Here is a 55,548-nt window from a genome sequence, read left to right as displayed (position 1 = left end):
GGACGGCCGCGCCGAGGAGGAGCACCACGAGGGCGACCGCTACCTCGACGAGCACGCCGAGGCCGAGCAGAGCGGCTTCCTCGGTGAGCAGGACGACTCCCGCGAGGCGAAGAAGAAGCGCAAGGAGAGCGGCAAGAAGGCGGGCCGCCGCAACGGTGGCGCCTGCCTGGTGGTCGCCGTGGTGCTGCTCGGGCTGCTCGGCGGCGCCGGCTGGTGGGGCTACGGCTTCTACCAGGACCACTTCGGCCCGCCGCCGGACTTCACCGGCGAGGGCACCGGCTCCGTCCAGATCGAGGTCAAGCAGGGCGCGGTCGGCGGGCAGATCGGCGCCGCCCTCAAGGCCGCCGGTGTGGTCAAGAGCGTCGACGCCTTCACCAAGGCCTGCGACGCCGAGCCCAAGTGCCAGACGATCCAGTACGGCTTCTACACCTTGAAGAAGGAGATGCCGGCCGCGGCCGCGGTCAAGGAACTGCTGGACCAGGCGGGCGGCGCGGCGATCGTGTTCCCGGAGGGCAAGAACTCCTCCGAGATCTACGCCAAGATCGACGAAAAGCTGAAGCTCCAGAAGGGCACCACGGCGAACGTCGCCAAGGCCCAGGTCAACGAGCTCGGGTTGCCCGCGTACGCGAACGGCAACATCGAGGGCTTCCTCTGGCCGACCCGCTACAACATCGCCGACGGCATGAAGCCCGAGGACCTGCTCAAGCAGATGGTGAAGACCGCCACCGACAAGTACGCCAACCTGGACAGCCAGGCCTCCAAGGCGGGCCTCAAGAACGGCTACGAGGTGGTCATCGAGGCGAGCATCCTGCAGCGCGAGGGCAACAACCCGGGCGACTTCGCCAAGATGGCCAGGACCATCCAGAACCGGCTGGCCAGCGACACCGTGCGCCACACGCTCGGCATGGACACCACGCTGCAGTATTCGCTGGGCCGCAAGGAACTCACGTCGAAGGACATCAACGACGGGTCCAACAAGTACAACACCTACATCAACCCGGGCCTGCCGCCGACGCCGATCTCCAACCCCGGTGACGAGGCGCTCAACGCGGTGCTCAACCCGGCGGACGGCAAGTGGCTGTACTTCATCGCGATGTCCCCGACCAACACGCTGTTCGCCGAGACGGACAAGGAGCACGCGGCCAACGTCGAGGCGTACTGCAAGGCGGCGGGCCAGGGCTTCGACAAGGTCGGCCTGCACTGCACCACCAAGTAGCAGGCACCACCAAGTAGCCGGCACCAGCAAGTGGCCGCCACGGCACCGTCGTTCACGGAGATCACGGAGAGGCAGTGTTGACCAGCAAGCACCGGGCGGCCGTCCTCGGCTCACCGATCGCCCACTCGCTCTCGCCCGACCTGCACCGGGCCGCCTTCGCGGCGCTCGGGCTGGACGGCTGGCGCTACGACCGCTTCGAGGTCGACGAGGCTGCCCTGCCCGGGTTCCTCGCCGGGCTGGACGAGGCCGAGTGGGCGGGGCTGTCGCTGACCATGCCGTTGAAGCGGGCGGTCATCCCGCTGCTGGACGAGGTCAGCGCCACGGCCCGCGCGGTGGACGCGGTGAACACCGTGGTGTTCACCGCCGACGGGCGGAGCACCGGGGACAACACCGACGTCCCCGGGCTGGTGAACGCGCTACGCGAGCGCGGCATCACCGAGGTGCCGGCCGCCGCCGTGCTGGGGGCGGGAGCCACCGCCTCCTCGGCGCTGGCCGCGCTGGCCCAGGTCTGCACCGGCGAGGTGACGGTCTACGTGCGCAGCGCCGAGCGGGCCCGGGAGATGGCCGAGCTGGGCGAGCGGCTCGGCGTGGCGGTGCGGACCGAGGACTGGGAGCGCGGCGCGGAGGCGCTGGAGCGGCCGCTGACCGTCTCCACCACCCCGGTCGGGGCGACCGACGGCTTCGCCGGCTCGCTGCCGGCGGCCCCGGGGGCGCTGTTCGACGTGCTGTACCACCCGTGGCCGACGGCGCTGGCTGCCGCCTGCGCGGGGCGCGGGGCGACCGTCCTCGGCGGGCTGGACCTGCTGGTCCACCAGGCGGTGCTGCAGAGCGAGGCCTTCACCGGGCGGGCGCCCGGGCCGCTGGCGGCGATGCGCGAGGCGGGGGAGCGGGCACTGGCCGGGCGCTGAGAACGCCGCGCGCGGCCGAATCGTTTCGTGGAGTGACCGGTTGCCGTCCGTCACGCGGACTGTGCCCCCAGGGGCTGCCGGGGCATGAAAGGATTCGGACAGAAGGCACGCTCGGGCGGGCCCCGGCGGTGCCGTGGGCCGGCCCGCTGATGAAGGAGCTCCGTTGGGTACGTTGCGCTGGCTGACGGCGGGGGAGTCGCACGGCCCCGCACTCGTCGCGACGCTGGAAGGCCTGCCCGCCGGTGTACCGGTCACCACCGAGGTGGTGGCCGACGCGCTGGCGCGCCGCCGGCTCGGTTACGGCCGCGGGGCGCGGATGAAGTTCGAACAGGACGAGGTGACCTTCCTCGGCGGCGTCCGGCACGGTCTGACCATGGGCAGCCCGGTCGCGATCATGGTCGGCAACACCGAGTGGCCGAAGTGGGAGCAGGTCATGTCGGCCGACCCGGTCGACCCCGAGGTGCTGGCGGGCCTGGCCCGCAACGAGGCGCTGACCCGCCCCCGGCCCGGCCACGCCGACCTGGCCGGCATGCAGAAGTACTCGATCGAGGAGGCCCGGCCGATCCTGGAGCGCGCCAGCGCCCGGGAGACGGCCGCCCGGGTCGCGCTGGGCGCGGTCGCCCGCGCCTACCTGCGCGAGGTGGCCGGGATCGAGATCGTCAGCCACGTGGTCGAGCTGGCCGCCGCCAAGGCGCCGGCCGGCGTGGTGCCGCTGCCCTCGGACGAGGCCCGGCTGGACGCCGACCCGGTGCGCTGCCTGGACGCGGACGCGTCGAAGGCGATGGTCGCCGAGATCGACCAGGCCCACAAGGACGGCGACACCCTCGGCGGCGTGGTCGAGGTGCTCGCGTACGGCGTGCCGGTGGGCCTCGGCTCGCACGTGCACTGGGACCGCCGGCTGGACGCGCGGCTGGCCGCCGCGCTGATGGGCATCCAGGCGATCAAGGGCGTCGAGGTCGGCGACGGCTTCGAGCTGGCCCGGGTCCCCGGGTCGCAGGCGCACGACGAGATCGTCCCGACTCCCGAGGGCGTCAAGCGCACCTCCGGCCGCTCCGGCGGCACCGAGGGCGGGCTGTCCACCGGTGAGGTGCTGCGGGTGCGCGCCGCGATGAAGCCGATCGCCACCGTGCCGCGGGCGCTGCAGACCCTGGACGTGCGCACCGGTGAGCCGGCCAAGGCGCACCACCAGCGTTCGGACGTCTGCGCGGTGCCGGCCGCCGGCATTGTCGCCGAGGCGATGGTCGCGCTGGTGCTGGCGGACGCGGTGAACGAGAAGTTCGGCGGCGACAACGTCTCCGAGACCCGCCGCAACGTCCAGGGCTACCTCGACAACCTGATCATCCGATGACGAAGCCCGTCGTGGTGCTGGTCGGCCCGCCCGGCAGTGGCAAGTCCACCGTCGGGCGGGCCCTGGCCGAGCGCCTGGGCGTCGGCTTCCGGGACACCGACGCCGACATCGAGGCGCTGGCCGGCAAGCCCATCCCGGAGATCTTCATCGACGAGGGCGAGCCGCACTTCCGCGAGCTGGAGGTCCGCGCGGTGCGCGCGGCCGCGGAGGGACACGACGGGGTGCTGGCGCTCGGCGGCGGCGCGGTGATGGCCGAGGCCACCCGTGCGCTGCTGCGCGAGCTGCCGGTGGCCTTCCTGGAGGTCCCGCTGGGCGACGCGGTCAAGCGGGTCGGCCTGGACGCCCCGCGCCCGCTGCTGGCCGTCAACCCCCGGGCCCGCTGGCGCGAGCTGATGGAGGCCCGCCGCCCCCTCTACCTGGAGGTGGCCACCGCCGTCGTCGACACCGCCGACCGCACCCCCGAGCAGGTCGCGGACGCCGTACTGGAAGCACTGGAGCTGAACACCCCCCATGACTGACACCACCGTCAGGATTCACGTCGGCGGCAGCGCCGGCCACGACCCGTACGACGTGCTGATCGGGCACCAGCTGCTCGGCGAGCTGGCGCCGCTGATCGGCACCCGCGCCAGGCGGGTCGCGATCATCCACCCGGAGGCGCTGGCCGCCACCGCCGACGCCATCCGTGAGGACCTGGCCGGTGAGGGCTACGAGGCGATCGCGCTCCAGGTGCCGAACGCCGAGGAGGCGAAGAGTGCCGAGGTCGCCGCGTACTGCTGGTCGGTGCTCGGGCAGACCGGCTTCACCCGCAGCGACGTCGTGGTCGGCCTCGGCGGCGGGGCCACCACCGACCTGGCCGGCTTCGTCGCGGCCACCTGGCTGCGCGGGGTGCGCTGGATCTCCATGCCCACCACGCTGCTCGGTATGGTCGACGCGGCCGTCGGCGGCAAGACCGGCATCAACATCGCCGAGGGCAAGAACATGGTCGGCGCCTTCCACCCGCCGGTGGGCGTGCTGGCCGACCTCGGCACCCTGGAGACTGTGCCCACGCACGACTACGTCTCCGGCCTCGCCGAGGTCATCAAGTGCGGCTTCATCGCGGACCCGGCCATCCTCGACCTGATCGAGGCCGACCCGGAGGGCGCCAGGACGCCGGCCGGACCGCACACCGTCGAGCTGATCCGCCGGGCCATCCAGGTCAAGGCCGACGTCGTCTCCGGGGACCTCAAGGAGTCCGGCCGACGCGAGATCCTCAACTACGGCCACACCCTCGGCCACGCCATCGAGCGCAACGAGCGCTACAAGTGGCGGCACGGCGCGGCGATCTCCATCGGCATGGTCTTCGCCGCCGAACTCGGCCGCCTGGCGGGCCGGTTGGACGACGAGACGGCCGACCGCCACCGCACCGTGCTGGCCTCGGTCGGCCTGCCGCTGAGCTACCGGGCGGACGCCTGGCCGAAGCTGCTGGACGCGATGAAGATCGACAAGAAGTCCCGCGGCGACCTGATCCGCTTCATCGTCCTGGACGGCCTCGGCAAGACCTCCGTACTGGAGGGCCCCGACCCGTCGCTGCTGGTCGCCGCGTACGCGGAGGTCTCGGCGTGACCAGGGTGATGGTGCTCAACGGCCCCAACCTGGGCCGGCTGGGCAGCCGGGAGCCGGACGTCTACGGCGCCACCTCGTACGCCGGGCTGGTCGAGCGCTGCACCGCGCTGGGCAAGGAGTTCGGCTTCGAGGTCGAGGTGCACGAGACCAACTCCGAGCAGCAGATGGTGGAGTGGCTGCACGAGGCGGCCGACGGGCAGGTGCCCGTGGTGATCAACCCGGGCGCGTTCACCCACTACTCGTACGCGATGCGGGACGCCGCGGCGCAGCGTACCGCGCCGCTGATCGAGGTGCACATCTCCAACCCGTACGCGCGGGAGACCTTCCGGCACAACTCGGTGATCGCGGCGGTGGCCTCCGGCACCATCGCGGGCTTCGGGATCGGGTCGTACGAGCTGGCGCTGCGGGCGCTGGCGGAGCAGCTCGCCTCGCGCTGACTGCTGGTCAGTGGCCCGGCGGCGGACTGTGCCCGCCGCCGGGCCGCCGTGTAATGTCCCCGCTGAGAGGTGTCGGGAGGTGCCGTGACGCAGTACGCCGGAGGCGGGGAGGTCCCGCCGCGTCCCGCCGCTCCGCCGGTGCCGCCGGGGGGCGGTGCGGGGGTGTCCACGCCGGGGGCACCGGGTGCGCCGGTGCCACCGCCGCCGGTCGCTCCGGCCCCGGTCGCCGCGCCCGCCACCACGCTTCCCCCGCCGCCCGCCGCTGCACCCGCCGCGGCTCCGGCTCCCGCTCCCGTCGCGCCGCCACCGGCCGCACCCCGGCCCGCCCCGGCCACCCTGGCCGCTCCGGTTCCGGCTCCGGTTCCGGCTCCCGTCGCGACGCGGGCCCCGGTGCCGAACCCCGTGCCCGCCCCGGCCGCGGCACCGCCGCCCGCGCCCGTCCCGGCCGGTGGCACCGGGCACTTCGTGCTGCCCGCCGGCACGCCCGTCCAGCTCCCCGCCCACCCCTCGCAGCGCCACGCGCCCGCCGGCCCCATCGCCGTCCTGCTGATCGGCCCGGCCGGGGCGGGCAAGACCACCGTCGCCCGGTACTGGGCCGAGCGCCGTGGCACCCCGACCGCGCACATCAGCCTGGACGACGTCCGGGAGTGGGTGCAGTCCGGCTTCGCCAACCCGCAGGCCGGCTGGAACAACGCCTCCGAGGCCCAGTACCGGCTGGCCCGCCGCACCTGCGGCTTCGCCTGCCGCAACTACCTGGCCAACGGCATCTCCTGCATCATCGACGACGCCGTCTTCCCGGACCGCCCGGCGATCGGCCTCGGCGGCTGGAAGCGGCACATCGGCCCGGGCATGATCCCGGTGGTGCTGCTACCCAGCCTGGACTCGGTGCTGCGCCGCAACGCCCGCCGCGGCGGCACCAGGCGGCTCGGTGACGAGGAGGTCGCGCGCATCCACGGGCGGATGGCCGGCTGGTACAACTCCGGGCTGCCGATCATCGACAACTCGTACCTGGACGTCGCCGGCACGGCCGCCGAGCTGGACCGGGTCATCCTGGCCCGGCTGATGGGCATGCCGGTCCGCTGACCACGGGGTTCGGGCCCGGTCGGGGGCGGCTGAGATGATGGACGGGTCCTGCCAGAACCACCCCGGGAGCTGACGCCCGTGCCGGAAGGCCACATCATCCACCGCCTCGCCGGCCAGAACCGGAAGGCCTTCGGCGGCCGCCCGGTGCAGGTCTCCAGCCCGCAGGGCCGCTTCGCCGACGAGGCCAAGGCGCTCGACGGCCAGCTGCTCACCGGCGCGGAGGCCACCGGTAAGCACCTCTTCCTCGGCTTCGAGGAGGGCGGCTGGGTGCACGTCCACCTCGGGCTCTACGGCGGCTTCACCTTCGGTACCGGCCCGGCGCCCGAACCGGTCGGACTGGTCCGGCTGCGGCTGGCCAACGAGGACGGCTACGCCGACCTGCGCGGTCCCAACACCTGCGCGCTGGTCACCGGGGCGGAGAAGGCCGCCGTCGCCGCCCGCCTCGGCCCCGACCCGCTGCGCGCCGACGCCGATCCGGAGGCCGCCTGGCGCCGGATATCGGGCAGCCGCACGACCGTCGCCGCGCTGCTGATGGACCAGAAGGTGCTGGCCGGGGTCGGCAACGTCTACCGCGCCGAGGTGCTGTTCCGCCACCGGATCGCCCCGCACCGGGCCGGTCGCGACCTCACCCGCCGCGAGTGGGACGCGATCTGGGCCGACCTGGTCGCCCTGATGCACCAGGGTGTCGCCGCCGGCCGGATCGACACCGTACGCCCCGAGCACACCCCCGAGGCGATGGGCCGCCCGCCCCGCGTCGACGACCACGGCGGCGAGGTGTACGTCTACCGCCGCGCCGCGATGCCCTGCCTGGTCTGCGGCACGGAGGTGCGGACGGAGGCGCACGCGGCGCGCAACCTGTTCTGGTGCCCGACCTGCCAGGCGGCCTGAGGAGGATTCAGGCGCCACGGGCCGCCCGACGCCGTAGGCTGGGCCCGGCTGGTCGGAGGGAGCGGACGGGTGGACGGCTACGAGGTGTCCAACAGCTTGTCGGGCGCGGTGGTGCACGGCAACGTGATCCAGGGCGGGAACGTCACGGTCCAGCTGCAGGACAGCCTCCGGACGCCGCATCAGGTCCGGCCGTCCCGGGACTTCTTCGTCAACCGGGAGCGAGAGCTCGCCACCCTCGTGGCGGCGATCGGCCGGGTCGAGGAGCGCAGGCCCCGGATCGTGGCGTTCACCGGGCTCGGTGGGGTCGGGAAGACGGAGCTGATCGCCCATTTCGTGTCGCGGCACGGCAGCCTCTTCCCCGGTGGGGACCTCTACGCCGATCTCGCGGCGTACCGCCATCTCGGCGGGGTCGACCTCAGCGAGGTGCTGGCCGGGTTCCTCCGGGAGTTCGGGGTGGCGGACGTCCCCGGCACCCTGCCGGAGCGGGCGGCGCGGTTCCGGACGATCACGGCCGAGCGCCGGGTGCTCGTGTTCCTGGACAACGTCGAGCACGCGGCCGAGGTCAGGGGGCTGCTGCCGGCCGGTGGCCTGGTGGTCGTCGCAGGCCGCCGACGGCTGCCGGGGCTGAGACTGGACGGCGCCGAGGTGCTCCAGCTCGATCCGCTCAGTCCGGCGGCCGGCGTGGAACTGGTGCGCTGCTGGCTCGGCCCGGGCCGGGGCACCGACCAGGAGGTCGCCGAGCTGGTCGGGTTCTGCGACGGCCTGCCGCTGGCCCTGAACGCGATGGGCTACCAACTGCTGGACGGCGAGCTGGAGATCGACCAGGCTCTGGCCGAACTCTCGGACCCGGCGCACCGGTTGGTGTCGCTGGACAACGAGGAGGGCGGGATCGACAGGATGCTCGACCCGGTGGTCCGGCGACTCTCCCCGCACGCCAAGGCGCTCTACCACCTGGTGGGCGTCAACCCGGGGCCGTTCGTTTCGGCGGAGTTGGCCGAGGCGGCCGGGATCGACCGGGCTTCGGAAGGGTTGCGTGAGCTGCGTTCCGCGCACCTGCTGGACGATGTCGTCGACGACGGCCCGGGACGGCGCTTCCGCGCTCACGACCTGGTCCGGCTGCACGCGCGTGGGTGCGCCCGCGAGCTGCCCGAGCGCCTCGACCTGCTGGCCCGGACCGTCGGGTACTTCCGTGGCCGGGCCGCGCTGGCGGACACCCTGGTGCTCGGGGACCGTTTCCGGCTCCAGGAGCGCAGCGGTGAGGGGCTGCCCGGGTTCACCGACAAGAAGAGCGCGCTCGGGTGGCTGCGGGCCGAGCGGGCCGATCTGCGGGAGGTCGTCCGTGCGGCGGCGGAGCAGGGTTGGCACGGCGAGGTCTGGCGGCTGTGCGAGTCGCTCTGGGCCCTCTACCACAGCGACAAGAACTACGGGGACTGGATCGAGACCCACCGGCTCGGCGTGGAGTCGGCGCAGTGGGACAACCGCCCGGACGCGGTGATCCGCATGCGCAACCAACTCGCGCGGGCGCATTACGAGTTGAAGGAGTACCCGCTGGCCGTCGAGCAGGTCGCGATGGCGTCGGAGATCCTGCCGCTCGTCGACGAGCCGCGGCTGAGCGGCGTGCTGTACGAGACCGACGGTCTGCTCTGTCTGGCCGACGGGCGTCCGGAGCGTGCGGTGGAGCGGTTCGTCCTGGCCAGGGAGGCCAACGAGGGCGATCCGCACGGCGAGGTCGTGCAGGACTACAACATCGCCCAGGCCCTGATCGCGGCCGGGCGGGCGGCCGAGGCGATCGGTGTGCTGGACGGGGCGGCGGCGACCGCCGAGCGCACCGACGACGAGCCGATGCTGATGCGGCTGCCGCTGGTGCGGGCCCGTGCGTACCGCGGCCTGGGGGACCTGGAGTCGGCCGTCCGGTGCGCGGAGGAGTGCGTGCGACGGGCGGCGGAGCTCGGCCAGCTCGCCAAGGAGCGGGAGGCGCACCGACTGCTGCTCTCGCTCGCGGAGGAGCTCGGGGACGCCACGCTCGCGGCGCGCAGCCGGGCTTGGTTGGGAGAGCCGGAGGCCTAGGGCGTGTCTGACAATTCCCGCCGGGCGCGCGACGCCGGGGCACGCACCTCGCCGCGTTGTCGTCAGTCGCCGATGCTCCGCATGGACTCCCTCCTCCGCCTTGCGATGCACGCACCCCAACGCCGCGCGCTGATCCGACGCGAATTGTCAGACACGCCCTAGGCGGGCCGTGCCGGGAAGGGCACCTGGGTCTAGGCCGGCCGTGCTGTGAAGGCCACCCGGGTCAGGTGGGTTCCGGTGCGGATGGTGAGGCCGTGGTCGGGCAGCAGGGCCGGCTCGCCGCCGTCGGCGAGCCACAGGACGAGCGCGGAGCCCAGCAGGAGCGGGTCCAGGAGCGGTTCGGTGGTGCCCCAGGCTTCCTCGGCCTGTGCCTCCAGGAGCAGGCCGTCGGGCAGCCGGACCAGATGGCGGGCCTCACCGAGGGCGGCCACCAGCACGCCGGCGCTCGGCCAGTCGGCCGAGGCCTCGGCGAGCCAGTGCTCGGCGGGCCGTTCGGCCCGGATCGTGGTGCGGGCCAGGACCTCCGCCGTGAACTTCAGTTCTCGGACGGGTTCCTCGGTGCTCGCGACGTGGAAGCCACGGGGGCGGTGGTGCTCGGGGACGACGATCGGGAACCGGCGGAGGCTGACCTCGCTGCCCCGGCATTCGCCCTCGACGTCGTAGGCCGTCGGCGACTCGGCGGGTAGCGGGACGGGTGCCGGGTAGGGCGGCAGGTCCGGGGCCTTGGCCGGCCGGTCGACGGCCGGCAGGAAGTCGTGCAGCAGGGTGGCCAGGAGCTCGCCGGAACGACCGCGTCGGCCGAGCGAGCGGTCGGTGATCGACTGCAGTGAGGCCGGATCGTGTTTCGCCATGGCCTGTTCGATCTGGGCCAGCAGGTCGCTGTGCGGATCGAGCGCGGGTGCGGCCTGGCCGAAGGCGTAGGTGGGGGACCGCGGGTCGAGTTCGGCGGCGCCGCTGGTGACGAGCAGGGTCGGGTGCCGCAGGGCCGCACCGTAGAAGGAGACCGAGCCGTGGTCGCCGATCAGGCAGTCGGCGGCGACGACGGTGGCCTGCCAGCCCTGGTGCGGTGGGATGAGCCGCAGGCCGGAGCGGGTGGCGGCGGCGAGGATCGCCTCCGGGTCGTGCTTGGCCCAGATGTTGGGGTGCAGGATCACCGCCACGGTGTACTCGTCGGCCGGGAGCTGGGCGATGAGCGAGGACGGGAGGTCGAGGGCGTGGGCGAATAACGAGTGTTCGCTCCAGGTGGAGTTGACCACGACCAGGCGCCGTCCGTCGACGGCGCCGAGCGCTGCGCGGTAGCGGTCCCGGGAGTCCGCGCTGTGCTGCATCCGGTCGTGGCAGAGGTCGCCGACCTCCCGGGCGCGGGGGAGGGCCTCGGGGCACCAGTCCGCCAGCCGGCCGAACTGTTCGGAGTGGGTGAGGCCGACGACGCTGGGGAACACCCGCCGCCGGTAGGTGAGTTCCCGCCGGGAGAGGCCGGCGGCGCTGACCGGGTCGCCGGTGGACTCGGTGACCAGCCGGTTGTACCCGGCGCCGTGCGGGAGGACGACGAGCGGCGCGTGCAGCCGGTGCATGGAGGCGTGGACGGCGCAGGCGACGGCAAGGTCGAACTCGTACCGGACGGCCTCCTTCCAGGGCAGCACGGTGATGTTGCCGGGCAGGGTGCGGAGGTAGTCGTCGAGTCCGGTGGCGAACTCCGAGCCGGGGTTGACGGTGATGTAGAACCTGATGCCGTCCTGACCACGCAGCAGCATGAGCACGTCGAGAACCCGGGTGGCCGAGGTGAGCGTGCGGGCGACGGCGAGGACGCGCGCCGTGACCGGTCGGGAATCCCAGCGTGAGTCGTCGGGCCAAGGCCGAGGCCGGAGGCGAATCAGCACACGAAGATCGTACTCATCCCCCCGCGCCCCCGGCGTGGTTTGCCGAGTGTCGGTCAGCCCGCCGCCGCGGCGGGCTCCTCGTGGTCGGCGGCGGCGCATTCGTCGAGGAGGGGGCGCATGGCGTCGTCCACGAGCCGGTAGCGCACCACGCGTCCGTCCTTGTCTCCGGTGACCACTCCCGCCGTGCGGAGCAGCCGCAGGGCCTGGGAGACGGCCGGGTCGCGCATGCCGGTGGCGACCGCCAGGTCGCTGACGGCGAGCGGCCCGGCCCGGTGGAGGGCGAGCAGCAGGGCGAGCCGGCCGGGGTCGGCGAGCAGGGAGAACCGCTCGGCCCAGGACCGGACGTGCTCGGTGTCACCGATGGCGGCGATGGCTTCGCAGACCCGGTGTCCGTCGATGGTGCGGTGGCCCGCGCGGTCGGCCGGTACGAGATGCATGCGGACATTCTGGCAGCTCACGACCTGTGATCCTGGACACCTGCACAGGTGCGCAACCTTGCGAGGGTGCGGTCCTGCCCCTACGGTGTTCCCCGCCGTGGTGCTCGGGAATACCGGTGACGGACCTTCGACAGGTCCTGCTCCGGAGCGGCCCTCGCCACTGTGATCGGGGGAGAGAAGTCCGGACCCACATGCCACTGGGCGCTTCGTGCGCCTGGGAAGGCGGGTCCGGAAGCCCCGTAAGCCAGGAGACCGGCCACGGCATCTCACGAAGTCATTCCACGAGGTGCTGGAGCGTGATCCGAAGATGACCCTGCCCGAAACCGCCGCGCCCGCCGAGGCGGACCCCGCCCCCTCCGTACTGCCCACCTTCCGGTGGAAGCGCGAGGACACCGTCCGTACCGCCGGGCTGATGGGGGTGATCCTGGCCATGCACGTGGTGGCCTTCGGGACCCTCATCTTCCTGGTCGCGCCGCACAACTACGCCGTCGGCACCCAGGTCTTCGGGGTGGGCCTGGGCATCACCGCCTACACCCTCGGCATGCGGCACGCCTTCGACGCCGACCACATCGCGGTGATCGACAACACCACCCGCAAGCTGATGGCGGACGGCAAGCGGCCGGTCTCGGTCGGGTTCTGGTTCGCCCTCGGCCACTCCTCGATGGTGGTCATCATGGCCGCCCTGGTGGCGGGCGGTGCCCAGCTGGCGAACACCCTGATGGACGACGACTCGGCCACCCACAAGTGGCTCGGGGTGGTCGGCACCACGGCCTCCGGCGCCTTCCTCTACCTGATCGGCGCGCTCAACCTGGCGGCGCTGCTCGGCATCCTCAAGGTGTTCCGCTCGATGCGGGCCGGGCAGTTCGACGAGTCGGAGCTGGAGGCGCACCTCGACTCGCGCGGCTTCATGGCCCGGATCCTGAACCGGGCTACCCGCTCGATCACCCGGCCCGGGCAGATGTTCCCGGTCGGCATGGTGCTGGGCCTGGGCTTCGACACCGCGACCGAGGTCACCCTGATGGTGATGGCCGGTTCGGGCGCGGCGGCCGGGCTGCCCTGGTACGCGATCGTCTGCCTGCCGCTGCTGTTCGCGGCCGGGATGAGCCTGTTCGACACCCTGGACGGGACGTTCATGAACTTCGCGTACCAGTGGGCCTTCTCCAACCCGGTGCGCAAGGTGTACTACAACCTGACCATCACCGGGCTGTCGATCGCGGTGGCCTTCATCATCGGCACCATCGAACTGGTCGGCGTGCTGCACGAGAAGCTCGACCTGACCGACCCGGTGACCGGGTTCATCGCGGACATCTCGCTGGACAACGTCGGCTACGCGATCGCCGGGCTGTTCGTGGTGGTGTGGGCGATCGCCATCGGGTACTGGAAGCTGGCGGGCGTCGAGAAGCGCTGGACTCCCGCGCAGCAGCAGCAGTAGCGGTCGGGGTCACGCTGCCGCGAGCAGCAGCGTGCCCGCCACGGCGAGCCCGGCGCCGACCACCTGGACCGGGCGCAGCCGCTCCTTCAACACCCCGCGCGCCAGCAGCGCGGTGACCACCGGGTAGAGCGAGGCCAGTACGGCGGCCACCGCCGCCGAGCCGCCGTGCGAGGCCGTCGCGTAGGCGGCGTTGCCGGCCACGTCGAGCAGCCCCACGGCGGTGAGCAGCGGCAGCCGGGCGCGCAGCCCGGGCAGCAGTCCGCCGCCGGCGGTGCCACGCAGCGAGTACACGCCACGCAGCGAGTACAGCAGCGCGGCGCCGCCGACCGCGATGTTGACCAGCCGCTGGACGCACAGCACCAGCAGCAGCCCGCCGCCGGCCGAGGCCTGGGCGAGCAGGGACATGTTGGCGCCGAAGCCGAAGGCGGCGGCCAGGGTGAGCAGCAGGGCGGTACGGGCGGCGGCCGGTCCGCCGCGTTCGGGCCCGCCGGCCAGCACCACGCCGGCCACCGCCACCGCGATCCCGGCCAGCTGCGCCGGGCCGGGCCGCTCGCCGAGCGCGAGCCCGAGGCCGACCGGGACGGCGACGCCCACGGTGGCCAGCGGGGAGACCACGCCCATCGGGCCGAGGGCGAGCGCCCGGTAGAAGGCGAGCATCGCGAACGGGCCGATCACCCCGGCGGCGACGGCGTACCAGAGGGCCGGGGAGGCGTCGGCCCAGCCGCCGGTGGCCAGCACCGCGAGTACCAGTACGGCGGCGGCCGTGGCCTGGGAGACGACCACGACGGCGAGCGCGGGCAGTCGGCGGGTGAGGATGCCGCCGCCGAAGTCGCCGAGGCCGGTGAGCAGGCTGGCGGCGAGGGCGAGCAGGGCGGTCACCGGAGCGCCCCGGGGCTCACGGCGTGCGGGGTCGAGGCCCGGGGGGCCGGGGCGCGGGGGATCGAGGACAGCACAATGCACTCCGAAGTACAGTCGGATGGACTTGTTGCCGGAACGGCAGCGTAGTGCACAAAACTGAACTCGGCCGAACACTATTCTGTACTTCTCGTACGGTGAGACACCGGAGGACTGCCCGCGTGCCGGACCCCGACCTGGTCTCCAGGGCCCTCGCCCGGAACCTCAAGCGGCTGCGCACCGAGCGCGGCCACACCCTGGACGCCCTCGCCGCCCGGTCCGGGGTGAGCCGGGGCATGATCGTCCAGATCGAGCAGGGCCGCACCAATCCGAGCGTGGCCACCGTGGTCCGGCTCGGCGACGCGCTCGGCGTCTCGATCGCCACCCTGCTCGACTACGAGGAGGGTCCGGACGTCCGGATCGTGCCCGGCGACCAGGCCGTCCCGCTCTGGAACGGGCCGGCCGGCGGGACCGGCACCCTGCTGCACGGGATCGAGGCGCCCGGGCCGCTGGAGCTGTGGGAGTGGCGGATGGCGCCCGGTGAGGAGTACTCCTCCGAGCCGCACCCGGCCGGGACGGTGGAGATCCTCCGGGTCGTCGAGGGCGAGCTGACCCTCGTGCACGGCGAGCGCGAGCACACCGTGCCGGTCGGGAGCACGGTCTCCTTCGACGCCTCCTTCGCGCACGTCTACCGCAACGCGGGGGAGCGGGAGCTGCGGCTGACCATGGTGGTGTCCGTGCCGCCGCCGCGCTGAGCCCGTCCCCGTACGTCGCGCCGTCCCCGTACGTCGCGAACGGCGCCTCCCCCGAGCTCGGGGGAGGCGCCGTTCGCGTTCCGTCGTCAGTGCCGGTCGCCGTAGCGGCGGCGGAACTGCTCGACCCGGCCGGCGGTGTCGAGCACCCGGGACTGGCCGGTGTAGAAGGGGTGGCTCGCCGAGGAGATCTCGACGTCGATCACCGGGTAGGTGTTGCCGTCCTCCCATTCGACGGTGCGGTCGCTGGTGGCCGTCGAGCGGGTGAGGAAGGCGAGGCCGCCGACCTTGTCGCGGAAGACGACCGGGCGGTAGGCGGGGTGGATTCCGGGCTGCATGGTGGGGCTCCTCCGAAGGGGTTCGTGCGGTCAGCGCTCTTCGCGGAAGTCGACGTGCCGGCCCACGACCGGGTCGTACTTGCGCAGGACCATCCGGTCCGGGTCGTTCCGCCGGTTCTTGCGGGTCACGTAGGTGTAGCCGGTGCCGGCGGTGGAGCGGAGCTTGATCACGGGGCGCAGTTCGTTGCGGGCCATCGGGCGTCCTCCTGGGGTCGCGGGCTCGTGGGCTTCGGGTCCCGGGGTCTCGTGGTGCGGGGTCCGCGGGGCTGGATCGGAACCGTACACCGAAATGGAAGTCATTTTCATCTGGTGTAACGTGACCTCCGTCCTGCCCATTCCCGGACGACAGGGAGCACCCATGTCCGCCCACTGCCAGCTCACCGGTCGCCGGCCCGGCTTCGGCAACGCGATCTCGCACTCGCACCGCCGCACCCCGCGCCGCTTCGACCCCAACATCCAGCGCAAGCGCTACTGGCTGCCCAGCGAGGGCCGGTACGTCCGGCTGGTGCTGAGCGCCAAGGGGATCAAGACCGTCGACACGATCGGCGTCGAGGCCGCCGTCGCCCGCATCCGCGCCCGGGGGGAGAAGGTCTGATGGCCAAGCAGAGCAAGATCGCAAAGAACGAGCAGCGGCGCGCGACCGTCGCCCGCTACGCCGAGCGCCGGGCCGAGCTCAAGCGGATCATCGCCCACCCCGGCACCGCCCCCGCCGAGCGCGCCGCCGCCCAGGCCGAACTCGCCCGCCAGCCCCGCGACGCGAGCGCCACCAGGGTCCGCAACCGCGACGCCGTCGACGGCCGGCCGCGCGGCTACCTGCGCGCCTTCGGCCTCTCCCGGGTCAACCTGCGCGTCCACGCCCACGCCGGGCACCTGCCGGGCGTGCGAAAGGCGAGCTGGTGAGCGGCATGGACGGCATGGACGGCACCCGGCTCCCGGTGGTGGTGGTCGCCGGACTGCACTCGGACGAACGCAGCGCCGTCGTCCAGGAGTTGGCGGCCGCCGCAGTGGACGCCGTGGTGCTGCGGCACGACCTGCGGGACGCCTCGCTCGGCCTGGTCCACCGCGAACTGCGGGACGCCGACGGGGCGTTCGACACCGGCTCGACCCCGCTGGTGAACGACTGCCCGTGCTGCGCCCTGCGCGAGGACCTGCTGCCCCGGCTGCTGGCCCTCGCCGAGGGCGGCCGGCACGGGCTCGCGGTGGTCGAACTCTGGGGCGGCAGCGACCCGCACCCCGCCGTCGAGCTGCTCGCCGGGGGCGAGGCGGACGGCCGCCCGCTGGCCGAGGCGGTCGAACTCGCGGGCGTGGTCACCGCCGTCGACCCGGACCGGCTGATCGGCGACCTGTCCGTCTCCGACGAGCTGGTGGAGCACGGGCTGCACACCGCCGCCCAGGACGAACGCACCCGCGCCGAGGCGCTCGCCCACCAGATCGAGTACGCCACCACGCTCGCTGTACCGCGCGCCACCGCGCACGGGCCGGGGCTCGCCCTGCTGCGCCAGCTCCACCCGACCGCCCGGGTGGTCCGGCTCGGCACCGGCGCGCTCACCCGGGCCGCCCTCGGCGGCTTCGACGTGGCCGCCGCGCGCGACCGCGTCAACCCGGCGATCGCGCTGCTCCCCCAGGAGAGCGACGAGGCCGGGGTGAGCACCCTGGTCTGGGAGCGCCGCCGCCCGCTGCACCCGGAACGGCTGCACGGGGCCCTCGAACTGCTCGTCCCGGCCGCCCAGCGCAGCCGCGGCCGGTTCTGGCTCGCCAACCGGCCCGACCTGATGCTCGCCTGGGACGCGGCCGGGGCCAATCTCGCGGTCGAGGAGTGCGGGCCCTGGCTGACCGCCCTGCCCGACGCCGCCTGGGACCTCTACCCGCCGGCCCGCCGCGCCGCGGCCGCCCTCGACTGGCACCCGCTGCACGGGGACCGGGTGCAGCAGCTCAGCTTCACCGCGGAGGGGCTGGACGTGGACGGCATCACCGAACTGCTCGGCTCCTGCCTGCTCACCGACGCCGAACTCGCGGCCGGCGAACCGGGCTGGAAGGCCCTCCCGGACGGCTTCCGGGACCTCCTCGACCCCGTCCACCTCTGACCGACCCCGTCCACCTCTGACCGACCCGGTCCACCCGGCACCACCCGACAAGGAGCCCCGATGGCAGTCCCCAAGCGCAGGACCTCGCGCAGCAACACCCGGCACCGCCGCGCCCAGTGGAAGGCGACCGGCCCGAAGCTCGTCCCGATCACCCTGAACGGTCGGGAGCTGCTCGTCCCGCAGAACCTCGTCCCGGCCTACCGCCGGGGCCTGCTCGACCCGGAGGGGAGGTGACGGCGGGCAGGAGGGCGTGAGCAGGGGCGCGCGGGGCGCAGTGGGGTGCCGACGCATCCCTCGGGGGTGCTCGGCGGGCGGTTCGGGCCGGGGGTTCGTAGGCTCGACGCATGGCGGATGCGTACGCGGGGCGGCGGGAGCGGGTGAGGGAGCACTGCAGTGCGGCCGGGGCCGACGCGGCGCTGATCACCCGGGCGGCGAACGTGCGGTACCTGACGGGCTGCGCGCCCTGCGGGGCGACCCTGCTGCTGACAAGGGACCGGGTGCTGCTGACGCTGCCGGACGACCTGCCGCCCGACGACTCGGGGGAGCACCTGATCGCCGCCGACGTCACCCAGGTGCCGGTGACGGCCGGGGCGGACACCGCCCTGGCGGCCGCCGCCACCGCGGGCCGGCTGGGGGTGCGCGCCCTCGCGGTCGAGGAGCACGACCTGACCGTCACCCGGCACCGGGCGGTCGCGGGCCTGCTGGAGGGTGGCCGGCTGGCGGACCTCGGCCAGGTGGTGGAGCGGCTGCGGGTGGTCAAGGACGAGCACGAGATCGCGGACCTGCGGATCGCCGCCGAGATCGCCGACCAGGCGCTGGGCGAGCTGCTGGAGTCGATCCTGGTCGGCCGGACCGAGCGCCACCTGGCGATGGAGCTGGAGCGCCGGATGATCGACCACGGCGCCGACCGGGCGGCCTTCCCGGTGTCGGTCGGCACCGGCAGCCACTCCGGCCAGCCGGCCCACCAGCCCACCGACCGCCGGGTGGAGGAGGGCGACTTCCTCACCGTGGTGATGGGCGCCCAGTACCGGGGTTACGGCGTCTCGACCGCCCGGACCTTCGTGATCGGCGCCGCTCCCGCACCCTGGCAGGTCGAGCTGCACCGGCTGGTCTTCCGCGCCCAGCGGGCCGGCCGGGAGGCGCTCGGCCCGGGCGTGGAGCAGTGCGTACCCGACCGGGTGGCCCGGCAGGTCCTGGAGGCGGCCGGGTACACCGAGGCCTCCCCGCACCCGGTCGGCCACGGCATCGGGCTGGAGATCCGGGAGGCGCCGCGCCTCGGTCCGTCGGACATGGGTAAACTGGACAGCCGCGTGCCGGTCACCGTCGGTCCGGGAGTCCACCTCCCGGGCAAGGGCGGGGTCCGGATCGAGGACACGCTCGTCGTGCGCCCCCTCGAGGAGGGCGGGCCCGAGCTGCTCACCATCACCACCAAGGAGCTCCTCGCCCTGTGACGGCGGCCCCCGGGCCGACGGCGGCAGGACGCGACCCTTGGTTCCTTGACAGCTATATCCAGGAGTAAGTGCGCCCGTGGCTTCCACGAACGATCTCAAGAACGGCATGGTCCTCAAGCTGGAGGGCGGCAAGCTCTGGTCCGTCGTCGAGTTCCAGCACGTCAAGCCCGGCAAGGGCCCGGCCTTCGTGCGTACGAAGCTCAAGGAGGTCCTGACGGGCAAGGTCGTCGACAAGACCTTCAACGCCGGCACCAAGGTCGAGACGGCCAACGTCGACAAGCGCGGCATGCAGTTCTCGTACAAGGACGGCGAGAACTTCGTGTTCATGGACATGGACACCTACGACCAGCTCACCATCGAGCCTGCCATCGTCGGTGACGCCGCCAACTACCTGCTGGAGGGCTTCGAGGCCCTCGTCGCGACCAACGAGGGCGCGGTGCTCTACATCGAGCTCCCGACCTCCGTCGAGCTCGAGATCGCCCACACCGAGCCGGGCGTCCAGGGCGACCGCTCCACCGGTGGCACCAAGCCGGCCACCCTGGAGACCGGTGCCGAGATCCAGGTCCCGCTCTTCGTCGTCACCGGCGAGAAGGTCAAGGTCGACACCCGCGACGGCAGCTACCTCGGCCGGGTGAAGTAAGTCCGTGTCGGCCGCACGTAGCAAGGCCCGCACCCGGGCCTTCCAGATCCTCTTCGAGGCCGACCACCGCGGGGTCGACCCGCAGCAGGTCCTCGCCGACTGGGTGGCGCGCGCCCGCGAGCCCAAGCCCGACGAGGGCACCCCGCAGGTGGGCGAGTACACCATGGAGCTGATCGAGGGGTACGTCCAGCACGCGCGTCGCATCGACGACCTGATCGAGCAGTACGCGGTGGGCTGGACCCTCGACCGGATGCCGATCGTGGACCGCAACGTCCTGCGGCTCGGCGCCTACGAGCTGATCTGGGAGGACGGCGTCCCGGACGCGGTCGTCCTGGACGAGTCCGTGGAGATCGCCAAGGAGTTCTCCACGGACGACTCCCCGGCCTTCGTCAACGGCATGCTCGCCCGCTTCCTGGAGCTGAAGCCGAGCATCCGCCGCTAGTCGGTGCAGTTCGCGGACGGCCGCAGGCCCCGGATTTCCGGGGCCTGCGGCCGTTCCGCGTTTCGGCCGGTGGGCGTAGGGTGGACCCTACTCGTCAGTAACTTCGCCGACGGCGCCGTCGGTGACCCGAAGGGCAGGCCACAGCCATGACCACCGCGACCCGCAGCGAGTTCGACCGGGGCATCGCCCTCACCAGACACCCCGAGGAGCCCGGCCGCTACGAGGCCGAGCTCGGCGCCGGCTGGCAGATCGGCGGCGGGGTCAACGGCGGGCTGCTGCTCGCGGTGGCCGGACACGCGCTGTCGCTGGAGCACGGGCAGCACCCCGACCCGGTGTCGATCAGCGGTTACTACCTGTCCGCCTCCACCCCCGGCCCGGCCACCGTCCGCACCGAGGTGCTGCGCACCGGCCGCGGGCTGTCCACCGGCACCGCCTCGCTCAGCCAGGACGGCGTCGAACGCCTGCGCGTGGTGGCCAGCCACGGCGACCTCTCGACCGCCGACGGGGAGGTGCGCACCACCGCGGCCCCGCCGCAGCTGCCGCCGCCGGACCAGTGCATCGGCGTCGAGCACGCGCCCAAGCAGCTGATCGAGCAGGCCGCCCTGCTGGAGCGCTTCGACCTGCGGCTCGACCCGGCCACCGTCGGCTGGGCGCTCGGCCAGCCCTCCGGCAACGGCCGGATCCAGGGCTGGTTCCGGCTCGCCGACGGCCGCGACCCCGACCCGCTGCTGCTCCTGCTGGTCGCCGACGCGCTCCCGCCGGTCACCTTCGACCTCGGCCTGCCCGGCTGGGCCCCGACCGTCGAGCTGACCGTCCACCTGCGGGCCAGGCCCGCCCCGGGCTGGCTGCGGGTCGTCCACTCCACCCGCAACGTGGCCGGCGGCTACTTCGAGGAGGACGCCGAGGTCTGGGACGAGTCCGGACGCCTGGTCGCCCAGTCCCGCCAACTGGCCCGGGTGCCGCGCTGAGGCCGTGACGACCCCTATTACCGGTGGTTACATTTCCGTGACACGCCGTACGTGTGTGGCGCGCGGAACTGGGGAGTAACACGGTCAGCGGCGAGCCCCGCCGCTGACCGTCACCGCTCGACGGCCCCCAGCAGATGTCAGGAGCCACCGATGACCAGCCGCAAGGGCCGCGCCCGCCGCAACTCCGACTGCACCGCCGGCCTGCGCCCCGCGCTGCGGGCGCCGCACCGGCCGCGGCAGGTCGAGGGGGCCGAGCAGGCGTTCGTCCTCGGCGTGCTCACCAGTGCCGCGGACTTCGCGCGGGCCCGGGCCTGGGGCGTGTGCGACGCCCCCGACTACGAGCGCTACCTGGCCGACACCGCCGAACTGCTGGCCGACGCGCTGGAGCGGTTCGAGACCGTCCGGGCCCGGATGTTCCACCCGCAGGACTTCGAGGAGTTCTGCCTGCTGCACGGCCTGGACCCGGCCGAGCCCGCCGCCCGCGACCGCTACCTGGTCAACCCGCCGTTGCAGACCCAGCTGCTGCCCTACCAGGGCGAGGAACTGGCCGGGGACTTCGTGCCGCGACTGGTCCGGGCCCGGGAGAACGGGCTGACGCTCTGCCACGCCGACCTGCTGCTCGACGGCGGGCTGTACGGGGGCGCGGGGGAGGCCGACGAGGAGCACGCGCGCTGGGTGCGGGCCGCCTACCAGCGCGGCGGCGAGGTGTTCCGCCGGATGCTGGTGGGCGCGGGCGCCGGGGTGTACGAGCTGCGCCTGCGGGTGGACGCGCCGGGCGGGCGGCTGGCCGCGGCGGCCCGGGTCCTGCAGTGGGAGGACGGCGTGGTGCGGATCAACGACGAGGACCTGGACCTGGTCTGCGCGGTGCTGTGCGCCGGGCTGGGGCTGGAGCTGCCGGGCGTCGCGGTGCTGCACGGCTCGCAGGGTACGGCGGCCTCCGCGGCCCGCGGTGCGGGCGCCGACGGGTCCCGCGGCGGAGCCGCTGACGACTGCTTCCTGCCGGTCGCCTGGGCCTGGTCGAGCAGCGGCCCGGACTGGGCGCCGGCCGCCCGCCCGGTGCGGCTGGACGGCGTGGCGGCGCAGCCGGGCTACAGCCTGGGCACGGTCTGCTGAGCGGGTGACCGCCCGGCACACCGCGGCGCGGCCCCCGGAAGGACCAGGGACCGCGCCGTGACGTTTCTGCTGGCCGTTGCCGGCCGAGGCCCGCCTTCCGGCGGAGCCGCTGTGGCGAGCGTCAGCTCGCGTCCTCCTCGCGCACCGCGCGGCGCGCGTCGGGGTTGAGCACGCCCCAGGAGATCAGCTGCTCGGTGAGGATCGACGGCGACTGGTCGTAGATGACGGCCAGCGTGCGCAGGTCGTCCTGGCGGATCGAGAGGACCTTGCCGTTGTAGTCGCCGCGCTGGCTCTGGATGGTCGCCGCGTAGCGCTGCAGCGGACCGGCCTTCTCGGACGGGACCTGGGTCAGTCTCTCCAGGTCGAGGACCAGGCGCGGCGGCGGCTCGGCCGCGCCACCGGGGGTGCCTCCGGGCAGCAGCTCCTGCACCGGCACGCCGTAGAACTCGGCGAGCTCGGCCAGCCGCTGCACGGTGACCGCACGGTCGCCGCGCTCGTACGAGCCGACGACGACTGCCTTCCAGCGCCCCTGGGACTTCTCCTCGACACCGTGCAGGGAGAGCCCCTGCTGAGTGCGGATCGCTCGGAGCTTGCCTCCGAGCTGCTTCGCGTAGTCGCTGGACATTGATCTCCCCGGACGAGATTGCTTCGCGTTCAGTGGTGGGTCACGGGCGTTGCCGGCGTCGTTACCGGTGGGTTCGACGCCTGTCTCGTAACTCACTGTGAGGTTACGTAGAGTAAGGTAGTTGCGTCAAGCCGAATGGGGCAGTCGTGCGAATGGCCCGCATCATCGGCGCATCCGGTGCGTGAACCCGGAGAAGCGGAATGATGGAGGTCCGTTTGCCGTGCGGCGCGCTGATAGGATGACCCGAAGCCCACGCCCGGTCGGCGAGGGCGCAATCCCAGACATCCTTTAAGGCCCGTCCAGTGAGGCGGGGAAGGAGGTCCGCTTCGGCATGACCACACACCAGGAACAGACGCCGCGACCGCCGCACCAGGTGCTGGACGGCACGGACATCGCCCGGGTCGTCACCCGGATAGCGCACGAGATCGTCGAGCGCGCCAAGGGCGCGGAGGACGTCGTGCTGCTCGGCATCCACACCAGGGGCGTCCACCTCGCCCGCCGCCTGCACGGCCGGCTGGCGCAGATCACCGGGCGCGAGATCCCGCTGGGCACCCTGGACATCACCATGTACCGGGACGACCTGCGGTTGAAGCCCGCCCGCGCCCTGGAGCACACCGAGATCCCGCCCGGCGGCATCGACGGCAAGCTGGTCATCCTCGTCGACGACGTGCTGTTCTCCGGCCGCACCATCCGCGCCGCGCTGGACGCGCTGAACGACATCGGCCGCCCGCGCGCCGTGCAGCTCGCCGTCCTGGTCGACCGCGGCCACCGCGAGCTGCCGATCCGGGCCGACTACGTGGGCAAGAACCTCCCCACCTCGCTGCGTGAGGCCGTGCAGGTCCGCCTGGCCGACACCGACGGCGTGGACGCCGTGCTGGTCGGCGACCGCGACCACACCGCCCGCAGCACGCAGGCCCTGGCCTCCCAGCCCACCGAACCGCACCTCCCGGAGTAGCCGCGTGAAGCGCCACCTCGTCTCCGCCGCCGATCTCAGCCGCGACGACGCGCTGCTGATCCTGGACACCGCCGAGGAGCTCGCCCAGCTCTCCGGCCGGGCTGTCAAGAAGCTGCCCACGCTGCGCGGCCGCACCGTCGTCAACCTCTTCTTCGAGGACTCCACCCGTACCAAGACCTCCTTCGAGGCCGCCGAGAAGCGACTGTCCGCGGACGTCATCAACTTCTCCGCCAAGGGTTCGTCGGTCTCCAAGGGCGAGAGCCTCAAGGACACCGCGCTCACCCTCCAGGCGATGGGGGCCGACGCGGTCGTCATCCGCCACCACGCCTCCGGCGCGCCGGCCCGGCTGGCCCAGTCCGACTGGCTGCACGGCAGCGTGATCAACGCCGGTGACGGCACCCACGAGCACCCCACCCAGGCCCTGCTCGACGCCTTCACCATGCGCCGCCACCTCAACGCCGGGCTCGGCAACGACCTGGCCGGGCGGCGGGTCACCATCGTCGGCGACATCCTGCACAGCCGGGTCGCCCGCTCCAACGTGCACCTGCTGACCACCCTCGGTGCCCAGGTGACCTTCGTCGCCCCGCCGACCCTGCTGCCGATCGGCATCGAGAACTGGCCCTGCGAGGTCAGCTACGACCTCGACAGCGTGCTGCCCAAGACCGACGCGCTGATGATGCTGCGGGTGCAGCGCGAGCGGATGAACGCCGCGTTCTTCCCGACCGAGCGCGAGTACAGCCGCCGCTACGGCATGAACGGCCTCCGGATGGCCCAGCTGCCCGGGCACGCCATCGTGATGCACCCCGGCCCGATGGTCCGCGGCATGGAGATCACCGCCGAGGTCGCCGACTCGCCGCGCTGCACCGTGGTCGAGCAGGTCGCCAACGGGGTCTCCGTCCGGATGGCCGTCCTGTACCTGCTGCTCGGCGGAGCCACCCTCGCCGACGCGCCCGCCGCCCGCACCGACTCCGTGGAGACCGTCCAGTGACCAGCTACCTGATCCGCAACGCCAAGATCCTGGGCGGCGCCCCGCAGGACCTCCACCTCGCCGACGGCGTCATCCAGGAGATCGGCACCGGCCTGGCGGTCGAGGCGGACATCGAGATCGACGCCACCGGCATGATCGTCCTGCCCGGCCTGGTCGACCTGCACACCCACCTGCGCGAGCCCGGCCGCGAGGACGCCGAGACGGTGCTCACCGGCACCCAGGCCGCCGCGATGGGCGGCTTCACCGCCGTGCACGCGATGGCCAACACCACCCCGGTGGCCGACACCGCGGGTGTGGTCGAGCAGGTCTGGCGACTCGGCCAGGAGGCCGGCTACTGCGACGTACAGCCGGTCGGCGCCGTCACCGTCGGCCTGGAGGGCAAGAAGCTCGCCGAGCTCGGCGCGATGCACGAGTCCGCGGCCGGCGTCCGGGTCTTCTCCGACGACGGCAAGTGCGTGGACGACGCGGTGCTGATGCGCCGGGCCCTGGAGTACGTCAAGGCCTTCGACGGCGTCGTCGCCCAGCACGCTCAGGAGCCGCGGCTGACCGAGGGCGCCCAGATGAACGAGGGCCAGGTCTCCGGCGAGCTCGGGCTCGGCGGCTGGCCGGCCGTCGCCGAGGAGTCGATCATCGCCCGCGACGTGCTGCTCGCCGCGCACGTCGGCTCCCGGCTGCACGTCTGCCACCTCTCCACGGCCGGCTCCGTCGAGATCGTCCGCTGGGCCAAGTCCAAGGGCTGGGACGTCACCGCCGAGGTGACCCCGCACCACCTGCTGCTCACCGACGAGCTGGTCCGCTCCTACGACCCGGTGTACAAGGTGAACCCGCCGCTGCGCACCGCCGAGGACGTCCAGGCGCTGCGCAAGGCGCTGGCCGACGGCACCATCGACGCCGTCGCCACCGACCACGCGCCGCACCCGGCCGAGGACAAGGACTGCGAGTGGGCCGTGGCCGCGATGGGCATGGTCGGCCTGGAGACCGCGCTGTCGGTCGTCCAGCAGACCATGGTCGACACCGGCCTGCTGAACTGGGAGGGCGTCGCCGACCGGATGTCGCACCGCCCGGCCCGGATCGGCCGGCTCACCGGACACGGTCGGCCGATCTCGGTGGGTGAGCCCGCGAACCTGGTGCTCTTCGATCCCGCGTACCGTGGGGCCGTGAACCCCGAGAGCTTCGCCACCCGCAGCCGCAACACCCCCTACAAGGGCATGGACCTGCCCGGACGGGTGCACGCCACCTTCCTGCGCGGCCGCGCCACCGTGCTGGCCGGCGAGCTGGCCGAGCAGGGCGGCCTGGCGTGACCGGCTACGTCACGCTGGCCAGGGAGCAGGCCAGGGTCACCGACTGGCCGGGCTACATCGGCTGGTCGGTCGGGCTGCTGGTGATCATCGGCCTGATCTACTGGCTGATGCGCCAGGGCTGGAACTGGCGCCGCACCCTGCAGTCCGGGATCCCGCCGCTGCCCGCCGTGCCGGCCCGCGCCGGACGCACCATCCTGGAGACCAGCGGCCGGTACCACGGCACCACCACCGCCGGGAACTGGCTCGACCGGGTCGTCGCGCACGGCCTGGGCACCCGCAGCCGGGCCGACCTCACCCTCGGCACGGACGGGCTGCTGGTGCAGCGCCCCGGCGACGTCGACTACTGGATCCCGGCCGAGCAGCTCACCGGTGCCCGGACGGACTCCGGGATCGCCGGCAAGGTCGTCCCCTCCGGACTGCTGGTCGTCACCTGGGCCCACGAGGGCACCGAGCTGGACTCCGGCTTCCGGGCCGACCACCCCGACGAGCACGCCGCCTGGGTCGAGGCGATCAACGAGCTCGCAACACGTACCACGAAGACGAAGAAGACGGAAGAGGCCGCGCAATGACCGCACCTGCCCCCACCACGCAGCGCCAACGGCGGGAGCGCATCCCGGCCGTGCTCGTCCTGGAGGACGGCCGGACCTTCCGCGGCCAGGCCTACGGCGCGACCGGCGAGACCTTCGGCGAGGCGGTCTTCAACACCGGCATGTCCGGCTACCAGGAGACCCTCACCGACCCGTCGTACCACCGCCAGGTGGTCGTGATGACCGCGCCGCAGATCGGCAACACCGGCTGGAACGACGAGGACGACGAGTCCAAGCAGATCTGGGTCGCCGGCTACGTCGTGCGCGACCCCGCCCGGGTGGCCTCCAACTGGCGCTCCCGCCGCTCGCTGGACGAGGAGCTGAACCGCCAGGGCGTCGTCGGCATCAGCGGCATCGACACCCGCGCGCTGACCCGCCACCTGCGCGAGCGCGGCGCGATGCGCTGCGGCATCTTCTCCGGCGAGGCGCTGGCCGACCCGGCCGCCCTGCTCGCCCGGGTGCAGCAGTCGCCCGAGATGAAGGGCGCCGACCTGTGCGCCGAGGTCGCCACCACCGAGCCGTACATCGTGCCCGCCGTCGGTGAGAAGAAGTTCACCGTCGCCGCGCTGGACCTCGGCATCAAGGCGATGACCCCGCAGCGGATGGCCGAGCGCGGCATCGAGGTGCACGTGCTGCCCGCCAACTCCACCCTGGAGGACGTCTACGCGGTCAACCCGGACGGCGTCTTCTTCTCCAACGGCCCGGGCGACCCGGCCACCGCCGACCACCAGGTCGCCGTCGCGCAGGGCGTGCTGGAGCGCAGGACCCCGTTCTTCGGGATCTGCTTCGGCAACCAGATCCTCGGCCGCGCCCTCGGCTTCGGCACCTACAAGCTCAAGTACGGCCACCGCGGCATCAACCAGCCGGTGCAGGACCGCACCACCGGCAAGGTCGAGGTGACCGCCCACAACCACGGCTTCGCCGTGAACGCGCCGCTGGACAAGGTGAGCGACACCCCCTACGGGCGGGTCGAGGTCTCCCACGTCTGCCTCAACGACGACGTGGTCGAGGGCCTGCAGGCACTCGACGTCCCCGCCTTCAGCGTGCAGTACCACCCCGAAGCGGCCGCCGGCCCGCACGACGCCGCCTACCTGTTCGACCGCTTCGTGAAGCTCATGGAGGGCCAGCGTGCCTAAGCGCACTGACATCAAGTCCGTCCTGGTGATCGGCTCCGGCCCGATCGTCATCGGCCAGGCCGCCGAGTTCGACTACTCGGGCACCCAGGCCTGCCGCGTCCTCAAGGCCGAGGGCCTGCGGGTCGTGCTGGTCAACTCCAACCCGGCCACGATCATGACCGACCCGGAGATCGCCGACGCCACCTACGTCGAGCCGATCACCCCGGACTTCGTCGAGAAGATCATCGCCAAGGAGCGCCCCGACGCGCTGCTGCCGACCCTGGGCGGCCAGACCGCGCTCAACACCGCGATCTCGCTGCACAGCGCCGGCACGCTGGAGAAGTACGGCGTCGAGCTGATCGGCGCCGACGTCGTGGCGATCAACAAGGGCGAGGACCGCGAGCTGTTCAAGGGCGTGGTCGAGGCCGTCAAGGCCAAGATCGGCCACGGCGAGTCCGCCCGCTCCGTCATCTGCCACACCATGGACGAGGTGCTGGCCGGCGTCGACACGCTCGGCGGCTACCCGGTCGTGGTGCGCCCCTCCTTCACCATGGGCGGCGCCGGCTCCGGCTTCGCCCACAACGAGGAGGACCTGCGCCGGATCGCCGGCCAGGGCCTGGCCCTCTCGCCGACCACCGAGGTGCTCCTGGAGGAGTCCATCCTCGGCTGGAAGGAGTACGAGCTGGAGCTGATGCGCGACAAGAACGACAACGTCGTGGTCGTCTGCTCCATCGAGAACTTCGACCCGATGGGCGTGCACACCGGTGACTCGATCACCGTCGCCCCGGCGATGACCCTCACCGACCGCGAGTACCAGATCCTGCGCGACATCGGCATCGCCGTGATCCGCGAGGTCGGCGTCGACACCGGCGGCTGCAACATCCAGTTCGCCGTCAACCCCGTCGACGGCCGGGTCATCGTCATCGAGATGAACCCGCGCGTCTCCCGCTCCTCGGCGCTCGCCTCCAAGGCCACCGGCTTCCCGATCGCCAAGATCGCCGCCAAGCTGGCCGTCGGCTACACCCTGGACGAGATCCCCAACGACATCACCGAGCAGACCCCGGCCTCCTTCGAGCCGACCCTCGACTACGTCGTGGTCAAGGTCCCGCGGTTCGCGTTCGAGAAGTTCCCGAGCGCCGACGCCACGCTGACCACCACCATGAAGTCGGTCGGCGAGGCCATGGCCATGGGCCGCAACTTCCCCGAGGCGCTCCAGAAGGCGCTGCGCTCGCTGGAGAAGAAGGGCTCCCAGTTCAGCTGGACCGGCCCGCTCGGCGACAAGGCCGAGCTGCTGACCAAGGCCACCGTGCCGACCGACGGCCGGATCAACACCGTGATGGACGCCATCCGGGCCGGCGCCACCCCCGAGGAGGTCTTCGAGTACACGAAGATCGACCCGTGGTTCGTCGACCAGCTCTTCCTGCTGGACGAGATCGCCGGCGAGCTGGCCGAGGCCGAGGAGCTCACCCCCGAGCTGCTGCGCCACGCCAAGCGGCACGGCTTCTCCGACCAGCAGATCGGCGAGATCCGCGGCCTGCGCGCCGACGTCGTCCGCGAGGTGCGCCACGCGCTCGGCATCCGCCCGGTGTTCAAGACCGTCGACACCTGCGCCGCCGAGTTCGCCGCCAAGACCCCGTACTTCTACTCGTCCTACGACGAGGAGAGCGAGGTCGCCCCGCGCACCAAGCCGGCCGTGATCATCCTCGGCTCGGGCCCCAACCGCATCGGCCAGGGCATCGAGTTCGACTACTCCTGCGTGCACGCCTCCTTCGCGCTGGCCGAGGCCGGGTTCGAGACCGTCATGGTCAACTGCAACCCGGAGACCGTCTCCACCGACTACGACACCTCCGACCGGCTCTACTTCGAGCCGCTCACCCTGGAGGACGTGCTGGAGATCGTCCACGCCGAGCAGCAGGCCGGTCCGCTGGCCGGTGTGATCGTCCAGCTCGGCGGCCAGACCCCGCTCGGCCTGGCCCAGGCGCTCAAGGACAACGGCGTGCCGATCGTCGGCACCCAGCCCGAGGCGATCGACCTCGCCGAGGAGCGCGGCGCCTTCGGCCGCGTGCTGCGCGACGCCGGGCTGCCCGCCCCCAAGCACGGCACCGCCTTCTCCTTCGCGGAGGCCAAGGCGATCGCCGACGAGATCGGCTACCCCGTCCTCGCCCGCCCGTCCTACGTGCTCGGCGGCCGCGGCATGGAGATCGTCTACGACGAGGCCTCGCTCGCCTCCTACCTGGAGCGGCACGCCGGTCTGATCTCCGAGCACCCGGTGCTGATCGACCGCTTCCTGGACGACGCGGTGGAGATCGACGTCGACGCGCTCTACGACGGCACCGAGCTCTACCTCGGCGGCGTCATGGAGCACATCGAGGAGGCCGGCATCCACTCCGGCGACTCCGCCTGCGCGCTGCCCCCGATCACCCTCGGCGGCTACGACATCAAGCGCCTGCGCACCTCCACCGAGGCCATCGCGCGCGGGGTCGGCGTCCGCGGCCTGATCAACATCCAGTTCGCGCTGGCCGGGGACATCCTCTACGTGCTGGAGGCCAACCCGCGCGCCTCCCGGACCGTCCCGTTCACCTCCAAGGCGACCGCGGTGCCGCTGGCCAAGGCCGCCGCCCGGATCTCGCTCGGCGCCACCATCGCCGAGCTGCGCGCCGAGGGCATGCTCCCGACCGAGGGCGACGGCGGCACGCTGCCGGCCGACGCGCCGATCGCGGTCAAGGAGGCCGTGATGCCGTGGAGCCGCTTCCGCGACATCCACGGCCGCGGCGTGGACACCGTGCTCGGCCCGGAGATGCGCTCGACCGGTGAGGTCATGGGCATCGACAAGGTCTTCGGCACCGCCTACGCCAAGGCCCAGGCCGGTGCCTACGGCGCCCTGCCGACCAAGGGCAAGGTCTTCGTCTCGGTCGCCAACCGGGACAAGCGCAACCTGGTCTTCCCGGCCCGGGCGCTGGTCGGCCTCGGCTTCGAGGTGCTCGCCACCGCCGGCACCGCCGAGGTGCTCCAGCGCGGCGGCATCCCGTCCACGCTGGTGCGCAAGCACAGCGAGGGCGAGGGCCCGAACGGCGAGAAGACCATCGTCCAGCTGATCCACGACGGCGAGGTCGACCTGATCATCAACACGCCGTACGGCACCGGCGGGCGCCTGGACGGCTACGAGATCCGGACCGCGGCGGTCTCCCGCGGGGTGCCCTGCCTGACCACCGTCCAGGCGATGGGCGCGGCCGTCCAGGGCATGGACGCGCTGCTGCGCGACGAGGTCGGAGTGATGTCGCTCCAGGAGCACGCCGAGCTGATCAACGCCGGCCGCAAGTAGCACCACCGCAGTGGGGGGCACCGGAGCCGGATTGGTGCCCCCCACTCGCTTGCCCGAAATCCACTGCTTGCCCCGGGAGTTGACCCCGCTTTGTACAAGTTCCTGTTCGACCTCGTGTTCAAGCGGATGGACCCGGAGAAGGCCCACCACCTGGCCTTCTTCTGGATCCGCCTGGCCTCCTCCGTCCCCGGCCTGCGCACCCTGGTGCGGCTGGTGCTCGCCCCGCGCGACCGCGCGCTGCGCACCCGGGCCCTCGGCCTCGACCTGCCCGGCCCGTTCGGGCTCGCGGCCGGCTTCGACAAGAACGGCGTCGGCATCGACGGCCTGGCCATGCTCGGCTTCGACTACGTCGAGATCGGCACCATCACCGGGGAGCCCCAGCCCGGCAACCCGGCGCCCCGGCTGTTCCGCCTGGTCGAGGACCGCGCGCTGATCAACCGGATGGGCTTCAACAACCAGGGCTCGGCCCGGGTCGCCGCCCGGCTGGCCGCCCGCCCGCACACCAGCTCCACCCCGGTGATCGGCGTCAACATCGGCAAGACCAAGGTGGTCGAGGAGGCCGACGCCGTCGCCGACTACGTGAAGTCGACCGAGCGGCTGGCCAAGTACGCCGACTACCTGGTGGTCAATGTCAGCTCCCCGAACACCCCCGGGCTGCGCAACCTCCAGGCCGTCGACCACCTGCGCCCGCTGCTCGCCGCCGTGCGCGAGGCCGCCGACCGCACCACCGCGCACCACGTGCCGCTGCTGGTCAAGATCGCCCCGGACCTGGCCGACGAGGACGTCGACGCCGTCGCCGACCTCGCCCTGGAGCTGGGCCTGGACGGCATCATCGCCACCAACACCACGATCGGCCGGGACGGCCTGCTGGCCGACCCGCAGCGGGTCGAGGAGATCGGCATGGGCGGCCTGTCCGGCGCCCCCCTCAAGGCCCGCGCCCTGGAGGTGCTCCAGCGGCTGCGCGCCCGCACCGGCGGCCGGCTGACCCTGGTCTCGGTCGGCGGCGTGGAGACCGCCGAGGACGCCTGGCAGCGGATCATCCACGGCGCCGACCTGGTGCAGGGCTACAGCGCCTTCATCTACGAGGGTCCGTTCTGGTGCCGCCGGATCCACCGGGGCCTCTCCGCCCGGATCCGGGCCGCGGGCTTCCGCGACCTCGCCGCGGCCGTCGGCAGCGCCGTCCGCGGCGCCTGACCCCCCTGACCGGTCTCGCAGCAGGCCGTACCACCCCTGGAAAGGACGACATGACCCTCGCCCCGTTCGGCGCCCGGCTGCGCCAGGCCCTCGACACCCGCGGCCAGCTCTGCGTCGGCATCGACCCGCACGCCTCCCTGCTCTCCGCCTGGGGGCTCGGCGACGACCTCGCGGGGCTGGAGACGTTCAGCCGCACCGTGGTGGAGGCCCTGGCCGACCGGGTCGCGGTGCTCAAGCCGCAGGCCGCCTTCTTCGAGCGCTTCGGCAGCAAGGGCGTCGCGGTGCTGGAGAAGACCGTCGAGGAGGCCAGGGCGGCCGGTGCGCTGGTCCTGATGGACGCCAAGCGCGGCGACATCGGCTCCACCATGGCCGCCTACGCGGAGGCCTTCCTGTCGCCGGCCGGCCCGCTCTTCTCGGACGCCGTCACGGTCAGCCCGTACCTGGGCTTCGGTTCGCTGCGCCCCGCCCTCGACCTGGCCCGTGAGCAGGGCTGCGGGGTGTTCGCGCTGGCGCTCACCTCCAACCCGGAGGGCGCCGAGGTGCAGCGCGCCGTCGGGGCCGACGGCGAGCCGGTCGCGGCCTCGGTGCTGCGCCGGCTGGCGGCGGAGAACGCGGACGCCGCGCCGCTGGGCTCCTTCGGCGCGGTGGTCGGCGCGACGCTGGCCGACGCGGGCGTGGACCTGGCCATCAACGGGCCGCTGCTGGCCCCCGGGATCGGGGCCCAGGGCGCGACCATGGCGGACCTGCCGCGGGTGTTCGGCGCCTCGGTGATCAACGTGGTGCCGAGCGTCAGCCGGGACGTGCTCAAGCACGGGCCGTCGGTCCCGGCGCTGCGGGCGGCGGCGGAGCGCTTCGTCGGCGAGTTCGCGGACGCCGTCCGGTAGCCGCCGTCCGGTAGCCGCCGTCCGGTAGCCGCCGCCGGGTCGCCGCCGGCGGGTGGCCGCCGGCGGGTGGCTCGGGTGGCCAGCGGTGGGCGGCGGTGGGCGGCGGTGGGCGGCGTCAAGTGGCCGGAGCGGTCCGGCCGGTGGGGCCGCGGTAGCCGATCGGTGACCGTGCGCAGTGTCCGCAGGACGGCGGGGCGGCACCGGAGTTGACGTGAGCGCCGTCACATCGGGCCCGCCAAAGTCTCGCAATCGCGGTCATTTTGCCCCGGAAAGTCCTGGTCGGCCTTGGCTGACCAGGACTTTTCGTGTTCTTTTCCTGACGTGGCGCCGCAATCCGGGTAGTGTCCGGCGATAGGTCATCGGCGAGCCGCGAAACCCGTAGCTCCCGCAGGTCAGGGCCCTGTGGTTCCCCATTGGGCTCCCCTTGCGGACGGTGTCCTAGGTACCGAACCAGTCATAGCTCAATCCCTTCCTTCCACACCCTGAGGTGAACGGCGTGGCTCTTCCGCCCCTTACCCCTGAACAGCGCACCGCCGCGCTCGCCAAGGCCGCCGAGGCTCGCCGGGAGCGCGCCGAGGTCAAGAACCGGCTCAAGCACTCCGGCGCCTCCCTGCACGAGGTGATCAAGGCCGGCAAGAACGACAACGACGTCATCGGCAAGATGAAGGTGTCGGCCCTGCTGGAGTCCCTTCCGGGCGTCGGCAAGGTTCGTGCCAAGCAGATCATGGAGCGCCTCGGCATCAGCGAGAGCCGCCGTGTCCGCGGTCTCGGAACGAACCAGATCGCCTCCCTGGAGCGGGAGTTCGGCGGTGGCGCCGCCTGACCGTGCCCCCGTGGTCCCAGGATCGTCCGCGATCCGGGATAATCGGTGCATGAGTGAGCGTCCGCGGCTGACCGTGCTCTCCGGCCCCTCGGGGGTCGGCAAGAGCACGGTCGTCGCTCATATGAGGAAGATGTACCCCGAGGTCTGGCTCTCGGTGTCGGCCACCACCCGGCACCCGAGGCCCGGCGAGAAGAACGGGGTCCAGTACCACTTCGTCGACAACGACGAGTTCGACAAGCTGATCGCCAACGGCGAGCTGCTGGAGTGGGCCGAGTTCGCGGGGAACCGTTACGGCACCCCGCGCGCGGCGGTGCTGGAGAAGCTGGAGCGCGGTGAGCCCGTCCTGCTGGAGATCGACCTCCAGGGCGCCCGCCAGGTGCGCGAGTCGATGCCGGACGCCCAGCTGGTCTTCCTGGCTCCGCCGAGCTGGGACGAGCTGGTCCGTCGGCTGACCGGCCGGGGCACCGAGCCGCAGGACGTGATCGATCGGCGGCTGGAGGCGGCCAAGGTCGAGCTCGCGGCCGAGGCCGAGTTCGACACGACCCTTGTCAACACCTCCGTCGAGCAGGTAGCGGCCGAACTGCTAGCCTTGCTCGGTGTAGCCTGACCTGTCAGTCTTTTCCACCCTTTCGGAAGGTTTTCGCGTGTCCTCTTCCATGACCGCGCCCGAGGGCATCATCAACCCGCCGATCGACGAGCTGCTTGAGGCCACCGACTCGAAGTACAGCCTCGTGATCTACGCCGCCAAGCGCGCGCGCCAGATCAACGCTTACTACTCCCAGCTCGGCGAGGGCCTGCTGGAGTACGTCGGCCCGCTGGTCGACACCCACGTGCACGAGAAGCCGCTGTCGATCGCGCTGCGCGAGATCAACGCCGGCATGCTGACCGCCGAGGCGGTCGAGGGCGCCGTCTGAGGCAGCCCCGCAACTTCCCCGGAGGGCCGGGCGGAATCCTTCCGCCGGGCCCTCCGGCGTTTCCGCTGGCCGTCTTCTGGTCGGGGGTGGGGCACGGTGCGGGTGATCGCCGAGGGGTCGTAGGGTGAGCGGGTTCCCGAGCTGTCGGGTGCCCGATGCGGACATGCGGAGAAAGGCCGGTAGATGAGCGCGAGTGCGGACGCCCCCCGCGTGGTCCTCGGTGTCAGCGGCGGGATCGCCGCCTACAAGGCGTGCGAGCTGCTGCGCCGGTTCACCGAGTCCGGCCACCAGGTCACCGTGGTGCCCACCGCGGCGGCGCTGCACTTCGTCGGCGAGGCCACCTGGGCCGCGCTCTCCGGCCGCCCGGCCGCCACCGAGACCTGGGAGCGCGTGCACGAGGTGCCGCACGTCCGGATCGGACAGCAGGCCGACCTGGTGGTGGTCGCCCCCGCCACCGCCGACCTGATCGCCAAGGCCGCCCACGGGCTCGCCGACGACCTGCTCACCAACACCCTGCTCACCGCCCGCTGCCCGGTCGTGGTGGCGCCCGCGATGCACACCGAGATGTGGGAGCACCCGGCCACCCGGGAGAACGTCGCCACCCTGCGCCGCCGCGGGGTGATCGTGCTGGAGCCCGCCGTCGGGCGGCTGACCGGCAAGGACACCGGCAAGGGGCGGCTGCCCGAGCCCGGCGCGATCTTCGAGGCCTGCCGGGCCGTGCTGCGCCGTGGCGGGGCGGTCCCGACCGACCTGGCCGGCCGGCACCTGGTGGTCTCGGCCGGCGGCACCCGGGAGCCGCTGGACCCGGTGCGCTACCTCGGCAACCGCTCCTCCGGCAAGCAGGGCTACGCGCTCGCCGTGACCGCCGCGGCCCGCGGGGCGAGGGTGACCCTCGTCTCGGCCAACGCCGAGCTGCCGGACCCGGCCGGGGTGGACGTGGTGCACGTCTCGACCGCGCTGGAGCTGCGCGAGGCGGCACTGGCGGCGGCCGCGGACGCGGACGCGGTGGTGATGGCCGCGGCCGTGGCGGACTTCCGGCCCGCCGAGTACGCCACCGGCAAGATCAAGAAGGTCGAGGGGGTCGAGCCGGCGCCGGTCGCGCTGGTCCGCAACCCCGACGTGCTGGCCGAGCTGTCGGCGCACCGACCCCGTTCGGGTCAACTGGTGGTGGGTTTCGCGGCGGAGACCGACGACGTGCTCGCCAACGGCCGCGCCAAGCTCGCCCGGAAGGGCTGCGACCTGCTGGTCGTCAACGAGGTGGGCGACGGCAAGGCCTTCGGGCAGGACGTCAACGAGGCCGTGGTACTGGGCGCGGACGGCAGTGAGACCCCCGTACCGGTGGGCCCCAAGGAGGTGCTCGCGGACGTGGTCTGGGACCTGGTGGCAAAGCGGCTGGAATCGGGTCGGAACTGATCGATTCCCGCTCGATTCCCGACGGATTCCGGCTTGAGAACGTTCTTGATTTCCGGAAGCGGGTGACGTTCGGCGGAAGCAGTTGGTTAGACTCCAGGAATCAAGTCTTTCCGGATGTCCCCGGTTCGCCGGGGGCCTTCAGTCAGCAGCCGCTGCAACCCCAGGGAGCGCTGTGTCTCGCCGCCTGTTCACCTCGGAGTCCGTGACCGAGGGACACCCCGACAAGATCGCTGACCAGATCAGCGACACCATCCTTGACGCTCTCCTGCGGGAGGACCCGACCTCCCGGGTCGCCGTGGAGACGCTCATCACGACCGGCCAGGTGCACGTGGCCGGCGAGGTGACCACCAAGGCGTACGCTCCGATCGCCCAGCTCGTCCGGGACAAGATCCTGGAGATCGGCTACGACAGCTCCAAGAAGGGCTTCGACGGCGCCTCCTGCGGCGTGTCGGTGTCCATCGGTGCCCAGTCGCCCGACATCGCGCAGGGTGTCGACACCGCGTACGAGGCCCGGGTCGAGGGCGATGAGGACGACCTGGACAAGCAGGGTGCCGGCGACCAGGGCCTGATGTTCGGCTACGCGTCCGACGAGACGCCCGAGCTGATGCCGCTGCCGATCACCCTGGCGCACCGCCTCTCCCGCCGCCTCACCGAGGTGCGCAAGAACGGGACCATCCCGTACCTGCGCCCCGACGGCAAGACCCAGGTCACCATCGAGTACGACGGCGACAAGGCCGTCCGCCTGGACACCGTGGTCGTCTCGACCCAGCACGCCAGTGACATCGACCTGGAGTCGCTGCTCACCCCGGACATCCGCGAGTTCGTCGTGGAGCCGGAGCTCAAGGCGCTGGCCGACCAGGGCATCAAGCTGACCACCGACGGCTACCGCCTGCTGGTCAACCCGACCGGCCGCTTCGAGATCGGCGGCCCGATGGGCGACGCCGGCCTCACCGGCCGCAAGATCATCATCGACACCTACGGCGGCATGGCCCGCCACGGTGGCGGCGCCTTCTCGGGCAAGGACCCGTCCAAGGTGGACCGCTCGGCCGCGTACGCGATGCGCTGGGTGGCGAAGAACATCGTCGCCGCCGGCCTCGCCCGCCGCGCCGAGGTGCAGGTCGCGTACGCGATCGGCAAGGCCGAGCCGGTCGGCCTGTTCGTGGAGACCTTCGGCACCGAGACCGTCCCGGTCCTCAGCATCCAGAAGGCCGTCTCCGAGGTCTTCGACCTGCGCCCGGCCGCGATCATCCGCGACCTGGACCTGCTGCGGCCGATCTACTCCCAGACCGCCGCGTACGGCCACTTCGGCCGTGAGCTGCCGGACTTCACCTGGGAGCGCACCGACCGCGTGGAGCAGCTCAAGGCTGCCGTCCAGGACTGACGTCCCGGCTCCGCGGAGCGGCGCCCACCCCCGTCGCGGGGGTGGGCGCCGCTGCGCTTTGTGCGTCCTGTCGGTGTGACCTGGTAGTACTTGGGAGCGATGAGCAGCACAGGGGAGAACGGGGGCGCCGAGCCGGAGCAGCTGGCGTTCATCCGGGAGACGGTCAAGCGGGCCAAGCCCCGGTCGTGGCGCGGGGCCAAGCGGGCCGAGCACCTGCCGGTGGCCCGGGTCGTGGTGGACAAGGGCGTGCTCACCATCGACAAGCTCTTCGACTACGAGGTGCCCGCCGCGATGGCCGAGGAGGCCCAGCCGGGCGTCCGGGTCCGGGTGCGATTCGGGGCAAGGGTGGTCAAGGGGCAGCGCGAGGGGGGGGAACTGCACGACGGGTTCATCGTCGCCCGCCTGGAGAAGAGTGATTTCGCCGGCCCGCTCGCCCCGCTCGCGCAGGTGCTCTCGCCCGAACCGGTGCTCAGCCCGCAGCTGCTGCGGCTCTGCCGCACCGTCGCCGACCGGTATGCCGGGACGCTGGCCGACGTGCTCCAGCTCGCCGTGCCGCCCCGGCACGCCAAGGCCGAGGCGGAGCCCTCCCCGGCGCCGCTGCCGCGCCCCCAGGCCCCGGCGCCCGGGGGCTGGCAGCGCTACCCGGCCGGGCCGGACTTCCTCACCGCGCTGGCCGCCGGCGGCTCGCCGCGGGCGGTGTGGGCGGCGCTCCCGGGGCCCGGCTGGCCGTACGAGATCGCCCGGGCGGTCGCGGCGACGCTGGCCGGCGGGCGCGGCGCCCTGGTCGTACTGCCGGACCGCCGGTCGGTCGCCCGGGTCGACCGGGCGCTGACCGAGCTGCTCGGCCCCGGGCGGCACATGGCGCTGGAGGCCGACCTCGGCCCGCGCGAACGCTACCGGCGCTGGCTCGCGGTCAGCCGCGGCTCGGTGCACGCCGCGATCGGGACCAGGGCCACCATGTTCGCGCCGGTCCGCGACCTCGGGCTGGTGGTGGTCTGGTCCGACGGGGACGGCAGCCACAGCGACCCGCGCGCCCCCCACCCGCACGTGCGCGAGGTGGCGCTGCTGCGCGCCGCCGAGGAGGGCGCGGCCGTGCTGCTCGGCGGGCACGCGGTGACCGTGGAGGGCGCCCAGCTGGTCGCCACCGGCTGGGCCCGGCCGCTGGTCGCCGACCGGGAGACGGTGCGGCAGGTCGCCCCCCGGGTGCGGACCGTCACCGACCAGGACCAGCACCGGGACGCCGCCGCCCAGGCCGCCCGGCTGCCCTCGGTCGCCTGGGAGGCCGCCCGGGAGTCGCTGGCGGCCGGGCACCCGGTGCTCATCCAGGTGCCCCGGCGCGGCTACGTGCCCCGGCTCGCCTGCGGCCGCTGCCGAACCCCCGCCCGCTGCCGGCGCTGCGAGGGGCCGCTGGAGGCGCCCTCGGCCGACGCCTCGCTCAGCTGCGGCTGGTGCGGGGAGGCGGAGAACGACTGGCACTGCCCCGAGTGCGGCTCCTTCCGGCTGCGGGCCCAGGTGGTCGGCGCCCGGCGCACCGCGGAGGAGCTGGGCAAGGCGTTCCCGCGGATCCCGGTCCGGACCTCGGGACGGGACGCGGTGCTGGACGCCGTGCCGGACGAGGCCTCGCTGGTGATCTCCACCCCGGGCGCGGAGCCGGTGGTCGAGGGCGGCCCCGGGTACGGGGCGGTGCTGCTGCTGGACGGCTGGGCCCTGCTCGGCCGGCCCGACCTGCGGGCGGGGGAGGAGACCCTGCGGCTCTGGCTGGCCGCCGCCACCCTGGCCCGGCCCGCCGGGGAGGGCGGGACGGTCGTCGTGGTCGCCGAGCCCTCGGCCCGGCCGGTGCAGGCCCTGGTCCGCTGGGACCCGCTGGGGCACGCCGGGCAGGAACGGGACGAACGGGCGCAGCTGCACTTCCCGCCGGTGTCGCGGATGGCGTCGGTCAGCGGGAGCCCGGCGGCCGTCGCCGACCTGCTGAACCTGATCCGGCTGCCGGAGGGCGCGGACGTGCTCGGGCCGGTGGCGGTGCCCGCGCTGCGCGGGGAGGAGCAGGAGCGGGCGCTGCTGCGGGTGGCGCCCGGGCAGGGGGCCGCGCTGGCGGCGGCGCTCAAGGCGGCGCAGATCGCGCGGATCGCGCTGCGGACGGCGGAGCCGGTGCGGGTGCGGGTGGATCCGACGGACATCGGGTAGCGGTGGGTGGCGGGCCTGCGGGGGTGAGGGGCCTGCGGGGGTGAGGGGCCTGCGGGGGCGGGGTGAGTGGGCCACCCCGCCCCGGGGCGGCCCCGTCGTCGGCGCGGGTGGTCAGCCGCGGAGGGGGATGCCGGTCGGCGGGCGCTCGGCGGGCGTGCGGTCGCGGTCGACGGGGGTCCGGTCGAGCGGGGTCCGGTCGATGGGGGTGCGGTCGATGGGGGTGCGGTCGAGCGGCGTCCGGTCGACGGGCGAGCCGACGGGGGTGCGGTCGATCGGGGTGCGCTCGATGGGGGTGCGCTCGATCGGGGTGCGGTCGAGGGCGTTGCGCTCCAGGCTGGAGCGGTCCAGGCCGCCCTGGCGGGCCGCCGGGACGGTGGCGGCCAGGCCGCCGCTGCGTTCGGTGGGGACGGGCAGCTCCTCGGAGCGGTCCGGGCGGGTGGGGCCGGGGACGGCGCCGCTGGCGGCGAGGAGCTCGCTGGTCGGGCGGCGCATCCCGTAGCGGCGGTGGACCGCCTGCTTGGTGACCCCGAGGGCGGAGCCCACCGAGTCCCAGGAGAAGCCCAGCGCCCGGTCGAACTCGACCGCCGCCGCCACCAGGGTCTCCACGCTCTCCCGCAGCTCCTGCGCCAGGCGCACGGTCGGCGCCGGCGCCCGCCCGTACACCACGAAGCCGGCCGAGGTGCTCGGACGGCGCGGTCGGTAGACGTTGCCCAGCTGGGCGGTGAGCGTCCGCAGCGCGTCGACCTGGCGCCTCACCCGCTCGATGTCCCGCACCAGCAGGTGCAGGCTCGCCCGCGCCCGGGCGTCGTGGTTGATCTGCTCAGCCATGGCCTACGTGCCACCTTCCGTACGGTTCAGCTCGGCCGGGGCGCGGTGTCCCGTGCGCCCGGCCCTGGTCAATCTCTCTTGACCAACGCCGAAGCGGGGGCCGGGGTAACGCGGCTCGGCGACTCGGGATATGCCAGACGCCGGTGCGGGCGTCCGAGGACGGCCCGTCGGAGTGCCCGGGCGGGTTGCATAGACTTGGCGGGAAGCAGCCGTTGACCGAAGCCCGAGCCCAGCCCGGACAGGAGCCCGTACCCCGTGGCGATCCAGCCGATCCGTCTCTTCGGAGACCCCGTCCTGCGGGCCACCGCCCAGCCGGTGACCACCTTCGACAAGGAACTGCGCAAGCTGGTCGCCGACCTCACCGACACCATGCTCGACGCCCCCGGCGCCGGCCTCGCCGCGCCCCAACTCGGCGTCTCGCTGCGGGTGTTCACGTACCACGTGGACGGCGTGACCGGGCACCTGATCAACCCGGACCTGTCGCTCAGCGAGGACGAGCAGGAGGGCCCGGAGGGCTGCCTCTCGCTGCCCGGACTGCGCTTCGACACCAAGCGCGCGTACGGCGTGGTGGCCAAGGGCTTCAACATGTACGGGGATCCGGTCACGCTGGAGGGCACCCAGCTGCTCGCCCGGTGCATCCAGCACGAGACCGACCACCTGGACGGCATCATCTTCATCGACCGGCTCGACCGGGAGCAGCGCAAGGCCGCGTTGAAGGCCGTCCGGGAGGCCGACTGGGGCACCGGGCCGGCGCCCGTCGTCAAGGTCTCGCCGCACAGCACCTTCGGCTCCGCGCGCTGAGTTCGTTCCCCGATTCCCGTATGCAGAAAGGCACTTGATGCGTCTCGTCTTCGCCGGCACCCCCGAGGTCGCCGTTCCCGCCCTCGACGCGCTGATCGCCTCCGACCGGCACGAGGTCGTCGCGGTGGTCACCCGCCCCGACGCCCCCGCCGGGCGCGGGCGCAAGCTGGTCGCCAGCCCCGTCGCCCAGCGCGCCGAGGAGGCCGGGATCGAGGTCCTCAAGCCGGCGAAGCCCAGCGACCCGGACTTCGTCGCCCGGCTCACCGAACTCGCCCCCGACTGCTGCCCGGTGGTCGCCTACGGTGCGCTGCTGCGCCCCGGCACGCTGGAGATCCCGAAGCACGGCTGGGTCAACCTGCACTTCTCGCTGCTGCCCGCCTGGCGCGGCGCGGCCCCCGTCCAGCACTCGGTGCTGGCCGGTGACGAGGTGACCGGCGCCTCCACCTTCCTGATCGAGCAGGGCCTGGACTCCGGCCCGGTCTACGGGGTGATCACCGAGGAGATCCGCCCGAGCGACACCAGCGGCGAACTGCTCACCCGGCTCTCGGTCTCCGGCGCCCGGCTGCTGGTGGCCACCATGGACGGCATCGAGGACGGCTCGCTGCACGCCGTGCCGCAGCCCGCCGAGGGCGTCACCCTCGCGCCGAAGATCACCGTCGAGGACGCCCGGATCGACTGGAACCACCCCGCGCTGCGGATCGACCGGGTGGTGCGCGGCTGCGCGCCCGCGCCGGGCGCGTGGACGGAGTTCCGGGGCGAGCGGCTCAAGGTCACCGGGCCGGTCAAGCTGCTGCCGGAGTCGGCCGAGCTGGCGCCGGGCGAGGTCGCGATGGTCGGCAAGAACAGCGTGCGGGTCGGCACCGGCTCGCACGACCTGGAGCTGGCGGAGGTGCGTCCGCAGGGGAAGAAGGAGATGCGGGCCGCCGACTGGGCGCGCGGGGCCCGGCTGGAGGCCGGGGAGCGGTTCGGAGGCTGAGCCTGCGCTCCGGCGCTACTGTTCGTTTGGCGTTACTGTTCGTTCTGTTCCGTACGATCTTGTTCTGTTCCATGCGATCCGTACGATCCGTACGATCCGTACCGAAACAACCACCGCAGCACTAATAACCACCGCAGCACTTTGAGGTATCCGTGAGCACGCCCCCGAACACTCCCGCCGGCGCCAAGCGCGCCCCCCGTCCGCACCGGCGGCCCAAGAAGGACCCGGCCCGGATCGTCGCGTTCCGGGCGCTGCGCGCCGTCGACGAGCGCGACGCGTACGCCAACCTGATCCTGCCCTCCCTGCTCCGCGAGGCCGAGCAGAAGGGCATGGACCGGCGCGACGCCGCCCTCGCCACCGAACTCGTCTACGGCACCCTGCGGCTCCAGGGCACCTACGACGCGGTCATCGCCGCCTGCATCGACCGGCCGCTGAGCAAGGTCGACCCGCCGGTGCTGGACGTGCTCTCGCTCGGCGCCCACCAGCTGCTCACCACCCGCATCCCCAGCCACGCGGCCGTCTCGGCGACCGTCGAGCTGGCCCGGGTGGTGCTCGGCGACGGCAAGGCCAAGTTCGTCAACGCCGTGCTGCGCCGGATCAGCGCCCACGACCTGGACGCCTGGATCGAGCGGGTCGCCCCGCCGTACGACAAGGACGCCGAGGACCACCTGGCGGTCGTGCACTCGCACCCGCGCTGGGTGGTCTCCGCGCTCTGGGACTCGCTCGGCCGCTGGCAGCCGGACGCCTCCGGGCGCACCGCGATCGAGGAACTGCTGCGGGCCGACAACGCCCGGCCCGAGGTCACCCTGGTCGCCCGGCCCGGCCGGGCCACCGTCGGCGAGCTGGCCGAGGTGCTGCCCGAGGCCGAGCCCGGGCGCTGGTCCCCGTTCGCGCTGCGGCTCGCCGAGGGCGGCGACCCCGGTGCGCTGACCGCCGTCCGGGAGAACCGGGCCGGCGTGCAGGACGAGGGCAGCCAGCTGGTCGCCCTGGCGCTCGCGAGCGCGCCGCTGGACGGCCCGGACCGGCTCTGGCTGGACGGCTGCGCCGGACCGGGCGGCAAGGCCGCCCTGCTCGGGGCCCTGGCGGCGGAGCGCGGCGCGGGGCTGGTCGCCAGCGAGAAGCAGCCGCACCGGGCCCGGCTGGTGGCGCGGGCGCTGGAGGGCAACCCCGGCCCGTACACGGTGATCGCGGCCGACGGGACGCGCCCGGCCTGGCGCTCCGGCGGCTTCGACCGGGTGCTGGTCGACGTTCCCTGCTCCGGCCTGGGCGCGCTGCGGCGCCGCCCGGAGGCGCGCTGGCGGCGCCGGCCGGCCGATGTCGCGGCCTTCGGCCCGCTCCAGCGGGACCTGCTGCGCTCGGCGATCGACGCCACCCGGATCGGCGGCGTGGTCGGCTACGCGACCTGCTCGCCGCACCTCGCGGAGACCCGGGCGGTGGTCGACGACGTGCTGCGTGAGCAGGGCGGCCGGGTCGAGTGGATCGACGCCCGGCCGCTGCTGCCCGGCGTTCCGGCGCTCGGCGACGGGCCGGACGTGCAGCTGTGGCCGCACCTGCACGGGACGGACGCGATGTACCTGGCGTTGCTGCGGCGGACGGCCTGAGCGGCTGGGTGTAGCTCTGGGTGGGGCTCCGGGGGGCTCCGGGGCTGGGTAGGGCTCCGGGGCTGGGTGCGGGTGCGGCTCCGGGGCTGGGTGCACCTCTGCTTGCACCTCCCGTAAGGGGAGGCGGCAGGGTGGTGGCCATGAACGGCGACGCGCTCCGGCCGGTACACCCGGCTCTGACGATCGGTGAACTGGCTCGGCGGACCGGGCTGACGGTGAAGACCGTCCGGTTCTACTCGGACCAGGGGATCGTGTCGCCGGCCGACCGCACCCCGGCCGGCCACCGGCGGTACGGCGCGGACGCCGTCGCCCGCCTGGATCTGGTGCGCACCCTGCGCGAGCTCGGGCTCGGCCTGCCGGAGATCCGGCAGGTGCTGGGCCGGGAGCGCGCGTTGTCCGAGGTCGCGGCGGCGCACGCCGCGGCGCTGGACGTCCGGATCCGGGTGCTGCGGCTGCGGCAGGCGGTGCTGCGGACGGTGGCCGCGCGCGGGGCGACCACGGAGGAGTTGACGCTCGTGCACCGGCTGGCCCGATTGACGGAGGACGAACGGGGGCGCCTGGTCGGGGAGTTCCTGGCCGCGGTGTTCGGCGCGGCTGCGGTGTCCGGAGGGGGCGCGGCGTCCGGAGCGGGCGCCGGGTCCGGTGTGGAGGGGCGCTGGGGTGGGGTGGCCACGTCGCTGACGCCTCGGTTGCCGGAGCAGCCCTCGGACGAACAGGTCGAGGCCTGGGTGGAGTTGGCGCTGCTGGCCGGGGACGACGGGTTCCGGGAGCTGTTGCGCACACTGGCGGAGGACGAGGCGGCGGAGGCCGCGCCCGGTGCGCCGCCCCGGCCCGGGCTGGCCGTACTGGTGCGGGAGACGGTCGGGCCGGCGGTGGCGGCGGGAGTGGAGCCGGGATCGGCGGAGGCCGCGCGGGTGGTCGCGGCCCTGCTGGAGCGGTACGCGGGCCTGGTGGGTACGGCGGGGGCGGGGGAGCAACTGCGGGCCCGGCCGGTGGATCCGTCGGTGGATCCGCCGGTGGAGCGGTTGGTGGATCGGCTGGTGAGGCGACTGCGGGCGATGGCGGACCCCCGGCGGGAGCGGTACCTGGAGCTGCTGGCAGTCGTCAACGGGTGGGTGGCGCCGGAGAGTTCGGGTGAGGTGCTGGACTGGGCGGTACGGGCCGTGCAGGCTGTGCAGGTTGCGCGGGCGGCGGAGGTTACGGCTGGAGGGGAGGCGGGGCCGGGCAGTTGGTGAGGAAGGCGTGGGCCTGGGCGCGGAGGTGGTCGACCGGGGGGTCCTCGCAGATCACCTCCAGGCCGAGCGCCGCGAACCCGCGCAGGTGGTGGGAGGACTGGTAGGCGAGGTAGGGCCGGTGGTCGTCGTCGGGGTCCAGGCCCACGGCGAAGGTCGCGAAGAGGGTGCGTTCCCGCTCGGTGTCGGCGAAGTCCGTCCGGGAGAGCGTCCATTCGAACTCGTACGGCTCGGGCTCGGCGGGCAGGTCGAGGAGGGTCTGGGCGAGCCGGCGGACCTCGTCCGGGTCGGCGAAGGGGAGCGACTCCGAACCGAACGGCGCGGCCGCGAACAGCTCCCACGCCGGTCCGTTGCGACGGACGGTCAGTTCCCACGTGCCGTCCTGGTCGTGCCAGTGGCAGCTGAGGATCGAGTCCATGGTGGTCAACCTCCCTGTGGGGCCGGGTCGTTACGTTTTCTCCTCATCGTGGCACACCGGTCCGACCGGGGCGCGTGGCGTGACCCGGCCGCGGGCGGCCCGCCAGGCCTCCCGCAGGGCGTCGTAGCCGAGCACGGTGACCGCGTGCTCGGCGAGCAGGCGGTGGGCCTCGGGGGAGACCAGGAAGTCGTAGTCGCTGCGGCGGACGCGCCTGCCGTCGTCGGCGGGGCCGGCGGCGGTGGCGGGGTCGGTGGTGGCGGCGGCGCTGACGGTGGTCGGGAGGCTGGGGTGCGGGCCGGCGGCGAGGCTCGGGTGGACGGCCCACTCGGTCAGGCCCGGCGGGAGGGCCGCGAACAGGCGGGCGTAGTGGGCGGGTTTGTCCTCCGGCGGCACGGCGAAGCTGTCGAGGAAGCCGTGGTCGACCACCGGCAGCCCGTGCTCGCGCAGCCGGTCCAGGGCGGGCGGCAGCCAGACCCGCACCGCCAGGTCGTACTCAGCGCCGAGGTCGAGGGTGAGGTCGAGGATGTCCTCGCGGCCGCCGTCGGCCAGGCAGTGGAAGTCCAGGTGGGTCGGGCTAAGGCCGCTCGCCTCGACGGCGTCGATCTGGGCGCGGAACTCGCGCTCGACGTCGTCGATCCGGGCGTTCGCGGCGAGCGTGGCCCAGCCGGCCGGGGTGGGGGCTGCGGTGGGCATGGGGGCAGTCTTCACCCGGGGAGGGGGCGGGCGCGCGGGGATTTCCGCTCGGCCTCGGCCGGGCTCCGGTGGGGGCGGGCCCGGTCGGGGGCTCAGTGCGCGGCGGTCGTGTCCTCGGGAGTGGCCTGGGAAGTGGCGCCGGAGGTGCCCTCGGGGTTGTCCGGGGTGTCCGGGTCGTTCGAGGTGGTCGGGGCGGGGTGCCACGGGCGGTCGGGGCGGGTCGGGACGGGGGCGGAGGTGAGGCGCAGGCCGTACACGTCGTGGCCCGGCGCCGGGGAGAGGACCGGGCCGAGGTACTCATGGCCGGTCAGGTGGCACCAGGCGGGCAGGTCGAGCGGGGCGGCCGGATCGGTCGTCAGGATGTGGACCACGGCGCCGGCCGGGAGATGGGCGATCTGCTTGCGCAGGCGGAGCAGGAGTTGGACGCAGAGCAGGCCGGTGCCGTCGACGGTGAGGTCGGGGGCGGCGTTCGCGGGGGCGGCGGCGTTGCGGACGGCGTCGTCGGGGGTGGTCATCGGGGGATCTCCTGGGTGATGCGCCAGAGGCGGCGGGGCAGGTCGCCCTCCTCGAAGGCGTGGACCTCGGCGAGGTGCCAGCCCTCGGCGAGCCGGTCCACCAGCTCGCGGGGGAAGAAGTGGACGGCGAAGCCGCCGTGTTCCCAGATGTCGTCCCCGTGGCCGGTGCCGGCGCCGTAGTGGGCGTCGCCGGTGTGACGGACGGTGTAGACGAAGGTGCCGCCCGGGCGCAGGACCCGGCGGACCTCGGCGACCAGGGCCTCGACCTCGGGTGTGGTGAGTGCCATGCAGAGCAGCATGTGGGCGAAGACCGCGTCGACGGAGGCGTCGGGGAGGGGCAGCGGGTCGCGGACGTCGTGCACGGTGGTCCGGACCCGCTCGGCCAGGCCCTGCGCGGCGGCGGTGGTGCGCAGTTGCTCCAGGCCGGTCGGGCTGAAATCGGTGGCCAGGACGGAGAAGCCGGTACGGGCGAAGTGGAGGGCGTCGCGGCCGTGGCCGGCGCCCAGTTCGAGCACCTCGCGGGCGCCGGCGGCGGCGAAGGCCCGGGCGGCGTACCGGGCGGGGGCGGACGGCTGCTCGCCGTACATCTCGGGGTGGGAGCGGTAGGTCTGCTGCCAGTGGGTGCGTTGGGCCTCGGCGAGGGCGGGCTCCCGGTGCGGCGCCGGGGCGGGCGTCGGGTCGGGAGTGCGGGTCATGGTGCTGCTGCCCTTCGCGGGGGTTCGGCGTGGTGCTGGTGCTGGTGCTGGTGGTTCTGGTGGTGTCGGTGGTCCTGGCCCAGCCTAGGGCTTCGGGAGGTGGCGGTGTTCGGGGGCGGTGCCGCCGAGGCGGGTGAGCAGGGCGGAGAGCTGGGTGAGGTCCTCGCCGCTCCACTGGTCGGGGGCGAAGTGCTCGGTGGCGACCTGGCGGGCGGTGTACAGCATCTCGGCGAGCCGCTCGCGGCCGGTCGGCGTGAGGGCGGCGTACGCGACCCGGGCGTCGCGGGCGGCGGCCTCGCGGGTCACCAGGCCGATCCGCTCCAGCGGGGCGAGGCCGCGGGTGACGCCGGAGGCGGTGAGGCCGAGGGCCTCGGCGAGGTCGACCCGGCGCATCCGGCCACCGGGGGCCTGGGCGAGGTGCAGCAGCAGGGTGAAGTCGGACAGGCTCACGCCGTGCAGGCCGCTGAGGCTCGCGTCGAAGCGCTTGACCACGGCTGTCTGGGCGCGGACCAGGCGCAGTGCGGTGTCGAGTGGGTCGGGGTGGGGGGCGGTGTCGGGGCGGGGGTTTTGGCTGGGGTTGGGGTCGGGGCCGGGGTTCTCGGGGCTTGTCATTGCCACCTCCTTGACTGCTCAAGTATATGCACGGGCGGAGCCGTCAAGGAGGTGGCAGGGGAGGGGGGTCGGTCAGCCGGTGGTGCCGGCGGAGCGCCGCCGGCGCTTGCCCAGTGGCGCTTGGGAGAGGTCCTCGGCCTGGGAGCGGAGGTTCTTGAAGCCGTAGCCGCGGGCCGTCAGCCAGGACTGCGCGGCCTGTTCGGCCCGCTCGGTGGCCTCCAGGATGTCCTCCTCGGCCTCGCCCTCGTCCAGGAAGCGGAAGGTGAAGGCGGTGCGTGCGGTGAGGTCGTAGCTGAGGTGGCCCTCGCGGGTGAAGGCGGCGTGCAGCACGTCGTGCTCCGGGGCGGCGGCGAGGAGCTCGGCGCGCTGCTCCTCGCTGAGTCCGTCGAAGACGCCGCGCACCATGATGCGGAAGGTTCGGGTGGTCATGCCCCGACGATAGGCAGTGGGGGCGGCGGACCGCCAATGCGATTTCGGTGGCCGGGTCGGCGGTGTGCCATGGCGTGGCTCACCGGAGGTCGGCCGGGGCGGCGAGGCCTGCTGTGAAGGACTCGACGGCGTCAGCTAGGGAGGCGGGGGCTTCCAGCGGGAGCAGGTGGCCGGCGCCGGGGACGACCGTGAGGCGGGCGTGCGGGAGGTGGGGAAGCAGGTGGGTGCGGAGCAGCTCCGCCGGTTCGACCCGATCGTGTCGGCCCGTCAGGACCAGGGTTGGCACCTGGATCCGGGCACTGGCGGCGGTGATGTCGGTGGCGAGGCCGTGCAGCGGCCACTCCTCGCGGGCCGGGAGGTCGGCGGCCATGCTGTCCTGGACGGCGGCGGCGCGTACCCCCGGCGGCAGCGGGGTGGCGGTCAGGACGTGGTCGAGGGCGTGGCCCACGGACTGCGGTGAGTCGTAGGCGTGGGCGAGCGCCTGCCGGTGGTCGAGGGTGGCGGTGGGGGCCGGTCGCGGCGGGGCGGGGGCGACCAGGACGAGCCCGGCCAGGCCCTCCGGCCGTTGCGCGGCGGCGAGTTGGCACACCTTGCCGCCCATGGAGTGGCCGACCAGGACGAAGTGGTCCAGGGCGAGCCGACGGGTGACGGCGAGGAGGTCGTCGGCGAGCTGCTCCAGGTGGTACGGGCCGGGCAGCGCGCGGGACCGGCCCCAGCCGCGCTGGTCGTAGCGCACGGTGCCGCGCCCAGGCGGCAGGTGGCCGACGAAGGCGTCCCAGGTACGGGCCGAGCCGCCCCAGTAGTGGGCGAGGACCAGGGTGGGGCCGCCCGGGGCCTGGCGCTGGTGCTGACCTTGGACCTGGTGCCGGACCTGGAGGGTGCCGCCGTCGACGGGGACGGGGGTGAGGGGGTGGGCGGGGGTCTGGGCAGGGGCGGGGCGGCTGGTGGATTCCGGCAGCATGGTGGTCTCCTCGGAGTGGGTGCTCCCAGGAGGCTACGGTCGGGAGCGGGCCTGAGGCGCGGTCGAAAGGTGCACAGTGACAGTGGAAAACGGACAAGCTCCCGGGATCCGGCAGGTGCGCTACAGCCCGGAGGCCGGGTCGGCGGGGTTCGGGGTGGAGGTGTTGAGCTTCGAGCGGTTGCGCCGGATGGACCGGGCCCGGCGCCGGGAGCGGCCGCAGCGGCCGGACTTCCACGTGCTGGCGCTGGTGCGTTCGGGCAGCGGTCGGCAGGTGGCGGACTTCGTCGACCACTCGCTGGGGGAGCGGAGCGTGGTCTGGATCCGCCCGGGTGTGGTGCACCGGTGGGCGGAGGTCGACGGGGTGGACGGGCCGCTGGTGCTGTTCGAGCCGGAGGTCCTGGCGGGGGTGGTCGGGGCGGGGGCGTCCGGGGCGGCCGGGTCGGCTGGGCTTGCCGGGGATGCCGCGTTCGGGGCGTCCTGCTGGCAAGTGGACGAGGAGGACTGGGGGTTGGTGCTGGCCGGGGTCGAGCACCTGGCGCGGGAGCATGCGGCGGCGGTGGCCCGGGAGGAGCCCTTCTCCAGGGCCCTGCTCGGGCACCTGCTGGCGGCGCTGCTGCTCCGGGTCGCCCCACCCGAGTCAGTACGGCCGTCGGCGGCGACCGGCGACCGGGAGGTCTTCCGGCGGTACCGTACGGCGGTCGAGGAGAGCTTCGCCCGGCGGCACCACGTCGCCGACTACGCCCACGAACTCGGCTACACGGTACGGACCTTGACCAGGGCGAGCCGTGCGGCCAGTGGGCTCGGGGCGAAGCGCTTCCTGGACGAGCGCATCCTGCTGGAGGCCAAGCGGCTGCTGGCGCACACGGACCTGTCACTGGCCCGGTGCGCGGAGCGGGTCGGCTTCGATGACGCCGCCAACTTCGCCGCCTTCTTCCGGCGGCTCGCCGGGGAGTCGCCCGGCCACTGGCGGGAGGCCGCGGCCGGCCGCTGAGCCGGTGGGATCAGCGGGCGAAGGGACCGAAGACGGTGACCGCCAGGCGCAGGGCCTGGGGCGGCGTGCCGCCGCTGGAGCCGACGGAGTAGACCAGGCGCTTGCGCAGGTCAGCGGTGGCGAAGTAGCCGCCGGAGTAGCCGAGGTCGTGCCCGGACTTGCCCCAGACCACGGTGCCGTCCCGTAACGGGAGGGACAGCAGCCCGGCGCTGTAGCAGGCCTTGCCCTTGTCCGGCCCCAACCGGCAGTCGTCGGTGCCGTGGTAGGGCAGCAACTGCCCGGAGGCGTCGCGTGGCAGGGTGAAGAGGTCGTGCAGCTGCTGCGGTGGCAGGAGCTCGCCGTCGAACAGGGCGCGCAGGAAGCGGTCCAGGTCGGCCGGGGTGGAGATCATCGACTCGGCGTTGCCACCCTGTTCGGAGACGTCCGTCGGGATACCGGCGTTGCTGTCGAGGTATCCGGTCAGGTGCGGTTCGGGCATCTGCGGCGCGCCCCCGGTCAGTTCGGTGTGCCGCAGGTGGAGGGGGTCGAGGATGCGGGTGGTCACCTCCTGCTGGAGCGAGCGGCCCGTCACGCGTTCGATGAGCAGGCCGGCCAGGCGGTAGTTGAAGTTGTTGTACTCCTGCTCGGTGCCGGGCGTGGCCGGCACGGGCCAGGGCCGGTCGGTGGGCCGCAGGGTGCGCTGGACGACCTCGTCGAAGGTCTCGATCCCGAAGCGCTGGGCGATCAGGCCGTCGCGGTCGCCGTTCTCGACGCCCACCGGGCCCTCCACGGCCTGCGGCAGTCCGCTGGTGTGGTCGAGGAGTTGGCGGACGGTGACCGGCTGGTAGACCGGGCTGCCGCCCGTCCCGTCGGGCAGGACCCCGGGCAGGTACTGCTGGACGGTGCCGTCCAGGTCGATCCGGTGCTCGGCGGCGAGTTGGAGCACCACGGCGGCCACGAAGGTCTTGTTGATGCTGCCGATCCGGAAGGCGGCGTTCGGCGCGACCGGCTGCCCGCTCACCGGGTCGTCGGCGGTACCGCGCCACGCCTGGCCGTCGACCGTCACCCGGGCGAGCGCACCCGCGGTGGGATCCCCTGGTCGGGTGGCTATGGCGGCGTTGAGCGCGGCTCTGTCGGGGCCGCCTCGGGCCGTGGTGGCGTCGGCCAGGGCGGCCGTGGGTGTGGCGGCGAGGAGCAGGCCGGCGAGGGCGAGGGCGGTGCGTTTGGCGATGGGCATGAGTCCTCCGGGGTCGGTGGGGCGGGCGGGTTCTGTGGTGTCCGCCTTGAAGGGACGCGATGTGACGTCAAGTCAGTTCTCTCATTCCGGGCGATCGGCCGTGGGCGTGGCGGCTCGGCGCTGCTCGGCCGGGGAACCGGCGGCCGGTGGCGGGCGTCGTGGACGGGGCGGGTGGATCGGTCGTGTGGGGTGCGGACAGGCGTGGGTGGTTGTGGACGGGTGCGGGTGCGGGGGCGTGCGGCTGGTGCGGTCGGCGGCCCACGACAGTGGCTACCGGCACAGCAGCTGTTTCGGGTTGGGTCAGGGGGCGGACGGGGTGGGCAGTTCGACGGAGTGGACCGTGAAGCCGCCGCTGGTGACGGGGGCGAAGGGGGCCAGCGCCATGCAGGTGCCGACGACGGGCTGGTAGGGATTGCCGTCCTTGTCCACGTCCGTGTTGCCCACGCCCCAGGAGAAGCCGAGGCGGTCCCGCCCGTGGCCGTGGGCGTCGTAGATGCTCAGGCCTATTCGCTGGCCGACCGGCAGGGCGTCGGACTTGGTGATCACAGCCGTCAGGGTGGCGACGGGGCCACCGGTGGCGAGGCAGTCGACCGCGGCGTCGGCCTGGCGGACCTCGCCGGTCTCGACCACACGGTGGGAGAAGTGGACGGTGCCCCGGGCGTCGGTGGGCAGACCGTGCGGAATGCCGGGGAGGGGGCGGCTGCCGGGGGCGGCCACAGCGTCGACCGTGAACCGGATCTCGTCGTTGGGGCGGGGGGCGTAGTGGATCCGGCCGGATCCACTGACCCGGGCGGTGGCGGTGGAGTCGGTGGCGGTGGAGTCGGTGGACGGGGCGGCACCGGCCGGGGCCGGTGCGGTGAGCGCCACGAGGGCGAGCCCCGTGACGGCGGCCGCGGCGGTGCGGGCGGCTCGGGCGCGGGCGTTGCGGCCGGTAGAGGCGGTAGAGGCGGTACGGGCGGTAAGGCCGAAGCGGAACACGGTGGAGACCCCCTTCTCCGGCGGCCCCGGTGGCCGCCGTCTCGGTGACGCCAAGACTGGCCGCCCCGACCCCCTCCCGACATGTGCCGATCGGCATAAAGCGACCGCCGGATCCGGCGCCCGGCCCTGCCGATCGGCAGGGCCGGGCAGGGCACCGGGGGCCGGGGGCTGGTCCCGCGACTACGCCCGGACCGGCAGTCGGGTGCAGACCGCCCCCGCCGCCAGCGGCGCCGCCTCGGCGCCCAGCGCGGTCAGGGTGAAGTCCGTGATCAGCGTATTGATGTCGGCGCTCTGCCGGACCAGGTAGTGGCTCCCGCCGGGCACCTCGTACCGCGCGAGGTCGGGCGCGACCTCCCGGGCGCGCAGCGCGTACTCCAGCGACTGGGCGGCGTTGGCCGCGCTGTGGTCGGCGGTGCCGTGCACGATCAGCACCCGCCGCCCGGCGAGCTGGTCGACCCGGTCGCCGGTGGGCAGCCAGGGGGCGAGCTCGGCCACCCCGACGACGTTCGGGTGCCCCGCGCACCAGAACGCGGCCCGCCCGCCGAGCGAGTTGCCGATGAGCACCACCGGCACGCCCGGGTAGCGGCGGTCGAGTTCCTCCAGCGCCCACCGGGTGTCGACGGCGGTGTCGGCGTCGGCGCCGTTCCAGCCGCCGTGGCGGTAGCGCAGCAGGTGCACCGCGAGGCCGTGCGGGCGGCCGCGGTCGGCGAGTTCGGCGGTGAGTCCCTGGAGGCCGAGCTCGGCGAGCCGCAGCGGTCCGCGCCGGCTGCGGATGAACCCGCCGGGGAGCAGCAGGGCGACGCCGGAGACCGGTCCGTCGCCCTCCCACGGGGTGAGCTGTGCGGTGTGCGGGCGCTGCGCTCGGAACACGCCGGTCCTTCCTGCGGACGGTCGGGGGACGGTGCTGCCCGGGGTAGCCCCTCGGCGGGACGGCCGGATCCCCCGGACGGCCGGGTTGCCGAACGGCGGGGTTCCCGAACGGCCGGGCTCCCGAACGGCCGGGCTCCCGGAACACCCGGATTCTACGGTTCCGGCGGTGGGTCGCAGTGCGTGACGAGGGACCACCAGACCCAGTCGTTGACCCGATGGCCAGGCGAAGCACCGGGGCACAGCAGAACGAGCGGCCGTGCGTCCACGTACGGTCGGGCGCCGAGGTCCACCCGGTCGGGGGCGCCCGCCCAGGCGCGCCTCAACCCGGCTCGGGGGTACGGGCGTTGGTCACCGGTCGTGACGGAGTGCGGTTGCGTCGAGCACGGCGGCGAGCAGGCCGGGGAGGCGGGCGTCGAGTTCGTCGCGGCGGAGCGTGACCAGGCGGGCCCGGCCGCTGGTGCGGACGGTGACCAGGCCGGCCTCGCGGAGGATCCGCCAGTGGTTGGACAGGGTCGACTTGGGGACGGTGAGCCCCTCGGGGCTGCAGGTGGTCTCGCCCTCCTCGGCGAGGCGGCGGACGAGTTGGAGCCGGACCGGGTCGCCGAGGGCGTGCAGGACGGTGGCGAGGTCGAAGTCCTCGGGGTGGGGCTGGGTCAGGGTCCGCATCGGGTCCTCGGGCTCCTCGGGTCCGGCACTGGTTCCGGCCGGCCCTGGCGGCGGGGCGGCGCGCTGTCTAGTATCCCAGTTCGACAGTTCGGGAAAGTCGAACTGTCCTGACGGTCGACTGGACCCTCCGGAGGTTGTGACGATGAAGGTGCTGGAGACGCTGGCCCGGGTGTACGTGGACGACCTCGACACGGTCCTGCCCACGCTGCGCGAACTCACCGGCGAGCGCGAGGGGTTGCGCTTCCCCTATGCGGGGGTGGAGGTCGCGCGGATCGGCGGCCTGCTGGTCGTCGCCGGCCCGGAGGAGGCGCTGGCGCGCTTCCGCAGGGTGCAGAGCACGCTGCTGGTCGACGACCTGGACGGCCTCGGGCCGCTGCTGGCCGCCCTGGGGGGCGAACTGCTGGACGGCCCCAACGAGGTGCCGACCGGCCGTAACGCGACCGTCCGGCACCCGGGCGGGGCGGTGTTCGAGTACGTCGAGTTCGTGAAGGACCGGGCCGTCTTCGCGGACTGACCTCTTTTGTCTCCGGCGCAGGCCCCGGCCTTCAGGCCGGGGTTAGCCGGTCCTTGGCCCGGAGCCGCGAAGCGGCGCAGGTCGCTGCGTTGTCAGTGACGTCCACTATGTTGATCACAGCAACCGAGGGGGGTGTTCCCATGCTGTCCGGTCGTAGGTATCGGCTTGAACTCACGCCGGATCAGGCGGAGTTGTGCATGATGTTCGGTGATGTGTGCCGGTCGGTGTGGAACACCGCTCTTGAGCAGCGCCGGGAGTACCGCCGCCGGGGTGCGTGGATGAACTACGCCCCGCAGTGCAAGGAGCTGGCGGAGGCGAAGCGGGAGTTCCCATGGCTGGCCGATGCTCCGTCGCACGTGTTGCAGCAGACCCTCAAGGACTTGGACCGGGCGTGTAAGGATCACGGGACGTTCAGGGTCCGGTGGCGGTCCAAGGCCCGCTGGTCGGCGTCGTTCCGGTTCCCGGCGGGGAACCTGATCACGGTGGAGCGGACCGGCCGGAAGTGGGGCCGGGCGAAGCTCCCGAAGCTCGGGTGGGTCCGGTTCCGCCGGTCTCGCCCGCTCGGGGGTGAGGTGCGGTCCGCGACCGTGTCCCGGAAGGGCGCGCACTGGTTCGTGTCGTTCCTTGTGGACGACGGCAAGAGCGCTCCGGAGCGGCACGCGATGCCGGGCACGGCGGTGGGTGTGGACCGGGGCGTGAAGGTCGCGGCGGTCACCAGCGACGGCGTGTTCCACGACCGCCCTTACGCTACCGACGGTGAGACGGCGCGGCTGCGCCGCCTGCAACAGCAGCTCGCACGGTGCAAGCGGGGCGGCAACCGGCGCCGGGCCGTCGTGGCGAAGATCAACGCGATCACCGGACGCGTCCGCGACCGCCGTGCCGACTT

Annotated in this window: 58 protein-coding genes, 1 pseudogene and 1 riboswitch (1 of these 60 only partly in view); of the genes and pseudogenes, 41 read left to right on the top strand and 18 right to left on the bottom strand. The window is 73.4% G+C overall.

Annotation, left to right across the window (positions count from 1 at the left end):
- The 9 genes from mltG to ACIQWA_RS23410 all read left to right on the top strand — a co-directional run.
- Positions 1-1,216: the 3' portion of an endolytic transglycosylase MltG gene (gene mltG / locus ACIQWA_RS23450; RefSeq protein WP_402485350.1), read on the top strand. It extends 428 nt beyond the left edge of the window; the window shows 1,216 of its 1,644 coding nt (coding positions 429-1,644); its start codon lies beyond the left edge, outside the window; the stop codon is at positions 1,214-1,216.
- Positions 1,217-1,293: 77 nt separating this feature from the next.
- Entirely contained in the window at positions 1,294-2,124 is an 831-nt protein-coding gene (locus ACIQWA_RS23445; protein ID WP_402485347.1) for a shikimate dehydrogenase, read from the top strand.
- A gap of 163 nt (positions 2,125-2,287) precedes the next feature.
- Positions 2,288-3,472, top strand: a complete 1,185-nt coding sequence (gene aroC / locus ACIQWA_RS23440) for a chorismate synthase (protein ID WP_360230073.1) — start codon at positions 2,288-2,290, stop codon at positions 3,470-3,472.
- Positions 3,469-3,990 carry a shikimate kinase gene (locus tag ACIQWA_RS23435; RefSeq protein ID WP_380401436.1) on the top strand — a complete coding sequence of 174 codons (522 nt, stop codon included), beginning with the start codon at positions 3,469-3,471 and terminating at the stop codon, positions 3,988-3,990. The genes aroC and ACIQWA_RS23435 overlap by 4 nt, the downstream gene beginning before the upstream one ends.
- Entirely contained in the window at positions 3,983-5,074 is a 1,092-nt protein-coding gene (gene aroB, locus ACIQWA_RS23430; RefSeq protein WP_360230069.1) for a 3-dehydroquinate synthase, read from the top strand. Before ACIQWA_RS23435 ends, aroB begins: the two co-directional genes overlap by 8 nt.
- Before the next feature lie 8 nt (positions 5,075-5,082).
- Complete coding sequence (gene aroQ / locus ACIQWA_RS23425; RefSeq protein WP_360230367.1) at positions 5,083-5,511, top strand: type II 3-dehydroquinate dehydratase; 429 nt, start codon at positions 5,083-5,085, stop codon at positions 5,509-5,511.
- A 138-nt stretch (positions 5,512-5,649) separates the two neighbouring features.
- Positions 5,650-6,594 carry an AAA family ATPase gene (locus ACIQWA_RS23420; protein WP_402485692.1) on the top strand — a complete coding sequence of 315 codons (945 nt, stop codon included), beginning with the start codon at positions 5,650-5,652 and terminating at the stop codon, positions 6,592-6,594.
- Between the two features lie 78 nt (positions 6,595-6,672).
- Positions 6,673-7,482 carry an Fpg/Nei family DNA glycosylase gene (locus tag ACIQWA_RS23415; protein WP_402485342.1) on the top strand — a complete coding sequence of 270 codons (810 nt, stop codon included), beginning with the start codon at positions 6,673-6,675 and terminating at the stop codon, positions 7,480-7,482.
- 69 nt (positions 7,483-7,551) lie between these two features.
- Positions 7,552-9,549: a regulator gene (locus tag ACIQWA_RS23410; RefSeq protein WP_402485339.1), complete on the top strand. Its 1,998-nt coding sequence runs from the start codon at positions 7,552-7,554 to the stop codon at positions 9,547-9,549.
- Between the two features lie 191 nt (positions 9,550-9,740).
- Here the strand turns inward: ACIQWA_RS23410 and ACIQWA_RS23405 are convergent, their stop codons facing one another.
- The gene (locus ACIQWA_RS23405) at positions 9,741-11,303 is read right to left on the bottom strand and encodes a hypothetical protein (protein WP_402485336.1); all 1,563 of its coding nucleotides are present in this window, start codon (positions 11,301-11,303) and stop codon (positions 9,741-9,743) included.
- Between the two features lie 179 nt (positions 11,304-11,482).
- Complete coding sequence (locus tag ACIQWA_RS23400; RefSeq protein ID WP_360230061.1) at positions 11,483-11,866, bottom strand: metalloregulator ArsR/SmtB family transcription factor; 384 nt, start codon at positions 11,864-11,866, stop codon at positions 11,483-11,485.
- A gap of 81 nt (positions 11,867-11,947) precedes the next feature.
- Positions 11,948-12,142, top strand: a riboswitch (cobalamin riboswitch).
- 31 nt (positions 12,143-12,173) lie between these two features.
- On the opposite strand from ACIQWA_RS23400, the gene ACIQWA_RS23395 reads away from it, so the two are divergent.
- Entirely contained in the window at positions 12,174-13,298 is a 1,125-nt protein-coding gene (locus tag ACIQWA_RS23395; RefSeq protein ID WP_360230059.1) for a HoxN/HupN/NixA family nickel/cobalt transporter, read from the top strand.
- Positions 13,299-13,307: 9 nt separating this feature from the next.
- Here the strand turns inward: ACIQWA_RS23395 and ACIQWA_RS23390 are convergent, their stop codons facing one another.
- The gene (locus tag ACIQWA_RS23390; protein WP_402485333.1) at positions 13,308-14,177 is read right to left on the bottom strand and encodes an EamA family transporter; all 870 of its coding nucleotides are present in this window, start codon (positions 14,175-14,177) and stop codon (positions 13,308-13,310) included.
- A gap of 197 nt (positions 14,178-14,374) precedes the next feature.
- Here ACIQWA_RS23390 and ACIQWA_RS23385 point away from each other — a divergent pair, with 197 nt between their 5' ends.
- Positions 14,375-14,947: an XRE family transcriptional regulator gene (locus tag ACIQWA_RS23385; protein ID WP_360230055.1), complete on the top strand. Its 573-nt coding sequence runs from the start codon at positions 14,375-14,377 to the stop codon at positions 14,945-14,947.
- An 86-nt stretch (positions 14,948-15,033) separates the two neighbouring features.
- On the opposite strand, the gene ACIQWA_RS23380 is transcribed toward ACIQWA_RS23385, so the two are convergent.
- Positions 15,034-15,282: a type B 50S ribosomal protein L31 gene (locus tag ACIQWA_RS23380; RefSeq protein WP_402485330.1), complete on the bottom strand. Its 249-nt coding sequence runs from the start codon at positions 15,280-15,282 to the stop codon at positions 15,034-15,036.
- Positions 15,283-15,312: 30 nt separating this feature from the next.
- Entirely contained in the window at positions 15,313-15,477 is a 165-nt protein-coding gene (gene rpmG / locus ACIQWA_RS23375; protein WP_221753949.1) for a 50S ribosomal protein L33, read from the bottom strand.
- Between the two features lie 163 nt (positions 15,478-15,640).
- Between rpmG and rpmB the strand changes: the two genes are divergently transcribed.
- From rpmB to ACIQWA_RS23330, 9 genes are all read left to right on the top strand, one after another.
- Positions 15,641-15,877, top strand: a complete 237-nt coding sequence (gene rpmB, locus ACIQWA_RS23370; RefSeq protein ID WP_360230051.1) for a 50S ribosomal protein L28 — start codon at positions 15,641-15,643, stop codon at positions 15,875-15,877.
- Positions 15,877-16,182, top strand: coding sequence for a 30S ribosomal protein S14 (gene rpsN / locus ACIQWA_RS23365; protein ID WP_402485326.1), 306 nt, complete (start codon positions 15,877-15,879; stop codon positions 16,180-16,182). Before rpmB ends, rpsN begins: the two co-directional genes overlap by 1 nt.
- A gap of 5 nt (positions 16,183-16,187) precedes the next feature.
- Positions 16,188-17,366, top strand: coding sequence for a CobW family GTP-binding protein (locus ACIQWA_RS23360; protein ID WP_402485689.1), 1,179 nt, complete (start codon positions 16,188-16,190; stop codon positions 17,364-17,366).
- A 60-nt stretch (positions 17,367-17,426) separates the two neighbouring features.
- Positions 17,427-17,600 (top strand): 50S ribosomal protein L32, encoded by a 174-nt coding sequence (gene rpmF / locus ACIQWA_RS23355; RefSeq protein WP_402485323.1) that lies wholly within the window; start codon positions 17,427-17,429, stop codon positions 17,598-17,600.
- A 110-nt stretch (positions 17,601-17,710) separates the two neighbouring features.
- On the top strand, positions 17,711-18,817 hold the full coding sequence (locus tag ACIQWA_RS23350) for an aminopeptidase P family protein (protein WP_360230045.1): 1,107 nt from the start codon (positions 17,711-17,713) through the stop codon (positions 18,815-18,817).
- Positions 18,818-18,893: 76 nt separating this feature from the next.
- Positions 18,894-19,457: an elongation factor P gene (gene efp / locus ACIQWA_RS23345; protein WP_360230043.1), complete on the top strand. Its 564-nt coding sequence runs from the start codon at positions 18,894-18,896 to the stop codon at positions 19,455-19,457.
- A 4-nt stretch (positions 19,458-19,461) separates the two neighbouring features.
- Complete coding sequence (nusB, locus tag ACIQWA_RS23340) at positions 19,462-19,899, top strand: transcription antitermination factor NusB (protein WP_350508646.1); 438 nt, start codon at positions 19,462-19,464, stop codon at positions 19,897-19,899.
- 146 nt (positions 19,900-20,045) lie between these two features.
- Positions 20,046-20,867, top strand: a complete 822-nt coding sequence (locus tag ACIQWA_RS23335; protein WP_402485318.1) for a thioesterase family protein — start codon at positions 20,046-20,048, stop codon at positions 20,865-20,867.
- Between the two features lie 150 nt (positions 20,868-21,017).
- Positions 21,018-21,980 carry a hypothetical protein gene (locus ACIQWA_RS23330; RefSeq protein ID WP_402485315.1) on the top strand — a complete coding sequence of 321 codons (963 nt, stop codon included), beginning with the start codon at positions 21,018-21,020 and terminating at the stop codon, positions 21,978-21,980.
- A gap of 121 nt (positions 21,981-22,101) precedes the next feature.
- On the opposite strand, the gene ACIQWA_RS23325 is transcribed toward ACIQWA_RS23330, so the two are convergent.
- Positions 22,102-22,605 (bottom strand): transcriptional regulator, encoded by a 504-nt coding sequence (locus ACIQWA_RS23325; RefSeq protein WP_030056198.1) that lies wholly within the window; start codon positions 22,603-22,605, stop codon positions 22,102-22,104.
- 331 nt (positions 22,606-22,936) lie between these two features.
- On the opposite strand from ACIQWA_RS23325, the gene pyrR reads away from it, so the two are divergent.
- The 14 genes from pyrR (at position 22,937) to ACIQWA_RS23255 (ending at position 39,666) form a co-directional block, all read left to right on the top strand.
- Positions 22,937-23,560 carry a bifunctional pyr operon transcriptional regulator/uracil phosphoribosyltransferase PyrR gene (gene pyrR / locus ACIQWA_RS23320; RefSeq protein ID WP_402485312.1) on the top strand — a complete coding sequence of 208 codons (624 nt, stop codon included), beginning with the start codon at positions 22,937-22,939 and terminating at the stop codon, positions 23,558-23,560.
- Between the two features lie 4 nt (positions 23,561-23,564).
- A complete protein-coding gene (locus ACIQWA_RS23315) occupies positions 23,565-24,548 on the top strand; it encodes an aspartate carbamoyltransferase catalytic subunit (protein WP_360230035.1) in 984 nt (327 codons plus the stop codon).
- Positions 24,545-25,849 carry a dihydroorotase gene (locus ACIQWA_RS23310; protein WP_402485310.1) on the top strand — a complete coding sequence of 435 codons (1,305 nt, stop codon included), beginning with the start codon at positions 24,545-24,547 and terminating at the stop codon, positions 25,847-25,849. Before ACIQWA_RS23315 ends, ACIQWA_RS23310 begins: the two co-directional genes overlap by 4 nt.
- Complete coding sequence (locus ACIQWA_RS23305) at positions 25,846-26,418, top strand: hypothetical protein (RefSeq protein ID WP_360230031.1); 573 nt, start codon at positions 25,846-25,848, stop codon at positions 26,416-26,418. The genes ACIQWA_RS23310 and ACIQWA_RS23305 overlap by 4 nt, the downstream gene beginning before the upstream one ends.
- A complete protein-coding gene (gene carA, locus ACIQWA_RS23300; RefSeq protein WP_360230029.1) occupies positions 26,415-27,572 on the top strand; it encodes a glutamine-hydrolyzing carbamoyl-phosphate synthase small subunit in 1,158 nt (385 codons plus the stop codon). The genes ACIQWA_RS23305 and carA overlap by 4 nt, the downstream gene beginning before the upstream one ends.
- Positions 27,565-30,873, top strand: a complete 3,309-nt coding sequence (gene carB / locus ACIQWA_RS23295; RefSeq protein WP_402485306.1) for a carbamoyl-phosphate synthase large subunit — start codon at positions 27,565-27,567, stop codon at positions 30,871-30,873. The genes carA and carB overlap by 8 nt, the downstream gene beginning before the upstream one ends.
- A 90-nt stretch (positions 30,874-30,963) precedes the next feature.
- Positions 30,964-32,067, top strand: coding sequence for a quinone-dependent dihydroorotate dehydrogenase (locus tag ACIQWA_RS23290; protein WP_360230025.1), 1,104 nt, complete (start codon positions 30,964-30,966; stop codon positions 32,065-32,067).
- A 50-nt stretch (positions 32,068-32,117) separates the two neighbouring features.
- Complete coding sequence (gene pyrF, locus ACIQWA_RS23285; protein ID WP_402485302.1) at positions 32,118-32,951, top strand: orotidine-5'-phosphate decarboxylase; 834 nt, start codon at positions 32,118-32,120, stop codon at positions 32,949-32,951.
- A gap of 496 nt (positions 32,952-33,447) precedes the next feature.
- A complete protein-coding gene (gene mihF / locus ACIQWA_RS23280; protein WP_030290269.1) occupies positions 33,448-33,774 on the top strand; it encodes an integration host factor, actinobacterial type in 327 nt (108 codons plus the stop codon).
- A gap of 49 nt (positions 33,775-33,823) precedes the next feature.
- On the top strand, positions 33,824-34,381 hold the full coding sequence (gene gmk, locus ACIQWA_RS23275; RefSeq protein WP_360230021.1) for a guanylate kinase: 558 nt from the start codon (positions 33,824-33,826) through the stop codon (positions 34,379-34,381).
- Between the two features lie 37 nt (positions 34,382-34,418).
- Positions 34,419-34,688: a DNA-directed RNA polymerase subunit omega gene (rpoZ, locus tag ACIQWA_RS23270; protein WP_350736755.1), complete on the top strand. Its 270-nt coding sequence runs from the start codon at positions 34,419-34,421 to the stop codon at positions 34,686-34,688.
- 183 nt (positions 34,689-34,871) lie between these two features.
- The gene (coaBC, locus tag ACIQWA_RS23265) at positions 34,872-36,101 is read left to right on the top strand and encodes a bifunctional phosphopantothenoylcysteine decarboxylase/phosphopantothenate--cysteine ligase CoaBC (protein WP_402485300.1); all 1,230 of its coding nucleotides are present in this window, start codon (positions 34,872-34,874) and stop codon (positions 36,099-36,101) included.
- Positions 36,102-36,273: 172 nt separating this feature from the next.
- Positions 36,274-37,482 (top strand): methionine adenosyltransferase, encoded by a 1,209-nt coding sequence (gene metK / locus ACIQWA_RS23260; RefSeq protein WP_360230017.1) that lies wholly within the window; start codon positions 36,274-36,276, stop codon positions 37,480-37,482.
- Between the two features lie 99 nt (positions 37,483-37,581).
- A complete protein-coding gene (locus tag ACIQWA_RS23255) occupies positions 37,582-39,666 on the top strand; it encodes a primosomal protein N' (RefSeq protein WP_402485297.1) in 2,085 nt (694 codons plus the stop codon).
- Between the two features lie 393 nt (positions 39,667-40,059).
- Here the strand turns inward: ACIQWA_RS23255 and ACIQWA_RS23250 are convergent.
- Positions 40,060-40,494, bottom strand: a pseudogene (locus tag ACIQWA_RS23250) (hypothetical protein); the annotation flags it as partial.
- 255 nt (positions 40,495-40,749) lie between these two features.
- On the opposite strand from ACIQWA_RS23250, the gene def reads away from it, so the two are divergent.
- From def to ACIQWA_RS23230, 4 genes are all read left to right on the top strand, one after another.
- Positions 40,750-41,295 carry a peptide deformylase gene (def, locus tag ACIQWA_RS23245; protein ID WP_360230014.1) on the top strand — a complete coding sequence of 182 codons (546 nt, stop codon included), beginning with the start codon at positions 40,750-40,752 and terminating at the stop codon, positions 41,293-41,295.
- A gap of 37 nt (positions 41,296-41,332) precedes the next feature.
- Positions 41,333-42,271 (top strand): methionyl-tRNA formyltransferase, encoded by a 939-nt coding sequence (fmt, locus tag ACIQWA_RS23240; RefSeq protein ID WP_360230012.1) that lies wholly within the window; start codon positions 41,333-41,335, stop codon positions 42,269-42,271.
- Between the two features lie 152 nt (positions 42,272-42,423).
- Complete coding sequence (locus ACIQWA_RS23235; protein WP_402485294.1) at positions 42,424-43,872, top strand: RsmB/NOP family class I SAM-dependent RNA methyltransferase; 1,449 nt, start codon at positions 42,424-42,426, stop codon at positions 43,870-43,872.
- Between the two features lie 140 nt (positions 43,873-44,012).
- Positions 44,013-45,107, top strand: coding sequence for a MerR family transcriptional regulator (locus tag ACIQWA_RS23230; RefSeq protein WP_402485291.1), 1,095 nt, complete (start codon positions 44,013-44,015; stop codon positions 45,105-45,107).
- Here the strand turns inward: ACIQWA_RS23230 and ACIQWA_RS23225 are convergent.
- The 7 genes from ACIQWA_RS23225 to ACIQWA_RS23195 form a co-directional block, all read right to left on the bottom strand.
- Positions 45,070-45,522 carry a hypothetical protein gene (locus ACIQWA_RS23225; RefSeq protein WP_402485288.1) on the bottom strand — a complete coding sequence of 151 codons (453 nt, stop codon included), beginning with the start codon at positions 45,520-45,522 and terminating at the stop codon, positions 45,070-45,072. The two genes, ACIQWA_RS23230 and ACIQWA_RS23225, sit on opposite strands and share 38 nt — an antisense overlap.
- 30 nt (positions 45,523-45,552) lie before the next feature.
- On the bottom strand, positions 45,553-46,215 hold the full coding sequence (locus ACIQWA_RS23220) for a ChbG/HpnK family deacetylase (RefSeq protein WP_402485285.1): 663 nt from the start codon (positions 46,213-46,215) through the stop codon (positions 45,553-45,555).
- 92 nt (positions 46,216-46,307) lie between these two features.
- On the bottom strand, positions 46,308-46,730 hold the full coding sequence (locus ACIQWA_RS23215) for a sulfurtransferase TusA family protein (protein WP_402485282.1): 423 nt from the start codon (positions 46,728-46,730) through the stop codon (positions 46,308-46,310).
- The gene (locus tag ACIQWA_RS23210) at positions 46,727-47,425 is read right to left on the bottom strand and encodes a class I SAM-dependent methyltransferase (protein WP_402485279.1); all 699 of its coding nucleotides are present in this window, start codon (positions 47,423-47,425) and stop codon (positions 46,727-46,729) included. The genes ACIQWA_RS23215 and ACIQWA_RS23210 overlap by 4 nt, the downstream gene beginning before the upstream one ends.
- Positions 47,426-47,509: 84 nt before the next feature.
- A complete protein-coding gene (locus tag ACIQWA_RS23205) occupies positions 47,510-48,037 on the bottom strand; it encodes a MarR family transcriptional regulator (protein ID WP_402485276.1) in 528 nt (175 codons plus the stop codon).
- Positions 48,038-48,109: 72 nt separating this feature from the next.
- Entirely contained in the window at positions 48,110-48,466 is a 357-nt protein-coding gene (locus tag ACIQWA_RS23200) for a DUF6204 family protein (RefSeq protein ID WP_402485273.1), read from the bottom strand.
- Positions 48,467-48,545: 79 nt separating this feature from the next.
- Positions 48,546-49,427: an alpha/beta fold hydrolase gene (locus tag ACIQWA_RS23195; RefSeq protein ID WP_402485270.1), complete on the bottom strand. Its 882-nt coding sequence runs from the start codon at positions 49,425-49,427 to the stop codon at positions 48,546-48,548.
- Between the two features lie 115 nt (positions 49,428-49,542).
- Here ACIQWA_RS23195 and ACIQWA_RS23190 point away from each other — a divergent pair, with 115 nt between their 5' ends.
- Positions 49,543-50,418 (top strand): helix-turn-helix domain-containing protein, encoded by an 876-nt coding sequence (locus ACIQWA_RS23190; protein WP_402485267.1) that lies wholly within the window; start codon positions 49,543-49,545, stop codon positions 50,416-50,418.
- A gap of 10 nt (positions 50,419-50,428) precedes the next feature.
- Here ACIQWA_RS23190 and ACIQWA_RS23185 read toward each other — a convergent pair whose 3' ends face one another.
- From ACIQWA_RS23185 to ACIQWA_RS23170, 4 genes are all read right to left on the bottom strand, one after another.
- Complete coding sequence (locus tag ACIQWA_RS23185; protein ID WP_402485264.1) at positions 50,429-51,634, bottom strand: serine hydrolase domain-containing protein; 1,206 nt, start codon at positions 51,632-51,634, stop codon at positions 50,429-50,431.
- A gap of 300 nt (positions 51,635-51,934) precedes the next feature.
- Entirely contained in the window at positions 51,935-52,612 is a 678-nt protein-coding gene (locus tag ACIQWA_RS23180; protein WP_402485261.1) for a hypothetical protein, read from the bottom strand.
- A gap of 180 nt (positions 52,613-52,792) precedes the next feature.
- The gene (locus tag ACIQWA_RS23175) at positions 52,793-53,482 is read right to left on the bottom strand and encodes an alpha/beta hydrolase (RefSeq protein WP_402485258.1); all 690 of its coding nucleotides are present in this window, start codon (positions 53,480-53,482) and stop codon (positions 52,793-52,795) included.
- Between the two features lie 348 nt (positions 53,483-53,830).
- A complete protein-coding gene (locus ACIQWA_RS23170; RefSeq protein ID WP_402485256.1) occupies positions 53,831-54,148 on the bottom strand; it encodes an ArsR/SmtB family transcription factor in 318 nt (105 codons plus the stop codon).
- Positions 54,149-54,290: 142 nt separating this feature from the next.
- On the opposite strand from ACIQWA_RS23170, the gene ACIQWA_RS23165 reads away from it, so the two are divergent.
- Entirely contained in the window at positions 54,291-54,662 is a 372-nt protein-coding gene (locus ACIQWA_RS23165; RefSeq protein ID WP_360229982.1) for a hypothetical protein, read from the top strand.
- A 140-nt stretch (positions 54,663-54,802) separates the two neighbouring features.
- Positions 54,803-55,548, top strand: a 746-nt coding sequence (locus ACIQWA_RS23160) for an RNA-guided endonuclease InsQ/TnpB family protein (RefSeq protein ID WP_402485254.1), incomplete at its 3' end; no start/stop codon positions are given.

Source organism: Kitasatospora sp. NPDC098652 (genome assembly GCF_044760155.1).
Classification (GTDB): Bacteria; Actinomycetota; Actinomycetes; order Streptomycetales; family Streptomycetaceae; genus Kitasatospora.
The sequence above is the reverse complement of the archived record's forward strand: the minus strand, read 5'-3'. Positions and strand labels throughout refer to the sequence as shown.

Coding starts and splice junctions, on each gene's coding strand:
- ACIQWA_RS23230 (WP_402485291.1), top strand. CDS start 44,013: ATGAACGGCGACGCGCTCCGGCCGGTACACCCGGCTCTGACGATCGGT.
- ACIQWA_RS23220 (WP_402485285.1), bottom strand. CDS start 46,215: ATGCCCACCGCAGCCCCCACCCCGGCCGGCTGGGCCACGCTCGCCGCG.
- ACIQWA_RS23330 (WP_402485315.1), top strand. CDS start 21,018: ATGACCAGCCGCAAGGGCCGCGCCCGCCGCAACTCCGACTGCACCGCC.
- ACIQWA_RS23165 (WP_360229982.1), top strand. CDS start 54,291: ATGAAGGTGCTGGAGACGCTGGCCCGGGTGTACGTGGACGACCTCGAC.
- ACIQWA_RS23195 (WP_402485270.1), bottom strand. CDS start 49,427: ATGCTGCCGGAATCCACCAGCCGCCCCGCCCCTGCCCAGACCCCCGCC.
- ACIQWA_RS23225 (WP_402485288.1), bottom strand. CDS start 45,522: ATGGACTCGATCCTCAGCTGCCACTGGCACGACCAGGACGGCACGTGG.
- pyrF (WP_402485302.1), top strand. CDS start 32,118: ATGACCCTCGCCCCGTTCGGCGCCCGGCTGCGCCAGGCCCTCGACACC.
- ACIQWA_RS23255 (WP_402485297.1), top strand. CDS start 37,582: ATGAGCAGCACAGGGGAGAACGGGGGCGCCGAGCCGGAGCAGCTGGCG.
- ACIQWA_RS23395 (WP_360230059.1), top strand. CDS start 12,174: ATGACCCTGCCCGAAACCGCCGCGCCCGCCGAGGCGGACCCCGCCCCC.
- ACIQWA_RS23185 (WP_402485264.1), bottom strand. CDS start 51,634: ATGCCCATCGCCAAACGCACCGCCCTCGCCCTCGCCGGCCTGCTCCTC.
- ACIQWA_RS23335 (WP_402485318.1), top strand. CDS start 20,046: ATGACCACCGCGACCCGCAGCGAGTTCGACCGGGGCATCGCCCTCACC.
- rpsN (WP_402485326.1), top strand. CDS start 15,877: ATGGCCAAGCAGAGCAAGATCGCAAAGAACGAGCAGCGGCGCGCGACC.
- ACIQWA_RS23210 (WP_402485279.1), bottom strand. CDS start 47,425: ATGACCCGCACTCCCGACCCGACGCCCGCCCCGGCGCCGCACCGGGAG.
- ACIQWA_RS23380 (WP_402485330.1), bottom strand. CDS start 15,282: ATGCAGCCCGGAATCCACCCCGCCTACCGCCCGGTCGTCTTCCGCGAC.
- ACIQWA_RS23205 (WP_402485276.1), bottom strand. CDS start 48,037: ATGACAAGCCCCGAGAACCCCGGCCCCGACCCCAACCCCAGCCAAAAC.
- rpmB (WP_360230051.1), top strand. CDS start 15,641: ATGTCCGCCCACTGCCAGCTCACCGGTCGCCGGCCCGGCTTCGGCAAC.
- ACIQWA_RS23400 (WP_360230061.1), bottom strand. CDS start 11,866: ATGCATCTCGTACCGGCCGACCGCGCGGGCCACCGCACCATCGACGGA.
- gmk (WP_360230021.1), top strand. CDS start 33,824: ATGAGTGAGCGTCCGCGGCTGACCGTGCTCTCCGGCCCCTCGGGGGTC.
- coaBC (WP_402485300.1), top strand. CDS start 34,872: ATGAGCGCGAGTGCGGACGCCCCCCGCGTGGTCCTCGGTGTCAGCGGC.
- ACIQWA_RS23170 (WP_402485256.1), bottom strand. CDS start 54,148: ATGCGGACCCTGACCCAGCCCCACCCCGAGGACTTCGACCTCGCCACC.
- ACIQWA_RS23360 (WP_402485689.1), top strand. CDS start 16,188: ATGGACGGCATGGACGGCACCCGGCTCCCGGTGGTGGTGGTCGCCGGA.
- pyrR (WP_402485312.1), top strand. CDS start 22,937: ATGACCACACACCAGGAACAGACGCCGCGACCGCCGCACCAGGTGCTG.
- ACIQWA_RS23200 (WP_402485273.1), bottom strand. CDS start 48,466: ATGACCACCCGAACCTTCCGCATCATGGTGCGCGGCGTCTTCGACGGA.
- rpmG (WP_221753949.1), bottom strand. CDS start 15,477: ATGGCCCGCAACGAACTGCGCCCCGTGATCAAGCTCCGCTCCACCGCC.
- ACIQWA_RS23435 (WP_380401436.1), top strand. CDS start 3,469: ATGACGAAGCCCGTCGTGGTGCTGGTCGGCCCGCCCGGCAGTGGCAAG.
- rpmF (WP_402485323.1), top strand. CDS start 17,427: ATGGCAGTCCCCAAGCGCAGGACCTCGCGCAGCAACACCCGGCACCGC.
- fmt (WP_360230012.1), top strand. CDS start 41,333: ATGCGTCTCGTCTTCGCCGGCACCCCCGAGGTCGCCGTTCCCGCCCTC.
- ACIQWA_RS23350 (WP_360230045.1), top strand. CDS start 17,711: ATGGCGGATGCGTACGCGGGGCGGCGGGAGCGGGTGAGGGAGCACTGC.
- ACIQWA_RS23405 (WP_402485336.1), bottom strand. CDS start 11,303: ATGCTGCTGCGTGGTCAGGACGGCATCAGGTTCTACATCACCGTCAAC.
- carA (WP_360230029.1), top strand. CDS start 26,415: ATGACCGCACCTGCCCCCACCACGCAGCGCCAACGGCGGGAGCGCATC.
- ACIQWA_RS23325 (WP_030056198.1), bottom strand. CDS start 22,605: ATGTCCAGCGACTACGCGAAGCAGCTCGGAGGCAAGCTCCGAGCGATC.
- aroB (WP_360230069.1), top strand. CDS start 3,983: ATGACTGACACCACCGTCAGGATTCACGTCGGCGGCAGCGCCGGCCAC.
- ACIQWA_RS23215 (WP_402485282.1), bottom strand. CDS start 46,730: ATGACCACCCCCGACGACGCCGTCCGCAACGCCGCCGCCCCCGCGAAC.
- aroQ (WP_360230367.1), top strand. CDS start 5,083: ATGGTGCTCAACGGCCCCAACCTGGGCCGGCTGGGCAGCCGGGAGCCG.